The sequence below is a fragment of the Streptomyces sp. C36 genome, from assembly GCF_040932295.1.
GTDB lineage: Bacteria > Actinomycetota > Actinomycetes > Streptomycetales > Streptomycetaceae > Streptomyces > Streptomyces triculaminicus.
On the sequence record NZ_JBFQGI010000002.1, the window covers coordinates 340659 to 395107 of the forward strand.

The following is a 54449-nucleotide window of genomic DNA, read 5'->3' on the forward strand; positions in this document are numbered from 1 at the left end:
GGAGCGCCCGACGGGCGAGTTCAAGCCCGGCCAGCAGGGGCTGTTCTCGCGCCTGAAGGACGCGTTCAACGGGCGGTAGGCCCGGCGAACGTCGCTCTCGCGGACGGCGAACGAACGTCCTCGCGACGGCGAGCCGGGAGGGCGGCGCCCTCCCGGGCGTCAGGGCGACGCCCTCCCGGGCGGCGACCGACGGATCATGACCGGCCCCGGCCACGGCTTCCCCGTGGCCGGGGCCGGTTCGTCGGTTTGTGACACGATGTGGTCATGGCTCCGTTGTCCGGACTGACCAGAGTGACCAGACTGTTCGAGCACCCGATCGTGCAGGCCCCGATGGCGGGCGGCGGCTCCACTCCGGCGCTGGCCGCCGCCGTCGGCGAGGCCGGCGGTCTGGGCTTCCTCGCCGCCGGGTACAAGACGCCGGCCGCGATGCACGAGGAGATCAGGCAGCTCCGCGCTCGCACGGGCCGGCCCTTCGGCGTCAACCTCTTCCTGCCCCAGCCGCCCGCCGCAGCGGACCCGGCCGCAGCCGACCCGGCCGCGGTCGAGGCGTACGCCGAGCGGCTGGCCGGCGAGGCCGCCCGCTACCGGACGCCCCTCGGCGAGCCGGACCTGAGCTCCGACGACGCCTACGACGCCAAGCTCGCCCTCCTCCTCGAGGACCCCGTCCCCGTCGTCTCCTTCACTTTCGGGTGTCCTTCCCGTACGGCCGTGGACGCCTTGGCAGCGGTCGGCACGGTCACGGTGGTGACCGTGACCTCGGCCGCCGAGGCCCGTGCGGCGCGGGAGGCGGGCGCGGACGCCGTCTGCGTACAGGGCGTGGAGGCCGGCGGCCACCAGGGCACCCACCACGACGACCCGCACGCGCACTATCCGCACGCGGGCGGCGCGGGCGCGGATGGCGCGGGCGCGGACGACTCGCACGCGGGCGGTGTGGGCGCCGGGGCCGGGCTTTTGCCGCTGCTGGCCGAGGTCCGCGAGAGCGTGCCGCTGCCGGTGATCGCGACGGGCGGGCTGATGCGGGGCGAGGCGATCGCCGAGGTCCTCGCGGCGGGCGCGTGCGCGGCGCAGCTCGGCACGGCGTTCCTGCCCTGCCCGGAGTCCGGCGCCCATCCCCTGCACAAGCGGGCCCTGACCGACCCGCTGTTCGCCCGCACGGAGCTGACCCGGGCCTTCACGGGCCGCCCGGCCCGGGGGCTGGTGAACCGTTTCATCCGGGAGCACGGCCCCTACGCCCCCGCCGCCTACCCCCAGATCCACCACATGACCTCCGGCCTGCGCAGGGCCGCCGCGGCGGCGGGCGACCCGGAGGGCATGAGCCTGTGGGCGGGCCAGGGCCATCGCCTGGCCCGCGCCATGCCGGCGGGCGACCTCGTCGCCGTGCTGGCCGCCGAGCTGGCCGCGGCCCGCGCCCCGTCGGGCGCCGAGCCGATGGTGCCGGGCCGAGCCGATGATGGTGTCGAGCTGAGCCGATGATGGTGTCGGGCCGAGCCGAATCCGCTGAGCCGATTGTGTTGATCAGAAAGTCCGAGAGAGCGAGTACGTCATGACAGCGCCGGTGTTCCTGGTCGAAGAGGACTCCCTGACGGGCGTCTTCCCCGGCACCGTCTTCTCCCTGAGCGGCTCCGAGGGCCGCCACGCGGTGTCCGTGCGCCGGTTGCGCGTGGGGGAGGAGATCGTCCTGACCGACGGCGAGGGCACCGGTGCCTTCGGCACCGTGGCCGCCGTCGAGGGCAAGGACCACCTCGAGGTCGCGGTGACGTCCGTACGCTCCGAGCCGCTGCCGCAGCCGCGCATCACCGTCGTCCAGGCCCTGCCGAAGGGCGACCGGGGCGAGCTGGCCGTCGAGACGATGACCGAGACGGGCGTCGACGTGATCGTCCCCTGGTCGGCCTCGCGCTGCGTCACCCAGTGGAAGGGCGAGCGGGGCCTGAAGTCGCTGGGCAAGTGGCGCGCGACGGCCCGCGAGGCGGGCAAGCAGTCCCGGCGCCTGCGCTTCCCGTCCGTGGCCGACCCCCTGACGACCCGGCAGGTCGCGGACCTGCTGGCGGGCGCCGCCCTCGCCGCGGTGCTCCACGAGGAGGGCAGTACTCCGCTGGCCACGGCCGAGCTGCCGCCGACCGGCGACATCGTGCTGGTCGTGGGCCCCGAGGGCGGCGTCTCGCCGGAGGAGCTCGCCGCGTTCGCCGAGGCCGGCGCCCATCCGTACCGCCTGGGCGCCAGCGTGCTGCGCACGTCGACGGCCGGGACGGCGGCCGCGGCCCTGCTGCTGGGGCGCACGGGACGCTGGGGCTGACGGCCGGGGCCGCGGTTTCGACGTATTCAACGTACGAAGACGGCGAACGGGGGGAAGGGTGGGCGTGGGGGACACATGGCGCGGCTCCGTGCGCGTGACTACGAGCAGATGCTCGACCTGGCCGTGGCGATCCTGGAGGACGACGCCGCGGACTCGGCATGGCATCTGATCACCGGTCACCTGCTGAAGGCGATGGGGTGCGACTCGGCGACGTTCTCGGTGGTCAACGTCCCGGAAGGGACGGGGGTCATCGAGGGCTGGGCGCCGGAACGGCTCAGTCCGCACGTCCGTGACCTCGTCCCGAGGCGCATGCGCCAGCACCACCCCCTGCTCTCCTACATCGCGGGCGGCGAGAGCGCCCCGGTGACCGTGAGCGAGATCTGCGACACCTGGCGCCAGTCGCAGTGGTACCAGGAGGCCCGCCGCGACTTCGGCGTCACCCAGCAGCTGGGCCTGCCCGTCGCCGGCGGCCCCGACCGCATCAGCCTGGTCCTGATGGGCCGCGACGGGGCCTTCCGCCCCCACGACCTCGCCTTCGCCGCCCGCGTGCAACCGCTGCTGGTCAGGGCGGGCAACCACGTCCAGGCGCTGCGCCGGCTGAGCGCGACGGCCCCGGCGCTCACGGCCGACCACCCCTCCGGTCACGGCCTGACGCCCCGGGAGCTGACCGTGCTGGGCCTGATGGCGGAGGGCCTCACGGCGCTGGGGATCGCCCGGCGGCTGACGATCTCCCCGCACACCGTCAACCGCCATCTCGAGAAAATCTACCGGAAACTGGGTACGAACAACCGCGTCTCCACCCTGCTGCTGGCCCAGCAGGCGGGGCTCGTACCGGCGACCTGATGTCCCCCCACGCGTCCGGCACGCGTCCGGCGCCGGTGGAGGCGCCCCGACCAGCCCCGTAACATGCCGTGCCAGGGGGCTACCCGGCCTACCGGTCGCCGGGGTGACTGGGGGTGGGGACAAAGGGAAGGCAGCCGCCATGCCACAGCTTCATGCGCGGGACTACGAGCGCATGCTCGACATCGTCGTCGCGGTGCTGGAGAGCGAGAACCCCGGCGAGCTGCGGCATCTGATCGCGGAACACCTGCTCGAGGCCCTCGACTGCGGCACGGTCATCTTCGCCCGGCTGCCCGGGGGGGACGACCGCGCGGGGCGCGTCGAGGGCTGGGCGCCGCGGCGGCTGGGCGGCGATGCGATGACCGACATGGTGCAGCGGCGCATGCGCCAGCGCCACCCGCTGATCCCCTACCTCGTGGCCGGCGAGCGCGTCCCGGTGACGATGAACCAGCTCTGCGGCGACAGCCGCTGGCACAACTCGCGCTGGCGCAGCGAGGCCCACCGCGACTACGGCACCACCGACCAGCTGGCCCTCCCCATGCCCGCCGAGAACGGCGCGCTGCGCGCGATCTCGCTCGGCCGCGACGGCGCGTTCACCGAGCACGACCTCGCCTTCGCGGCCCGCATCCAGCCGCTGCTGGCCACCGCCGACCGGCACGTACGCGAACTCCACCGCCTGCGCGAGGCCGTCGCCGCGACCGCCCCGCTCGACGGTCCGGGCGTCGACTTGGGCATCGACCCGGGCGTCGACCCGGGCGTCGACTTGGGCGTCGACTTGGGCGCCGGCGCCGCCGCCGGCCGCCTCGCCGTGCCGCAGTCCCACGGCCTGACCCCGCGCGAACTGACCGTCCTGGGCCTCCTCTCCGAGGGCATCACCGCCCACGGCATCGGCCGCCGCCTGACCATCTCCCCCCACACGGTCAACCGGCATCTGGAGAAGATCTACCGCAAGCTCGGCACCAACAACCGGGTCTCCACCGTACTGCTCGCCAAGCAGGCGGGCATCGTGCCCTGACCACGGCGGCATGGGTAGTTCTTCCCATGGTGGCGGGACCGGCCTGAACGCGAAGATTTCCCTACGGGAACAGGGGCGGGAGCGCCGACGCCGGCCACGGGGGAATCGACGTCGGCGCTCTTCTTCTGCACTCGCTTCACATGCTGCATGACCGCCTGTTGCTTTTACTGACCGTCATAGGATCACCGGAAGCCCATTTCTGGGCGCTCGTGTTCGGTCGTGCGGTTCGGTGAAGCGATGGGGGAGGGCCCGTGGCGGGCGGGGTCGAGGAGTACGTCGGGGACCGGAGCCTCCTGAGAGGCATTCGTCCCGACCTCGTGGAGCTGCCGGGGGCCGCACGCGTCACGGCGGGCATCCGGTGTGCGAAGGACCCGGTCGACGTCGCGACCGGCGTCGTGCTGCTGCCCCAGACCGACGTCACACTGGCCGCCGCCCTGCCACTCGTCGTGGAGCGTACGCACCTCTCGTCCTATCGCGCGGGCGGCTGGTTCGGCCCGACCTGGGCGTCCACGCTCGACGAGCGGGTGCAGCTCGACGCCGAGGGCGTCGTGTTCGCCGCGGCCGACGGCATGCGCCTGGCCTACCCGGTGCCGGCCCCGGGCGAGCCCGTCCTGCCGATGAAGGGGCCGCGCTGGCCGCTGGAGTGGGACGGGCGGCCCGACGGCCTGCTGACGGTCACCGACCCGCACAGCGGCGTCGTCCGCACCTTCGGCAACCCCGCTCCCACGGACACCCCGGGTGCCGTACAGCTGCCGCTGGACAGCCTGCACGACCGCAACGGCGCGCGCATCGACATCGAACGCACCGCCACCGGCATCCCCACCGCCATCCGTCACCACGGCGGCTACCACGTCGCCGTGGAGACGCAGGGCCCGCGCGTCACCGCCCTGCGCCTGCTGGACGAGCCGTCGCAGGCGCCCGCCGACGCGGACGGCACGCTCCTCCTCCGCTACGGCTACGACGATGCCGGCAACCTCACCGAGGTCGCCGACTCCAGCGGAGAGCCGCTGCGCTTCACCTACGACGCGGACGGACGAATAACCTCCTGGACCGACCGCAACGGAACGTCGTACGCCTACGTGTACGACACCCGGGGCCGCGTCGTCCGCACCGAGGGCAGCGACGGCTTCCTCTCCGGAACCCTGTCCTACGACGACGAGACGTGCACGACGACGGAGACGGACTCCCTCGGGCGGCTGCGCACGTACCGCCACGACGGCGCCGGACGCGTGGTCGAGGAGAGCGACCAGCTCGGCAACACGACCCTCACGCAGTGGGCCGCGCGCGGCGACGCGCCCGTCTCCGTCACCGACCCGCTCGGCCGGACGACGCGCTACGACTACGACGACGCCGGCAATCCGACCCGGATCACGCTCCCCGACGGCACGACGGGGGAGGCGGCGTACAACGCCCTGTGCCTGCCGACCGAGGTCACTGAGCCCGGCGGCGCCACCTGGCGGCATGCGTACGACGACCGCGGCAACCTGCTGACGACGACCGACCCGGCGGGCGCCGGGACGCGGTACGCCTATGGCGCGGAGTCCGGACATCTGACGGCCGTCACCGACGCCCTCGGGCACGTGCGCACCGTGGTCTGCGACGCGGCGGGCCTGCCGGTGGCCGTTACCGACCCGCTTGGCCACACGACGGCTGTCCGGCGCGACGTCTTCGGCCGCGTCGTCGAGATCACGGACCCGCTGGGTCACGTCACCCGGATGTCCTGGACGACCGAGGGTCGGCCCAGCCGGCGCGAGCTGCCCGACGGCACGTACGAGACGTGGACGTGGGACGGCGAAGGGAACCTCCTCACCCACACCGACCCCGCGGGCAACACCACCACCCACACCGCCACCCACTTCGACCTCCCGGCATCGCGGACGGAGCCGGACGGCGCGACGTACGCCTTCGCCTACGACACGGAACTGCGCCTGACGGCCGTCACCAACCCGCAGGGGCTGACCTGGTCGTACGACTACGACGAGGCGGGCCGACTCGCCGCCGAGACGGACTTCAACGGGCGCCGGCTGACCTATGTCCACGACAGCGCGGGGCAGCTCCTCGCCCGCACGAACGGCGCCGGAGAAACGCTTCACTTCACGCGGGACGCCCTCGGGCGGGTCGTCGAACAGTGCGCCGAATCAGGGGAAGCCACCACCTACGCGTACGACGCCACGGGCCGACTGACGCGCGCCGCCAACGCGGACGCCGAGGTGACGTACGAGCGCGACGCGCTGGGCCGGGTCCTGTCCGAGACGGTAGACGGCCGCACGACCCGCTACGCCTACGACGCCCTCGGGCGCTGCACGGAACGGACGACACCTTCGGGCCTGAGCTCGCAGTGGACGTACGACCCGACGGGGCGCCCCCTCGCGCTGCGCAGCGACGCCGGTTCGCTCGGCTTCGCGTACGACGCGGCGGGCCGCGAGACCGAACGCCGCCTGGGGGAGGGGGCGACGCTCACCCAGACCTGGAACGCGACGGACCGCCTCGCGTCCCAGACCGTCACGGGCCACCTCGGCGGTGGGCCTGGGGAGGCGGCCGAGCGGCTCCTCCAGCACCGCTCCTACGCCTACCGCGCGGACGGCCACCTCACTGAGATCCGCGAACTGACCTCCGGCACCCGCCGTTTCGACCTCACCCGCGCGGGCCGCGTCACTGCCGTACGCGCCCACGGCTGGACCGAGACCTACGCCTACGACACCGCCGGCAACCTCCTCCACGCCACGGCCCCGGCCCACGAGGCCCCCGGCAAGCGCGACGCCGAGGGCACCCTCATCCGCCGGGCGGGCCGCACCACGTACGAACACGACGCCCAGGGCCGCCTGACCCGCAAGACCCGCAAGCTCCTGAACGGGCAGACCCGTACATGGGCGTACACCTGGGACGCGGAGGACCGCCTGCGGGAGGCGGAGACGCCTGACGGCGAACGCTGGTCGTACGCGTACGACCCGCTGGGCCGCCGAATATCGAAGCGGTGTTTGTCGAACGGCGAGGAAACGTTCTTCTCGTGGGACGACACGCGCCTGGCCGAACAACTGTCCCCGGACGGCACGGTCACCACCTGGGACTACGCCCCCGGCACCCACCGCGCCGTGGCCCAGACCGATCACCGCCCGTCGGCCGACCAACCCCCGCGCTTCCACGCCGTCATCACCGACCCGATCGGCACCCCGACGGAACTGGTGACGCCCGCGGCCACCCTGGCCCTGGCCTGGCAACACCGCACCACCCTCTGGGGCACCCGCCTCCCCGCTCCGCCGGCCATGGCGGACGAACCCGACTGCCCTCTCCGCTTCCCGGGCCAGTACGCGGACGCCGAGACGGGCCTGCACTACGACCGCTTCCGCTACTACGACCCGGAGACGGCGAGCTACGCATCCCCTGACCCGATGGGGCTCGAGGCCGCGCCCAACCAGCATTCCTGCCGGCGGATTCCCGGGGAAGGAGAGGATCGATAATTTTGCAAAGAGGGACCAAGAGGTCCTCCTGTATCAGGATGTTCCCCCAGAAGCGATCACAGAATATTGGCAGTGAAGCAAAGGCTGAGTGAGAGAGGAACCGACGTCAACAGGGTTGTAAAGGGCGACCGACACGCTCGGGAGGTTCCCCGTGACGGAATGGACGATGCTTGAGGCGGTGAGGGAGGACGGTTCGATCGAGAGCGTTCGCGTGTGTTCCTCCGACACTCCTCCCTACGGGCTGAGGGTGGCCAGAGAGGGGCGTCCCGAAGAGGTGTACAGCGAAGGTGATCTCTTCGCCTGTCTGCTGGCTGCCCGCCGGGACTTGGAGCATGGCGGCCTCCTGCTCTGCTGCCAGGGAGCACGGAGTGATGTAACGAGCTCCGGTATGCAGTCTCAGATGACCGGCGGGCGGTTCGTGTACACCTTCGATACCGCAGCCCGAACCGTCAGCGAAGAGACTGTCGACATTTTGGCTCCGGCTCGCCCGGATGAGATCGTCACGGTCGCGGAGCAACGTGCGGCTGTGTTCGCGTTCTACGGTATCGAGGATCACGGGCGCGAAAGATGAGGCGATGCCACGAGCTGGCCTCTCGGAGTGATGCGGGGTTTCATGACCAAGGGGTGTGACGGCGGGGGACTGCGGTATCAGTCGCCCGTCTCCGTGTCGCCGCAGGAAGCCGACGAAGTCTTCGCCCGTGGGAGCGTGAGCGAAATATGCGAGACGCTGGTCGCAGCGGCCCTCCACTTGCCTGATCGGGATTGGGTGGAGCAGCACATCATCGCTTTCCTCGGGGACGGGCGCGCGGAGTTGCGGCGATGCGCTGCCGTCTCGGCGGGACACGTGGCAAGGATCCACGGCACGGTCGGCAAGGAAGTGTTCGATGCCCTTCGGGCACTCTTGACCGACAGCGTGATGTCGGGCGCCGCAGAAGACGCAATGGACGACATCGAGATGTTCGTTGGCGGAGACCAGACGGAAGAGAAGGGCATGAACCTCTGGCTGGCGGATGACGTGTCCGCGCGAACGTCGGGCGCGGTGCTGGAGGAACGGCCGCGCTACGTGGTCGGTGGGCTTGTGGTGGTCGTCGGTGCGCGTATTGCGCAAGAGCTGCGCGAGCAGTACTTGGCCGACACCTTCGGCAGCGTGGACTGGTTGTGGTCCGGCACCGACGAAATGCGGTTCTCTCGGGACGGCGGCAGCCTTGTCGGTGCTGTCTTCCAGGTTCCCGAACAGGAAGCGGAGCTGGCGCGCTGGTGGGAGAGGTGCCGGGATCTCCCTCCCGGTGAAGGCGCGCCCAGTGCGCCTTTGGGGCGCAACTTCGATCTCCTTCCGGCCGACGTCCGCTGGATCTCGCCCAGCGGCGATGTGCTGGTGTGCCTTCGCTCGCAGGCCTCCATCGAGTCGACGGCCGTGGTCCGGCTGCGCATCTCGCGCGACTTCGATCTTCTGTTCATCGACGGCCATTTGGCCGGGTGGCTCCTCGAGAAGCCCGCGACATATCTCGTCGGCGAAGCCGTGGACGTACCGGCCGATGTCACCGGTGACCATGGACTTGGTCGCCTTCTGTCGAAGTACTTGTCGCTCGTTTCCTTGCCCAAGGTGGAGATGATTCAGGACGGGGACGAGGAAGCCCTGGGGGAAATCGGCGGGTTGGAGCGCGAGATCACGATGAACGAGTTGGTGGTGTCGCAGAAGGAAGTCCTGCTCCAAGCCCTGCGGGAGCTTCTTGAGGACTAGCCGTTCGGTTCGTACGTAGGTCTGACGGCCGGCTCCGCCGTCGGGTGGAGGGGGATCGTGCCGGTGGGGGACGTGCGGTGGTGGGGGCGGGTGCGACGGTCGGGGCATGAGTGATGTCGTACGGACGGGCGAGGGGCGCCGGGTGGCGCACGCGACGCTGTGTTGGGCGGTCGCGCAGGGCGGGTTCGCGGTGGGGCGTGTGGTGGGCGGGGCACGGGGGGTCTGGCTGAGTTGGTTCGTTCTTCTTGTTGCCGCGCTGGGGGCGGTCGCGGTCGTGGCCGCGCGGCGGTCGGGGGTACGGCCCTTGGTGCGCGGCCTGTTGTGGACGGCCTGTGCGCTGTCCGCCGTCTCCGCCTTCACGCTGCTGATGGACGTCATCGGGTTGCTGGTCGGCCAGGGTGTCGACAACACGGCTGACGCCGTGCATCACGCTCTCGGGTTGGTCGGCGCGGTGCTGCTCGCCGCCACGGCCCGTTCGCTGCGGGCCGGCGCCGTCTGCGGCCGCTGTGGGCAGCGGCACGCGGCAGCGGTGAGGCCGGATCCGTCCGCCGCTTCCCGCCGGATGCACCTCGTCGCCTGCGCGGGGTCCGTCGCGTTCGTGCCGTTCGCGGTGATGAAGGTGATCTGGGCGACGGGCGGGACGTTCGCCGGGCTGAGTGGCGAGGAGGTGCTCGCGGCCTACGAGCGGAACGGGTCGTCCGGTGTGTGGCTCACGCTGGAGTCCTGGGGGCTCGACCCGACCGCCCTGCTGGCCGCGCTCGGTGTGTTCCTGCTGTTCGGGCTGATCCGGCCATGGGGGCAGGCCTTCCCCCGTTGGACCCTCGTGCTCGGCGGACGGCCGGTGCCGCGCTGGCTGCCGCTGACCCCCGCGGTCATCGGGGCGGCGACGCTGGTGCCGTACGGGGTGCTCGGCGCCGCGTACATGGCCCTGGCCACGACCGGCGCCGTGACCATGCGGCTCGGCGACTTCAGGTCGGAGTCGCAGGCGATCGCCGTGGGCTGGGTCGGGTTCGGCGCCTTCGCCGTCTACGGTGTCGCCCTTCTGCTGGCCACGCGCTCGTACTGGCTGCGGACCCGGCCGGTGTGCGGGGCCGGGGCGTCCGGCAGGTGATCGCAGCGGTGGCGTCGCCTTGATCGTCGGGGCCGGCTCCGGCCTCCCCGGCCGGTCAGGCGTCCAGGGGGCGCCAGGCCGGGCCGTCGCCGTCCCGCTGGACGTGTCCGAAGACCACGTCGGCGAAGTGGACGCCGAAGCCGATCGTGCCGGGCTCGGCCAGCTCGGCGACGAGGCGGTGGCGGTGGTCGGCGGTCCGGGCCTGGTCGTGGTCGAAGCCCGAGGACCAGTCGGGGTGGTCGGCCTGGATCGGCGAGTGCATGGCGTCGCCGAAGGCGATCAGACGGCGTCCGCCCCCGGTGATGACGTACTCGGCGTGCCCGACGGTGTGGCCGGGGGTGATCCGCACGTGTACGCCGGGGAAGATCTCCTGCCCGTCCGTGACCGTGCGTACGCGCGGTGCGAGGGTGGCGACCTGCTCGGTCATGCCCTGGGCCTCCAGGAGGTCGCGCCGGTCCCACTCCTGCTCGGAGATCAGGTAGTCGGAGTGGGCGAGCAGGGGCCGGTCACCGCCGGGGGCGGGGTGGCAGGCCCAGCCGAGGTGGTCGGCGTGGAGGTGGGTGAAGGCCACGGCTTCGATGTCCTCGGGGCGGCGACCGAGCTCGGCCAGGCTGTGCGGGAGCGCACCTCCGTGGATCGCGCCGAGCGGGCCGTCCGGGGCCTCGAGCCTCTGCGGGCCGAAGCCCGCGTCGATCAGCAGTGCGCGGTCGCCGTGCTCCACCAGCAGCGCGCCGACGCTTCCCACGAGGTGGCCCTCGGCGTCCAGGTACTCCGGGTGCGCGGCCCATACCTCGTCGGTGGAGTCCTGGAGCAACTGCAGCGGCCGGAGCCGCACGTCGCCGTCCGGTACGTACGACACCTTCGTGTCGCCCAGCTGGATCGAGCGGATTCCCGCCGGGCGGCGCAGTCGTCCGTCCTGAGGTGCCGTCACGTCAGCCATGGTTCTCCCCTATGCGTGCGTCATCAGGCCGCCGCGGGGCTCTCCCCGTGGCGGCGACGCCCACCATAAGCATCAAGTTCGAATCATTCAAGTTGTAAATATCTAGGTTTGATGGACTTGGTAGGGTGGTGGTATGACGACGTCCCCGGAGACGCAGGCCATCGCCGAGCGGCAGCTGTGCGGTCTGGTGAACGGACTGGCCCAGCGGATCGCCGAGCACGTGCGGGAGCGCGCCGCCACCCTCGGCCTCACCGCGTCCCAGGCGACCGCGCTGCGGGAGATGAGCGGGCCGATGACCATGCGGGAGCTCGCCGAGCGCATGAGCTGCGAGCCCTCCAACACCACCTTCGTCGTCGACAAGCTGGAGAAGCAGAGCCTGGTCGAGCGACACCCGCACCCCACCGACCGCCGCGCCAAGCACCTCGTCCTCACCGCCGAGGGCACCGCTCTGCGCGCGCGCCTCCTCGAGCTCCTCGCCGTGGAATCCCCGCTGTCCGGCCTCAGCCCGCAGGAGCAGCGCGTCCTTCACGGCCTGCTGGAGCAGGCTCTCGTCCGTCCGTGAGCCGGCGGCCGCGCCGGCGCCGGCGCGGCGACCGGAGGTGGCCGGAGGCGTTGGCCGCCTGGCTAGTAGCCGCGGCCTCCGCCGCGGGGCTTGGCGTTGGCCACGTTGACCTTGATGCGGCGTCCCTCGAGTTCCTGCTCGTGGAGTCCGTTGATCGCCGCGTCGGCCTCGCCGGCGGAGCCCATCGTGACGAAGCCGAATCCCCTGGAGCGGCCCGTGTCGCGGTCGCGCATGACGATGGTGTCGACGACCTGGCCGTACGCCGCGAAAGCCTGCCGAAGCGCGTCGTCCGTCGTGTTCCAGCCCAAGTTGCCCACGTACAGCTTCGTCGTCATGGCGGCAACCCTCCCAGGACTTCGGCGAGAGCGCCACGGTGCGTATCCGGACCCGCCGGACAGAAGTCGAATGGAACGGGGCGCGTGACGAGAGGTTTTGCTTAACGGTCGACCACCTGTTGTCCCAGGCCGGATAGCTTCCTGACATCAATTGATCGCGATGTGGAGGGGAGTCATCTCGTGGGTGTGGTCAGCCTGTTCGGGACCGCGGCCGAGCTGCCGGAGGCGTGGAGATCCCGTGTGCTGGGTGAGGTGGGCACGGCCTGCGTGAAGGTGCTGCGCATGGACGCACTGCCGCTCGAGGAGGAGGTCCACGGCGCAGCAGAGGTGCTGCTGGTGCTCGACGGCAGGCTGGAGCTGACGGTGGACGGCGTCGATACGACGGTGGGGCCGGGTGAGATGTACGTGGTGACGGCCGGCGCCCGGCATGCCGTCCGCGCCGGCAGTCAGGGCACGCTGGTGATCGTGGAAGTGCGGGAGGAGGGACGCTAGCGGGTCGGTTCCCCCGGCGGCTTGGGGAAGCCGGTGGGGAAGTCGCTCGGGAAGCCGTCGGGCGGGCCGGTGGGGAGCGGGGGGAGCGAGGGCGGCGCGGGGGGTTCCGGGTGCGCCGCCGGCGACTCGGGGGACGCGGGAGACGTGGGGGACGCCGGCGGCTTCATGTCCCGGGTCTTCTCGAACATGTCCGTCATGAGGTTCGCGGTGAAGGCGAATACGCACGTCACCGCCACGCACAGCAGTGTGCCGAAGGTCAGAAAGCCCAGCGTCACGCGGAACTTGGCCTTGGTCGCGCGGTCGCCCGGCGGCAGGGCCGTCGCCAGGTCCGGCCGGCCCTGCGGGTAGCGCACGAGGACGATGTCGCCCTCGAAGACCGTCGACGGCCCGTCCTCCTCGAAGCGCAGCGTCCGGCCGTCCGGCGTCGTGAACTCGTACGCGTGGCTGATCGTGCTGTTCGTGCTCTCGTGCATGCCGCGGCGCCACGTCGCCGTGGTCACGAACGTCCGCAGGCAGCGCCCTTCGACGGTCACGCCCCGGTACCACGCCTCGTTCAGGCGCCGTCGCCGTACGATCACGCGGGCCGCGGCGGCGAGCGCCCCGACCGTCATGAGCCCGGGTATCGCCGGGAGGACGTACTGGATCACGGGCACCTCGATCGCGGGACGGCGGCACACTGGTCCGTACCAGGCCGTAAGCGATCTTGCCGTCTTATGTCGCCGCGATCAACGCATATTTCCGTGGCGCGCGCCATGCGTGCTGCGCATACTGCGGTTCATGACTGCTGTGGAAAAGCACCTGCTGACCGTCAGCGAAAACGACGCCGAGTTCACCAAGCGGCTCGAGAGCGAACTCGTCGCCTTCAACGACGTCGCCACCGGCGCCGCCCCCCGCGGAGAGTTCTCGGTGAGGGCCATGGACGAGGACGGCGAGCTGATCGGCGGTCTCACCGCCTGGACCTGGGGCGGACTGTGCGGGATCGAACTGCTGTGGGTGCGGGAGGAGTCCCGCGCGGACGGCTGGGGTTCGAAGCTGCTGCGGGAGGGTGAGGCCGAGGCCGTACGACGCGGCTGCGACCGCGCCATGGTCTCCTCCTTCACCTTCCAGGCGCCGGGCTTCTACCAGCGCCACGGCTACGCGGAAGTCGGCCGCGTTCCGGGTATCCCCGGTGGGCATGCCGACGTCTACCTGTTCAAGGTGCTGTGACGGGTCGACGGGCCGGTGGGCATGACGGTGACCGGGGCGCGTGACACCACGCTCCCCGGTACCCGGCACGGCTTGCCGCGCCTCGGCTCACGACCCCCTGTGGTGAGCCTGTAGCACCAGGGCGATCCTGGACCTTATCCAGCGGAACAGCTCCTGGCCGGGAGTCGTGGCGGCCAACTTGAGCACCTTGGTGATGTAGGCATCGGTGGATTCCTGGCCGGCCATCCAGCGATGTCCTGATGTAATGATCGCCGATTCACGCTCAGGCATGACGGTTCCCCCAACTGTCTCTAGATGCGCATCGGCTCTTGTGAGCCGCGAGCGGGTTCCCGCTCGGTTCCGAGCATCTTTACTGTTTTACCCTCTGCTCGAGGCCCCGTCACTCGGTTGGGGCAATTCCGAGGGCGTTTGAGGCACCGAACAAAGATGCGAAAACCCATACGTATGTTTCCGGCACTTTGGCCCTCGTGAGATCGCCCGGATTCGGAGCATCGACAATCAGTACGCCCTGGACTTCATCCCCGGCCCAGGCCCCATGCGCAAGAATTGATCGATAACCTCCACCCAGGGTGAAGTTCAGCTGCGCATCGGGGTCCAGGATGTCCTTCGTGTACACCGGGACTTTCTGTTCCATTACATGCCTCAGGCGAGAGAATTTCTCCGAACGGTTTCCGATCTCGTCAGGTGTGCCGTTCGGCCCGCCGGAGGCCACTTCCTTCACGAAGCGTTCGTTCTTCGAGTCGTACGAGTAGAACGCGCACCGCGCCCCGCCGCCCAGGCTCTCCGCCAGGAGTGGGGCCAGGCGTTCATGAATTTGCGCCGCCTTGGCCGGGGCTTCGGACGGTTTCGTGATGCTTTCGCCGATGTAATCGATGATCGGTGCGAGGAGCGCCTCTCGGCGAGTTCGTTCCTCGAGGCGCGACTTCTTGTGCTGCCAGAACGCCCAGAGCGGGGGTGCCGTCGCGAGAATGGCGATAAGGGTGATCAGGGCGATCTGTGTCGCGCCCTGGGCGTCCTTGGCTATCCAGGTGATGACCGGCACCGCGCCGGCGGGCAGGACGGTGAACGCGAGGATAAGCGCGTCCTGCTTTTTTGAGCCGCTCTTGAGGTCGGGCATTGCACCTTCTTCGGGGGTTTTCGATTACCTCTGATAGGGATTGACGCCGCAGGCGGCACTCATTATCCCGAACCCCTTCGAATTCCGGCCGCCGTCTCCCCTCCCGGTGTGACGTGAAGGCCAGAGCTTGCAGTGACCCGGGGGCGTGTGCCTCGCCCTATGCGCCCCGCGCTGGCCCGCCTTGGCCCCGCGTCACGGGGCGTAGCGGGCATAGGTGAGAATGTTCCCCGACGTTCATCTACCAGGAGTTTTATGTACAAGCGCTCTTCCCGGTTCGCCCTCTGCGTTGCGGCTGCCGCCGTTCTGGGTACTTCGGCGTGCGACTCGTCCGACGACAGCCCTTCCGCTGCCGCGTCTTCCGCGAGTCCTGCGGCTCCTGCGAGCCCGTCTTCCAGCCCCGCGAAGGTGCGCACGCTGGACGGGGGCATGGCGAAGTTGTACGTCCGGTCCGTCCGGAAGAACTACCCGGATCTCGACCACATCAGCGACGATTCGCTCATCACGTACGGCAACGCCATTTGTGTCGCCCGCAGTACGTCCCCGAAGGCGTTCGGGGAGCAGGCCAAGAAGACCATGCGGGAGCTTGGCACCACGCCGACGCAGACGGCCCAGATCCTGGGCAGCGCGGATGCGTTTTGCCGGTAGGCCGGTCGGCTGGTTAGGGGGCGGTGGCCATCGTTTGGGCCGCCGCCCGGGCCAGAGTGCCGGCCTTTATGGCGGATATGAGGGGGCGGAGTCTGGCCGGGGTGGTCGTGACGATCACGTCGGGGGCGTCGCTCTCGCGGAGGTGGATGGTTCCGGCGGGAGCCTCACTCACGTAGACGCAGGAGGCGGCAGCGTCGCTGTATGAGGACTTCTGCCACGTCGGGTTTGCCGCCAGATAGATGCAGGATGAGCCGTATTCGCTGTACGAAGACTTCTGCCAGTTGAGGGGGCTCACGGTGTTCCTCCCGGTCAGAGTGCTTTGGCGATGTTGTGGATGAGGTCCCGTGATGGGTCCGGCCTGAGCGCGACGTGTTCCATGCGGTCGAGAACGAGGCGGCACCTGTCCAACTGGGCTGCGGCATCGATGAGTGAGCCGTTGTCTGCGGTGTCGATCAGCGCAGTGTCGAGTTGCCGGACCGGGCCCTGGAAATAGTCGATGCCGTGGCCGGCGCTGGGGAAGGCTTTGCCTTCAAAGGGGATGACGACAATGGTGACGTTGTCCCGTTCGCTCATGGTGACGATGTGGTCGAGCTGGCTCTTCGCCACCGAGCGGCCGCCGAACTGCATGCGCAGAGCGGCCTCGTGGATGACGGCCGTGTAGGGCGGAGGCGCTTCGCGGTAGAGGATCGCTTGCCGTTTGATGCGGTGCGAGACCCTGAATTCGATGTCGTGCGGTAGAAGCGGCGGCACAGCCTCTCGAAAGATCTCCCGGGCATAGTCGACGGTCTGGAGCAGGCCGGGGATGTTGATCACCTGTGCCACGCGCAGCGCCGTCGCGTGGTGTTCCAGCTCGGCGAGGTCGGTAAGCCCGACCGGCAGCGACTCCCGATACTCCTCCCACCAGCCGCGCTTGCGTTCCCCCGTCATCGCGACGAGCGCGTCGATCAGCGCCTGGTCCGAGCAGTCGTAGTTGCGGGCCAGGGCGCGCACCCTGTCGGCGCTCACGCCGATGCGGGCGGCCTCGAGGTTGCTGATCTGAGCCTGGTTGGTGCCCAGCAGCCGACCTGCCTCCGTTGAGGACACTCCCGCGCGTTCGCGCAGCTTTCGTAGCTCGGCGCCCAGGCGGAGTTGGCGTGCGGTGGCGCTGCTTCTCACAGGCATATGACGGCTCTCTGTTCGTACATGCGGCGCAGGTGTCACCGGTGGGGGTGGCAGTTAAAGCCATTTCCCCGCTTCGGCTAAATAACTTTCATCGCTGACGCTACGGTCTCAGCCAACCGCTTCACGCCAACTCCACCTCCCGCCAGGAGACTTCCATGGCCACCGTATCGCCGTCACAGCCTTGGACGTACACCCTCGAACTCCCGCACGATCCCCGCTCACCCGGCGTGGCACGGCTCGCCCTCCGAGCCGTACTGGACAGCCACGGCATGGGCGAAATCGCCGAAACCGCCACTCTGTTGGCCTCCGAACTCGTCACCAACGCCTACGTGCACACCAAGGGCCCCTGCTCACTCCGCCTGCGTGGCCGACAGGGCGAGCGGGTCCGGGTCACCGTGTGGGACACGAGTCCGGTGCTGCCCACCGAGAGGCGCGGTGGGCCGGAGCGTGAGGACGGGCGTGGGTTGTGGCTCGTGCGGGAGTGTGCCGACGAGTGGGGGAATTCCACGTGCCACCGCGAGGGCAAGTCCCTCTGGTTCGAGTTGATGTGCCCGGTGGGCAAGCCCGCGTGCCGGGAGTGTGCCGTGCTGGGGGCCGCGCAGCGGCGGGCCGTGGACGAGGGGGGCCGGCGGCGGGCCGTGGACGCGACCGATGCCGTGCGGCGGCACGTACGCGACGTCCACCGCGTACCCGCGGACGTGGACGCGGACGGTGCGTGGTGATGACCCCCGCGCGCTACGGAACCCAGGGCGGAACCCAGCGGTTCACCGACTACGGGTCGCTGCGCCCGCCCGGCCTGCCCTCGGTGATCACGCCGAGCCCCGCCGCCCGTCGCGCGGCGGACCGTTCGGCGGCCCGGAACGTGGCGTCCTGGGCCGCCGCGGCGGCCCGCCGCGCCCGTCAGGTCTACTTCACTGCCGCCACGGCAGCGTGAGCCAGGGGCTGTCCTCCTCGGACATCAGCAGACGGTGCGGTTCGAGGACGCTCGTGTACCACGAGCCGAATTCCTCGGTGTCGAAGCGCATGACGCGCCCGAGCGCGTAGCCGGCGGAGAAGTCGGCCCAGGAGGTGTGGTGTTCGCGGGCGAGGGCGCCCGCGCGGTGGATCGCCTCCTCTGCCGTGGCCGCGGAGCAGAGCCGGGCGCCGAGGCCCCAGCGGGCGAAGCTGACGGCGCGGCCGTAGTCGTAGGCGAGCGCGCTGCGCACGTAGCCGTCCGGTTCGAGGAGGCCGTCGGCCCGGAAGCGGGCCTCGTAGCGGAGGATGCGGCCTATGAGGGGCTGGATGACCGCCTCGTCGATGGCCCGTTCGTCCAGGTCGTCGAGGACCTGGGAGCAGGCGCGGCGCCAGGTGTCGGCGTCGAGGGGGGTGTCCGTGGCGCGGGAGAGCTCGCGGCGGACGCTGAGGGCGAATTCGGGTTCCGCCGGGCTGTTGCGGCCCTCCAGCAGGGCGTCCATCTGCTCCTGCCAGGCATGCGCGGTCGTGGTGGCCCATCCGTCGCGGAGGATCTCGGCGTCGCGTTCGTAGTCGTCGTAGGCGTCGCCGAGGTCGTTCCACAGCACGCCGTTGCGTACGGACAGGTGGGCTCCGCAGGCGAGCGCGTGGGCGAGGGGGCCGGTGCGGTGGCCGGTGTCCTTGGTGAGGAGGGAGACGGGGCGGTCGCCCAGCAGGTGCCGCTTCGCCGTGCGCTTCCAGCGGCGGACGTCCCAGGGGCCCGAGGTCAGGAGCATGGCCGCGGGTGTGCCGGGGTTGACGTGCAGGGAGAAGCGGCGGCCGGGCCAGTCGTGGGCGAGCTCGTTGAGCGACGTGCGGACGACGGTGAACTGGGCCCGGCGCGGCAACCGTTCGCCCGCTGTGCGGACCACGACGCACCAGTTGCCCCGGCCGTCCGCGTAGGGAATCCACGGCGGTTTTCCGCCCGACGCGTCCTTGTGGTCCTTGGGGACGTACAGGAACAGGTCCGCTTTGGCGAGGACGCGCAGGTAGCGTCCACGGTCGCCGGCCTTCGCCGCGTCGTGGAGGTCTCGCTCTATCCGGGTCGGCGGCGACCACGAACGGGACGCCGCCATCGCACGGGGTTTCGAAGTGCTCACGGGCGGAACCCTACGTCTCGTCCGGTACCGCCTCAGCCGCAGGCGCGACCATTCCTGTCCGGGTCCAGCCCTGTGTCCACACGAAGTTGTACCGATGGCATGAAGTCGCCCCGGTCTCCCGAACCTTTGCGCGCCGCATGCCGCCCCCCGGGTATGGCCCGGAGGCGTTCTTCCCCACGGATCGGGCCGGTGGGAGACTCCCGCCATGGGCGCGTCGATGCGCAAACGTCTGTCCCGGGCGCGGTACGCGGCGAGCGCCGCCGTGCTCACCGGCGCCGCCGTCATGGCCGTCACGGGCTGCGAGCCCGTCGGCGGGCTCGACGCGGTGACCGTCGCCATCACCACACAGAAGCTCGCCTCCGGCGCGCTCGACCACGAGGGCGTGAAGACGGCCTGGCTGAACTGCCACGGCAAGGCCGAGAACGGCGGCCCGGACAGCGGCGGCGCTACTCAGCCCGTGACCGTCGTCGGCGTCGACTGCGAGGGCCGGACGGACACCGGCAAGAAGATCATCGTCTTCGGCAGGGTCACCGGCATCACCGGCCAGTCCTGCCTGCGCGGTCTGCTCACCGCCAAGGTCGACGGACGCACGGTGTTCTCGGTGAGCGTGCTCGGCGACTGCGGCCACACGGGCGGGGGCAAGCCTCCTGACGGCCCGAAGCCGCCGGACGGCCCCAAGCCCCCTGACGGTCCGAAGCCCCCGCACGGCCCGGCCCCCGGACCCTCGGCGAGCTGCACCGACAAGGCGCCGGTGCAGGGCAAATGACGGGGCGGGTCACCGCGCTCGTACGGACGGACCGGTAACATCCCGACCGTACGAGCCGATGACCCGGGAGGAGCCCACCGGTGGCGGGAGAACCGCAGGCCGACTGCCTGTTCTGCAAGATCGTCTCGGGTGACGTACCCGCGACGGTCGTCAAGGAGACCGAGACGACCCTCGCGTTCCGCGACATCAATCCCCAGGCGCCCGTGCACTGCCTGGTGATCCCCAAGGTGCACTACCCCGACGCCGCGTCCCTCGCCGCCGCCGAGCCGCAGATCGCCGCCGACATACTGCGCGAGGCCGGAGAGGTCGCGCTGCAGGAGAACGGCGACAAGGGCTTCCGCATCGTCTTCAACACCGGCGCCGGCGCCGGGCAGACCGTCTTCCACGCGCACGCCCACGTCCTCGGCGGCCGTGGCTTCAACTGGCCCCCGGGATAAACCCTTGTCCGTCCGCGAACTCGTCATCCTCGGCACCGCCAGCCAGGTGCCCACCCGGCACCGCAACCACAACGGCTACGTCCTGCTGTGGGACGGCGAAGGCCTGATGTTCGACCCCGGTGAGGGAACCCAGCGGCAGATGCTGCGCGCCGGGGTGGCCGCCCACGACCTCAACCGGATCCTCATCACGCACTTCCACGGCGACCACTCGCTCGGCCTCGCCGGGGTGATCCAGCGCGTCAACCTCGACCGGGTGCCGCACCCGGTCACCGCGCACTACCCCGCCAGCGGCGAGCGCTTCTTCAAGCGGCTGCGGTACGCCACGGCCTACCGCGAGACGGTGAAGCTGGTCCCGGAGCCGGTGGCGGGCACCGGGGCGGTGCTCGTCGACACGCCGTCGTACCGCCTCGAGGCGCGCCGGCTCTCCCACCCCGTGGAGTCCTACGGCTACCGCCTCGTCGAGCCCGACGGGCGCCGGATACTGCCGGAACTGCTGGCCGAGCGCGGCATCAGCGGGCCGGACGTCGGCCGGCTGCAGCGCGAGGGCGAGGTCGGCGGGGTCACACTGGACGAGGTGAGCGAGGTACGGCGCGGGCAGCGCTTCGCGTTCGTGATGGACACCCGCCTGTGCGTCGGCGTCCGGGAACTGGCCGAGGGCTGCGACATGCTCGTCATCGAGTCGACCTTCACCGACGAGGACGAGGCCCTGGCCACCGAGCACGGCCACCTGACGGCTGGTCAGGCAGGCAGGGTCGCGGCCGAGGCGGGCGTACGCCACCTGGTGCTCACCCACTTCTCGCAGCGCTACGACGACCCCTCGCTCTTCGAGAGCCAGGCCCGGGCGGCGGGCTTCGACGGCGAGCTGACCGTCGCCCGCGACCTGATGCGCGTACCGGTGCCGAAGCGGCGCTGAACGGTCCCCGACCGCCCCCCGCGGGTCGTGCGGGGTTGCGGCTCCGCGCGTGGCTGCCACCATGTGCACCATGACCGAGCAGGGGGGACCGGATCCGGCCCGGGCACGGGACGCGGCCGATCTGGTGGGACTGATGCGGGAGCTGCGCCATTGTTCGGGGCTCACCTACCGGCGGCTCCAGCAGCGGGCGGCCGACCACGGCAGGGTGCTGCCGCGCAGCACCATCTCCGACGCGCTCGCCCGGGGCGCGGTGCCGCGCGCCGAGGTCCTGGAGGCGTTCGTGGTGGCATGCGGCGACGAACCGCGGCTGGGGGCGTGGCTGGAGGCCAGGGAGCGGATCGCCGGACGGGAGCGGGGCGTCCCCGACAGCGACGACCCCGACAGCGACGACCCTGACGCCGAAGCACCCGTGACCACCGCCCCGGCGGCGGAACGGAGACGGTTCGGCGCTCTGGTGGCGAGGGCGCGGCCCCGGGCGACGTGGCTGCCCGTGGTGGCGGCCGTACTGGCCCTCGGATACGGGCTGTTCGGCGTGGTGCTGCCCCGTTCCGGCGGCGACGAGCGGCCGCCCGCCAGGACTCCCGCGGCCGAGAAGGTGCGGGGTCCCGCGGGCCCGTTCAGCCTGTTCGAGGCGCGGAGCACCAAGGGCGCGACGATCGCGAGCGTGGGATACCGGTACTGGGACACCAAGGACGGGTGGTACGGCATCGAGTACGTGATGCCGCTGTCCCGGGACGACCGCGAGGCCTACGACGACGGCTGGGGCGGCCGGCTGATCATGCACTACGAGGACGGGCGCGGCAGTCACACCACCGTCCTGGTCGACAACCCCGACGGCGAGCAGGACGTCGGCCGGAACGGCGTCCGGCACGGCCTGAAGAACGTGTGGTTCGAGGTCTGCGACTCCCACGGCGGGGAGCTGCGGGGCTGCCAGCGGCTGCGCAAGGCCCGGACCCACACCTGAGGCCCGGACCCACACCTGAGGTCCGGGCCGTGCGCGGGGCCGGAGGCCTTACGGCAGGTAGTACATGGGGTTGGGCATCTTGTACGTGCGGTCGGCGTAGCCGCCCTTGAGGTCGCTGTACTGGTCGCCGAAGTTGGCGACGATGTCGAAGCCCTTGGACTCGATGTACTTGCGGGTGCCCGCCTTGTACTCGACAGTGGTGCACTTCGCGCCGCACGGGAGGTAGGCGGGCGGGGTCTGCTTGTTCTTCAGGAAGAAGTGGTTGGTGTCGGCGACGGGCTTGTAGCCGACGTTCTTGAGGTTGCGGGCGCTCCACTCGCGCTGGTGCTCGCCGCGGCCGGTGACGTAGAAGACCTCGATGCCCTGGGACTTGGCCCAGTTGACGAGCTTCGGCATGCCGAAGACGGCAGCCATGTCGGTGGACTTCAGGTACGCGTCCTGCGACTCGGGCGTGAAGTGGAAGCCCACCTGCAGCTCGTAGTTGTAGGTCAGCAGCGTGGTGTCGTCCAGGTCGAGGACGATGGCGGGCTTCTTCGCGCCCTTCTTGGCGTGGGCGTTGTTCTTGACGACCTTCTCGAGCTGGCCCTTGGCCTTCTTCTCGATGTCGGCGACCTGCTTGGCGTAGTTGCTGTCCGCCGAGGCGTAGTGCTGGCCGGAGGCGTCGACCGTGTCGCCGTAGAAGGCCTTGATCTTGTCCTGGACCTGGGTGAGGTTCGGGATCTCCTTGTCCGTACGGGGCACCGAGTGCTCGGCCGAGGCCGCGCCGGCGGTGTAGAGACCGGCGCCGACGGCCAGCGCGGCGGTGGCCGCGGCGATGCGCACGCGGGTGGACTTGAGGGAGAGCGACACTTTAGTGACTCCTGGGTAACAAGAACGGTGCAGCGCGAAGCTAGGGCTCTTGACCTGTGCCGGTCAAGGGCCCTCTACGCGCGGAGACAGATCCTTGGGCGTACCGTGACCTTGTCGGACAGACAGCGACGAGAAGGGTGGGGCGCTGACCATGGCGCAGGAAGTTCGCGGAGTCATCGCACCGGGCAAGAACGAGCCGGTCCGGGTGGAGACGATCGTCGTACCGGACCCGGGCCCCGGCGAGGCCGTGGTGAAGATCCAGGCGTGCGGCGTGTGCCACACCGACCTGCACTACAAGCAGGGCGGCATCAACGACGACTTCCCCTTCCTCCTCGGCCACGAGGCGGCGGGTGTCGTCGAGGCCGTCGGCGAGGGAGTCTCCGAGGTCGCCCCCGGCGACTTCGTCATCCTCAACTGGCGGGCCGTCTGCGGCCAGTGCCGCGCGTGTCTGCGGGGCCGCCCGCAGTACTGCTTCGCCACCCACAACGCGAAGCAGAAGATGACGCTCACCGACGGCACGGAGCTCTCGCCCGCCCTGGGCATCGGCGCCTTCGCCGAGAAGACGCTCGTGGCCGCCGGCCAGTGCACCAAGGTCGACCCCACCGTCTCCCCGGCCGTCGCCGGCCTCCTCGGCTGCGGCGTCATGGCGGGCATCGGCGCCGCGATCAACACCGGTGGGGTGGGGCGCGGCGACTCCGTCGCCGTCATCGGCTGCGGCGGCGTGGGCGACGCGGCGATCGCCGGCTCCCGCCTGGCGGGCGCGGCCCGTATCATCGCGGTCGACGTCGACGACCGCAAGCTCGAGATGGCACGCGGCATGGGCGCCACCCACACCGTCAACTCGCGGACGACCGACCCCGTCGAGGCGATCCGCGAGCTGACCGGCGGCTTCGGCGCGGACGTCGTCATCGAGGCGGTCGGCCGCCCCGAGACGTACGAGCAGGCCTTCTACGCCCGTGACCTGGCCGGCACCGTGGTCCTGGTCGGCGTGCCGACGCCGGAGATGAAGCTCGAGCTCCCGCTGCTGGACGTCTTCGGCCGGGGCGGCGCCCTGAAGTCCTCCTGGTACGGCGACTGCCTGCCCTCGCGGGACTTCCCCATGCTGATCGACCTCCACCAGCAGGGCCGCCTGGACCTGGGCGCGTTCGTCACCGAGACGATCGGGCTCGACGACGTCGAGAAGGCGTTCGAGCGCATGCACACGGGTGATGTGCTGCGGTCGGTGGTCGTCTTCTAGGCCGTCTTCCGGATCGTCTTCCGGCAGAGCCGGTCACCGGCCCGTGCGACCCGGTCACGCGGCCGCGGACGTTCCGCGGCCGCGAGCAGGAGGCCGCCCAGCATCGACATGTTCTTGAAGAAGCCGATGCGCGACTGGGCGCGCTTGCCCGGGTCGCTCTCCTTCCAGTACGCGTGAGCCGCCAGCGTCGTCGGGACGAGGCTGGCGGCCAGGGTGAGGGCGGAGAGGCGGGGCAGCCGGCCGACGGCCAGCAGGGCGCCCGCCGCCACATGGACGGCGCCGTTCAGCCGGACCAGGGCCGCCGCGTCACGGGGCAGGCCCGGGACGCGTTCGGCGATGGCCAGGGCCACCGGGGCGGCCATGTCGGCCAGCATCTCCGGGTGCTGGATCGTCTGGACGCCGCTGGTGACGAAGGCCGACGCCAGCAACGGGCGCGCGAGAGGTGTGACCACTGCCATTTCGCGTACGTTCCCGGCCCGGGCCGGGAGGAATCCCGGCCCGGACGGGATTCGCCCGGTCAGGCGTCGTCCGCCCGCACCGGCTCGACCAGCACCGTCACGATGCGGTTCCGGCGGCCGGCCGCCGCCTCGGCGGTCAGGCGCAGGGCCGCCAGGGCGGGGTCCATGCCCCGCTCGGAGAGCGGGACCTCGGCGGTCGCGCCGGCGATCGGCACCCGGCCCAGGGACTTCGCCAGCAGGCCGCCGACCGTCTCGACGTCCTCGTCGTCGAACTCCTCCAGGCCGTAGAGCCGGCCCAGGTCGCCGAGGTCGAGCCGGGCCGTGACGCGGTAGCGGTCGTCGCCGAGCTCCTCGACGGGCGGCAGCTCACGGTCGTACTCGTCGGTGATCTCGCCGACGATCTCCTCGAGGATGTCCTCGATGGTGACGATGCCGGCCGTGCCGCCGTACTCGTCGATGACGACCGCGCAGTGGTTGCGCTGCTGCTGCATCTCCCGCAGCAGGTCGCCCGCGTTCTTGGTGTCGGGCACGAAGACGGCGGGCCGCATGGCCGTGGAGACCAGCTCGCTCTCGGCGTCGCGGTTGATGTGGGTCTTGCGGACGAGGTCCTTCAGATAGACCACGCCCACCACGTCGTCCTCGTTCTCGCCGGTCACCGGTATGCGCGAGAAGCCCGAGCGCAGCGCGAGGGTGAGCGCCTGACGGATGGTCTTTCCGCGCTCGATGACGACGAGGTCCGTGCGCGGCACCATGACCTCGCGTACGAGGGTGTCGCCGAGCTCGAAGACGGAGTGGACCATGCGCCGCTCGTCGTCCTCGATCAGCGACTCCTTCTCCGCCAGGTCCACCATGGCCCGCAGCTCCGCCTCCGAGGCGAAGGGGCCCATGCGGAAGCCCTTGCCGGGGGTGAGGGCGTTGCCGATGAGGATCAGCAGCCGGGGCACCGGCCCCATGATCCGGGCGAGCGGCAGCAGCACGTACGCCGCCGCGGTGGCGGTGTTCAGGGGGTGCTGGCGGCCGATGGTGCGGGGGGAGACGCCGACGGCCACGTACGAGACGAGGACCATCACGGCGATGGCCACGGTCAGCGCCTGCCAGGTGGCGTCGAACTCCTCCAGGCAGACGTAGGTGACGAAGACGCCCGCGGCCATCTCGCACGCGACGCGGACCAGCAGCGCCACATTGAGATAGCGGGTGGGGTCGGCCGCCACGGCCATCAGCCGCGCGCTGCCGCGCCGCCCGGACCGTACGGCCTCCTCGGCCCGGAACCGGGTGGTCCGGGCGAGGCCGGCCTCGGCGCAGGCGGCGAGCCAGGCGACGACGATCAGCAGGACCGCGGCGGCGATCAGTTGGCCGGTCACGTGAAGGTCGGAGCCGGCGAGGGCCCCTCGATGCCGCGCTCGGCGCGCCAGCCGTCGATGATCGCGGCTTGGAGGCCGAACATCTCGGCCTTCTCGTCGGGCTCCTCGTGGTCGTAGCCCAGGAGGTGCAGGACCCCGTGGACGGTCAGGAGCTGGAGCTCCTCGTCCATGGAGTGCCCGGTCGGCGCCTCCTGGCCCTGGGTCTTCGCGACCTCGGGGCACAGCACGATGTCGCCGAGGAGGCCCTGCGGCGGCTCGTCGTCGTCCTTGGCCGGCGGGCGCAGCTCGTCCATGGGGAAGGACATCACATCGGTGGGCCCGGGCAGGTCCATCCACTGGATGTGGAGCTGCTCCATGGCTTCGGCGTCGACGACGATGACCGAGAGTTCGGAGAGCGGGTGGATACGCATCCGGCCGAGGGCGTAGCGGGCGACGTCGAGGATCGCCTGCTCGTCGACCTCCGTGCCGGATTCGTTGTTGACGTCGATTGCCATCGTGGTTGCGCTTTACTTTCCGTCGCGGCTGTCGTACTGCTCGTACGCGTCGACAATACGTCCCACGAGCTTGTGCCGGACGACGTCGTTGCTGGTGAGCATGGAGAAGTGGACGTCCTCGACGCCGTCGAGGATCTCCCGCACCTGGCGCAGGCCGCTCTTCGTACCGCCGGGAAGGTCGATCTGGGTGATGTCACCCGTGATGACGATCTTGGAGTCGAAGCCGAGCCGGGTCAGGAACATCTTCATCTGCTCGGGGCTGGTGTTCTGCGCCTCGTCCAGGATGATGAACGCGTCGTTCAGCGTCCGGCCGCGCATGTACGCCAGCGGCGCCACCTCGATCGTCCCGGCGGCCATCAGGCGCGGGATGGAGTCGGGGTCGAGCATGTCGTGCAGGGCGTCGTAGAGCGGCCGCAGATACGGGTCGATCTTCTCGTAGAGCGTGCCGGGCAGGAAGCCGAGCCGCTCGCCCGCCTCCACCGCCGGCCGGGTCAGGATGATGCGGTTGACCTGCTTGGACTGCAGCGCCTGGACCGCCTTGGCCATCGCCAGGTAGGTCTTTCCGGTGCCGGCCGGGCCGATGCCGAAGACGACCGTGTGCTTGTCGATGGCGTCGACATAGCGCTTCTGGTTGAGCGTCTTGGGGCGGATGGTGCGACCGCGGCTGGAGAGGATGTTCTGGGTGAGGACCTCGGCGGGGGTCTCGGCCCCCTTCTCCTCGTTCTTGAGCATGGCGATCGAGCGTTCCACCGCGTCCTCCGTCATCGGCGCCCCCGTGCGGAGCACCAGCATCATCTCGGCGAAGAGGCGCTTGACGAGAGCCACTTCCCGCTCGTCGCCCACGACGCTGACTTCATTGCCCCGTACGTGGATGTCCGCCGACGGGAAGGCGTTCTCGATCACGCGCAGGAGCGTGTCCCCGGAACCCAGGACCGTCACCATCGGGTGCTTGGCCGGGATCGTGAAGTGGGCGCTCGCCTGCGGTCGTGTGGGTGTCTGAGTCATGGGCCGGCCGTGATGGCCTGCTCATCCCCTCTTTCCTGCGTTCCGGTAGCCGAAGAACCTCGGAATACCAAGGGTACGACGGTGCCCCCGTGAGCCCGAAGGCTTTTACGGGTGCCGGAAGCCCAGCGTGGGGACGGCCCGGCGCAGCGGCCAGGGCCGGGGGGCGGCGGGCAGCAGGCCGTCGAGGAAGGCGTAGCGGCGCAGCGTGGCCGCGGACTGGTCGTTGTAGGACCGCACGTGCTGCCACCACGCGGCGATCTCCACCCAGCCGGGCGCGGACAGCGACCCCCCGAACTCCTGGACCGACAGCGCGGCGGTCAGCCCCGCGAAGGCGAGCCGGTCCGCGAGCGGCCACTCGGCGAGGGTGCCGGTGACGAAGCCCGCCACGAAGACGTCCCCCGCGCCGGTCGGGTCCAGCGCCTCCACGACGATGGCCGGCACCTCGGCGCACTCGCCCGTACGGCCGTCCACCGCGTACGCGCCCCGCTCGCCCATCGTCACCACGGCCAGCGGCACCTTGTCCGCGAGCGCGTGGGCGGCGGCCCGGGGGCAGTCGGTGCGGGTGTAGCGCATGGCCTCCTCGGCGTTGGGCAGGAACGCCTCGCAGTGCTCGAGGTCCGCGAGATCCGCCGGATCCCAGCGACCGGTGTCGTCCCAGCCCACGTCCGCGAAGACGCGGCTGCCGCGCCGGGCCGCCGTCGCGATCCACTCCTCCTCCTTGCCCGGGACCAGCAGCGCCACGCACGCCCGGGCCGGCGGCGGGCACTCGGGGACGGGCTCCGGCGGCGGGGCCTCGTGCCCGTGGGAGACCATCGTCCGCTCGCCCTCGTACGCCATGGAGACCGTGACCGGGGAGTGCCAGCCGGGCACCGTGCGCGACAGGCTCAGGTCGATGCCCTCGCCGCGCGAGAGGGACTCCCAGCAGTACTCCCCGTACATGTCGTCGCCGAAGGCCGCCGCGAGCGAGGTGCGCAGGCCCAGCCGGGCCAGGGCGGTGGCCATGTTGGCGATGCCGCCCGGGCTGGAGCCCATGCCGCGCGCCCAGGACTCCGTGCCGCGCACGGGGGCGGAGTCAAGCCCCGTGAGGATGATGTCGAGGAAAACGGTGCCGGTCAGGTAGACGTCGGTTGCCGGATCACCGTCCGAACGCAAAGCCGCCAGCGGGTCGAGGACCGGCGCCGTGCCGTCGAGGCCTTCGACGGGGGTGAACCCGCCCTGACCGGCTGCCTGCGCTGTGACACGCGGTGTCGTGTGCGGCGAATCGACCGTCATGCTCGCTCGTTGCTCCTCTCAGGGATGCACGGGTGCGGGTCCGGACAGTGTGCCCGATGCTGCGGTACGTTCCGGCCATGAGGCTGACGATTCTCGGCGGTGGCGGATTCCGGGTGCCGTTGGTGCACCGGGCCCTTCTCGACGACGCCCGGCGCGACGCGCCGGGCCGCTGTACGGAACTCGTGCTGTACGACACCGACTCGACCCGCGCCAGAGTGATCGCGTCCGTGCTGGCCGCCCAGGCCGCCGGCGTACCGGGCGCCCCGACCGTGCGCATCGCCGACGACCTCGACCAGGCGTTGCGGGGCACGGACTTCGTCTTCTCCGCCATCCGCGTCGGCGGCACGGCCGGCCGGGTGATGGACGAGCGCATCCCGCTCAGCGAAGGGGTGTTGGGACAGGAGACGGTCGGCGCGGGCGGCGTCCTCTACGGCCTGCGCACGGTCCTGGTGGCGCTCGACATCGCCGAACGGGTGGCGGCGGCGGCCCCGGACGCGTGGGTCATCAACTTCACCAACCCCGCGGGCATGGTGACCGAGGCGATGTCCGCCGTCCTCGGCGACCGCGTCATCGGCATCTGCGACTCCCCGGTGGGCCTGGTGCGCCGCGCCACCCGCGCCGTGGGCGCCGACCCCGACCGGGTGACCTTCGACTACGTGGGCCTCAACCACCTCGGGTGGCTCAGGACGTTGGAGATGGGCGGACGGGACCTGCTGCCCGGCCTGCTCGCCGACGAACAGGCGCTCGACTCCTTCGAGGAGGGCAAGCTCTTCGGCGCCGACTGGCTGCGGGCCCTGGGCGCCCTGCCCAACGAATACCTGCACTACTACTACTTCCGCCGCGAGACCCTGCGCTCGGTGCGGGAGGCCGCCAAGACCCGCGGCGAGTTCCTCGACCAGCAGCAGAGCGGCTTCTTCGAGGAGGCCGCCGCCGCCCCGCACCGCTCGCACGAACTGTGGGAGCGCACCCGGCTGCAGCGCGAGGTGACGTACATGGCCGAGAGCCGCGCCGCCAGCGGCGGCTGGCAGCGCGACACCTGCGACCTGGACGGCGGCGGCTACGACCGCGTGGCCCTGGCCCTGATGCGGGCCGTCGCCGGCGACGAGGGCGCCCGCCTGATCCTCAACGTCCGCAACGGCACGACCGTCCCGGCGCTGGACCCCGAGGCCGTCATCGAGACGGTCTGCGTCGTGGACGCCAAGGGCGCCCGCCCGCTGCCGTGCGCGCCCCTGCGGGAGGACCAGCTGGGGCTGATGCTGCAGCTCAAGGCCGTCGAACGGGCCGCCATCCAGGCCGCCGTCCACGAGGACCGCGACGCGGCCCTGCGCGCCCTGGCGCTGCACCCGCTGGTGGACTCCCCGGCGGTGGCGGCGCGCATCCTGGCCCGGGCCCACGGCGCGAAGCCCGTGGCCACGGTGAGGTAGGAACCCGCCCGCGGGCGAACGCACGGACGCCGGGCGGGCCGCTCCCGCGACCCGCCCGGCTCCCGGCCGCACCCCGCGCGGCGCCGTCAGCGCGCGGCCCGCGCCCGCGCGCCGCGCAGCCCCACCGCCGTCAGGACCGCCACCACGGCCACCACGGCCGCGTCCACGCCGAGCCCCAGCCGCACGCCCCCCAGCGTCGCGGAGGCGAACGACGAACCGCCGTCCCGCAGGGCGCTGACATGGGCCGACGCCAGAGCGCTCAGCAGCGGGATGCCGATGGTGAGGCCCACCTGCTGCGAGCTGGTGACCAGACCCGAGGCCAGGCCCTGCTCCGCGTCCTTCAGGCCCGAGGTCGCCGTCACCCCGTAGGCGACGATCGCCCACAGGTGACCGACGCAGCCCAGCGAGACGGCGACGAGCGCCAGCAGCGCGCCGGAGGACAGGCCCACACCCAGCAGGGCCGCCGTGAAGACCGCCTGGATCACCAGGCCGGTGACCAGCGTGCGGTGGGCGCCCAGCCGGGCGATGACCTTGGGAGCGGTCATGCCGGCGACGACCGCGAGGAGACCCTGGACGCCGAAGACCAGGCCCGTGCGGAAGGCGGAGAGCCCCAGCACCTCCTGCAGGTACAGGGTGAGCAGGAAGACGACCGAGCTCATCATCGCGAACGTCATCAGGCCGGCCAGATTGCCCCAGGCGACCGTGCGCCGCCGCAGCATCGCCAGGGACACCAGCGGCTCGGCCGCCCGCGACTCGACGACCACGAAGGCCACCAGCAGCAGCACCCCCGCCACCAGCGTCACAAGCACGTCCGCACCGCCGAAGCCCCGCTGCGCCGCCGTCGACAGCGCGTAGATCAGGGCCAGCAGGCCACCGGTCACGGTCACCGCGCCCGGCACGTCCAGCCGCGGCCGGCCGGGGTGCCGGGACTCGGTGAGCAGGCCGGGAGCCGTCAGCAGCACCAGCGCGCCCGCCACCGCGAGCAGCCCCATCGTCGAGCGCCAGCCCAGCGCGTCGGTCATCACACCGCCGAGCAGCATGCCGACGGTGAAGCCCAGCGACAGCAGCGTGCCGCTGATGCCCAGCGCCTTCTCGCGCTCCGGCCCCTCGGCGAACGTCGTGGTCAGCAGGGACATGCCGGTGGGAACGAGCACGGCCGCACCCATGCCCTGCAGGGCCCGCCCGGCCAGGAAGGACGCCGGATCCCAGGCGAGCGTGGCGAGCACCGAGGCCGCGGTGAACAGGCCCAGGCCCAGCAGGAAGAGCCGGCGCCGCCCGTACAGGTCGGCGATCCGGCCGAAGAACAGCAGGAAGCCGCCGGACGGCAGCGCGAACGCGGTCACCGCCCACTGCAGGTCGGCCTGGCCCATGCCCAGGTCGTCGCCGAGGACGGGCAGCGCCACGTTCAGGATGGAGAAGTCGAGCGCGACGATGAACTGCGCGGCGCACAGCACCAGCAGGATCAGCCTCGAGCGGCCGGACAGGACAGGGACAGGGGTGGGGGTGGGGGCTTCCGCCCGGATGGGGGTGTCGATCGCCATGACCCCACCTTCCGGCGGCCGGAACAACCATGGGGAGTGCGTGCTTATGGTGGTGGCCGCACCACCAGGCAAGGGGGAGAGTTGACCATCGCGTCGCAGGAAGCACACACCGCCGCCAAACCACGCCGCCGCCAGGAGCTGCGCGACTTCCTGATGAGCCGTCGGGCCAGGGTCTCCCCGGCGGAGGCCGGCCTGCCGGACGGCGGGGGCCGCCGCCGCACACCGGGGCTGCGCCGCGAGGAGGTCGCGGTCCTGGCCGGCGTGGGCGCCTCCTGGTACCAGTGGCTCGAGCAGGGGCGCGACATCACCGTCTCACCGCAGGTGCTCGACGCGGTCGCGCGCGTCCTGCGCCTGGACGGGCCCGAGCGCCGCCACCTGTACGTCCTGGCGGGACTCAACCCCCCGCTGCCGGAGTCCACGCACGGCTCGGACTACCTCTGCGACGCGCTCGTCCGCCTGATCGACGGCTGGCTGCCCTCGCCCGCCCACATCATGGACCAGTACTGGAACATGATCTGCTTCAACGAGGCCGCCGGCCTGGTCCTCGGCTTCCGCCCCAAGCAGCGGCACAACTGCCTCGTCGACTACTTCACCGACCCCGTCTACCGCTCGCGCGCCGCGAACTGGGAGCAGAACGCGCCCCGCGTCGTCGCCCAGTACCGCGCCGCCTGCTCCGAGCGCCCCGGCGACGAGGGCTTCGAGGCCGTCGTCACGGAGACCGCCGCACTCAGCCCGGAGTTCGCCGAGCTGTGGGCGCGCGGCGACGTACAGCCCGGCGGCCTGCTGACCAAGGAGATCGAGCACCCGCTGGTGGGCCCGCTCTTCCTGGAGAGCACCCAGCTGCGCGTCCCGGCCCGCCCCGACCTCACGATCGTGCTGCACAACCCGGTCCCCGGCAGCGGCACGGCCGAGAAGGTGGCCCTGCTGAGCTCGCCCGAGGGACGGCGCGGCGCGATGCGCTCGGTGACCGGCGAGGCGGCCGGCTGACCCGGCCGGCCGATCCGGCCCCGCGGGGCGGCTTCTATGCTCCGGGTATGACGGATGCCCTGGACCCCGAAGACCGCAAGCTCCTCACGCTCGCCCGCGCCACCCGCGCCCGCAACGCCGTCCCCGAGGGCGCGGCCGTCCGCGACGAGACCGGCCGTACGTACGTCGCCGGGACCGTCGCCCTGGACTCGCTGCGGCTGAGCGCCCTGCGCACGGCCGTGGCGATGGCCGTGGCCAGCGGCGCGAGGTCCCTCGAGGCCGCGGCCGTGGTCTCCGAGGCGGACACCGTCCCCGACGCCGACCGCGCCGCCGTACGGGACCTGGGCGGCGCCGGCACCCCGGTCCTGCTCGCGGGCCCCGACGGCACCCTGCGCGACACCCTCGCCGCGGGCTGACCCATGGCACGCCCCCGGACCTCGCCCCGCGCCGCCTGGTTCGGCTGCGCGGTGTCGGCCGCCCTCACGCTCACCCTGGTCGTCGACTGGGCGGGCGGCGAGGGCTTCAGCTGGACGAAGGCCGCCTGGCTGCTCGTCCTGTGGCCGCACGCCGTGGGCGAGCTGCTGCGGGCACGCGGCCACGACCGGGCCGCCGGCCGCGCCGACGCCGCGCGGGACTGGAGCCCGTTCCCGGCCACCGCCGTCCTGTGGACCGGACTCGTCCTGGGCTGGACGCGCGGCGAGGGCACCGACTGGTTCGCTCTGGCGGCGGCCCTGCTGCTGCCCGCCGCCGGGATCGTGTGGCTCGTCCGCTCGGCGGCCGGGCGGCGCCCGCGCCGGGCCCGGGCGTATTGATCACGCGGGCCGGGGCCGCTGGTCGGCGGGGCGTGGACGATCGGGGAGAATGTGAGGCATGGACAACGCCTCCGCTCCCTCCCAGGCCCCCCACCGCGCGGGCTTCGCGTGCTTCGTCGGCCGCCCCAACGCGGGCAAGTCGACCCTGACCAACGCACTGGTGGGGACGAAGGTCGCGATCACCTCGAACCGCCCGCAGACCACCCGCCACACCGTGCGCGGCATCGTGCACCGCCCGGACGCCCAGCTCGTCCTCGTGGACACCCCCGGTCTGCACAAGCCGCGCACCCTGCTCGGCGAGCGGCTCAACGACGTCGTGCGGACCACGTGGGCCGAGGTCGACGTGATCGGCTTCTGCCTGCCGGCCGACCAGAAGCTCGGGCCGGGTGACAAGTTCATCGCCAAGGAGCTCGCGGGGATCAAGAAGACCCCGAAGATCGCGATCGTCACCAAGACGGACCTGGTCGAGTCCAAGCAGCTCGCCGAGCAGCTGATCGCCATCCAGCAGCTGGGCGAGGAGCTGGGCATCCAGTGGGCGCAGATCGTCCCGGTCTCGGCCGTCGGCGACAAGCAGGTCTCCCTGCTGGCCGACCTGATCGCCCCGATGCTGCCGGAGAGCCCGCCGCTCTACCCCGAGGGCGACCTCACCGACGAGCCCGAGCAGGTCATGGTCGCCGAGCTGATCCGCGAGGCCGCCCTGGAGGGCGTCCGGGACGAGCTGCCGCACTCCATCGCCGTCGTGGTCGAGGAGATGCTGCCGCGCGAGGACCGGCCCAAGGACAAGCCGCTGCTGGACATCCACGCCAACGTCTACATCGAGCGCCCCAGCCAGAAGGGCATCATCATCGGCCCCAAGGGCGCCCGACTGAAGGAGGTCGGCATGAAGTCCCGCAAGCACATCGAGGCGCTCCTGGGCACGCCGGTCTACCTCGACCTGCACGTCAAGGTCGCCAAGGACTGGCAGCGCGACCCCAAGCAGCTGCGGAAGCTGGGCTTCTAGATCCAGCAGTTCCGTAGTTCCAGTAGATCTACCGGAACTACGCCCCTTCCTTGAGAACCGTGCGGATCAGTTCGCGCTGTTCCTCGGTGAGGTGCGGGTCGGCGAGGTGGACCGAGCGGCCGTCCACGTTGATCTCGTAGTGGAAGCCGTCCGGCACCCCCCTCGCCGGCATGTCCCGGCCCGGCGCGAGCGCGCGGTGGGCCAGGGCCTCCAGATGCGTGGCGTCGGGCCGGCCGCAGGTGTCCAGCTCGGCCCGGCGCTCGATGCCGGCGAAGCCGCCGGTACGGGTGATGACGATACGCATGCTGTCACCTCTACCCCCTCGGCGGCGGTCTACCGGCCGCTAGGCCGTGGGGACGCCCACCTGGCGCCATGCCTCCAGCACGGCCTTGACCGCGTCACCCTCGCCGTACAGGGTCCGGGCCGAGGCCACGGTCAGCCGGGCGAAGTCCGCGAACTGGGCGTCGTCCGCCAGCTCGCCCCCGGTCAGCGTGGCGTACCAGATCCTTCCGGCCCGCTCCCAGGCGTTGCCGCCGAGGGCGGTGGCCAGCAGGTAGAAGGCGTGGTTGGGGATGCCGGAATTGATGTGCACGCCGCCGTTGTCCCGGCTGGTGCGGACGTAGTCGTCCATGGTGGCGGGCTGTGGGTCCTTGCCGAGGACGTCGTCGTCGTAGGCGGTGCCGGGGGCCTTCATCGAGCGCAGGGCCGAGCCCTTGTCCACCCCCGGGCCCAGCAGGCCCGCCCCGATCAGCCAGTCCGCCTGGTCGGCGGACTGCCCGAGGGCGTACTGCTTGATCAGCGATCCGAAGACGTCCGCGAGGGATTCGTTCAGCGCGCCGGACTGGCCGTAGTACTCGAGATTCGCCGTGTGCTGGACCACGCCGTGGGTGAGTTCGTGGCCGATGACATCCACTGGAATGGTGAAGTCCAGAAAGACGTCGCCGTCGCCGTCTCCGAAGACCATCTGCTCGCCGTCCCAGAAGGCGTTGTTGTATTTCCGTCCGTAATGGACGGTGGCGTTCAGCGGCAGGCCCGCGTCGTCGATGGAATGCCGGCCGTAGACCTTCAGATAGAGATCGAAAGTGGCCCCGAGACCGGCGTGGGCCCGGTTGACGGTGGCGTCCTTGCTCGGCGCCTCGCCCTCGGCGTGCACCTTGGTGCCCGGCAGGGTCTCGTGGCAGCGGGCGTCGTAGATCGTGCGCCGGGGCGTGTCGGAGGGGGTGCCGGCCGAGGAGTCCGCGTAGACCCCGCGGAGGGCGGTGACGCGGCGGCGGGTGCGCAGGGAGCCGTCGTGCTCCAGGGTGCGGCGGGCGGGTTCGTAGAGCCGGGGGTCGTCGGTCTGGGCGAGGCGGTCGAGGACGTGCGGCGGAATGATGGTGCAGAAAACCGTCTTCTCTGACTTCTCTGATTCGGCCATGCGTGCAATCTGGCACCGGCCCCCGGCCTTGTCATTGGCCGATGCCGCGATTAACACAAACGAGTGGCGGGGTTCCTCTCCGGCTATCGCCGGGAGATGCCCCCATCCCGCATGCTGGAACGCCCCTACAGCCCCTTCGGAACCTCGCGTAGTCTGCTGTGCATCATGCGTGACGTGCTGCTTCTTCTTAGCTGCCGCGGCGAGGGCCTGTAGACATAGGCCGACCCCCTCCCCGCGGAGTTCGGCGTTGCGCAGACGCCTCGGAGAACAGACGTCGGCCGTATCCCGCGGATCACCGAGGAGCCCTCCGCAGATGTCCGAGTTCGCCCTGTCCGTCGGCCGCCCCACGCCCGTCACCGCCGCCACCGTCACCCAGCGGCCCTCCGGGATGCCGGTCCACAAGTACCGCCCCTACGAGGCCGTGGACATCGCCGGCCGCACCTGGCCGGACAACCGCATCACCGCCGCGCCCCGCTGGCTGTCGACCGACCTGCGCGACGGCAACCAGGCGCTGATCGACCCCATGTCGCCCGCCCGCAAGCGCGAGATGTTCGACCTGCTGGTCCGCATGGGCTACAAGGAGATCGAGGTCGGCTTCCCCTCGTCCGGGGCCACGGACTTCGAGTTCGTACGGTCGATCATCGAGGACGGCGCGATCCCCGAGGACGTGACGATCTCCGTCCTGACCCAGGCGCGCGAGGAGCTGATCGAGCGCACGGTCGAGTCGCTGCGCGGCGCCCACCGCGCCACGGTCCACCTCTACAACGCCACCGCCCCGGTCTTCCGGCGGGTCGTCTTCCGCGGCTCGCGGGAGCAGGTGAAGCAGATCGCGGTGGACGGCACCCGGCTGGTGATGGAGTACGCCGAGAAGATCCTCGGCGACGAGACCGTCTTCGGGTACCAGTACAGCCCGGAGATCTTCACCGACACCGAGCTGGACTTCGCCCTGGAGGTCTGCGAGGGCGTCATGGACGTCTGGCAGCCCGAGGCCGGCCGGGAGATCATCCTGAACCTGCCGGCGACCGTCGAGCGCTCGACCCCCTCCACCCACGCCGACCGCTTCGAGTGGATGTCGCGCAACCTGTCGCGGCGCGAGTTCGTCTGTCTGTCCGCCCACCCGCACAACGACCGGGGCACCGCCGTCGCCGCCGCCGAGCTGGCGGTCATGGCCGGCGCGGACCGCGTGGAGGGCTGCCTGTTCGGCCAGGGCGAGCGCACCGGCAACGTCGACCTGGTCACCCTGGGCATGAACCTCTTCTCCCAGGGCGTCGACCCGCAGATCGACTTCTCGCAGATCGACGAGGTCCGCCGCACCGCCGAGTACTGCAGCCAGATGGAGGTCCACCCGCGCCACCCCTACGCGGGCGACCTGGTCTACACCGCCTTCTCCGGCTCCCACCAGGACGCCATCAAGAAGGGCTTCGAGGCGATGGAGGCCGACGCGGCCGCCGCCGGGAAGACCGTGGACGACATCGAGTGGGCGGTCCCCTACCTGCCCATCGACCCCAAGGACGTCGGCCGTTCGTACGAGGCCGTCATCCGCGTCAACTCGCAGTCGGGCAAGGGCGGCATCGCCTACGTCCTGAAGAACGACCACAAGCTGGACCTGCCGCGCCGGATGCAGATCGAGTTCTCGAGGATCATCCAGAACAAGACCGACGCCGAGGGCGGCGAGGTCACCCCGCAGGAGATCTGGTCCGTCTTCCGGGACGAGTACCTGCCCACGGACGACAACCCCTGGGGCCGGATCACGCTGCGCTCCGCCCAGACCTCCACCACCAGCGAGGGCACGGACGCGCTGACCGTCGAGGCCTTCGTGGACGGGACGGAGACGGTCCTGACGGGTACGGGCAACGGCCCGATCTCCGCGTTCTTCGACGCGCTGGCCGACACCGGCGTCGACGCCCGCCTGCTGGACTACAGCGAGCACACCATGAGCGAGGGTGCCAGCGCTCAGGCGGCCTCGTACATCGAGTGCGTGATCGACGGCACGGTGCTGTGGGGCATCGGCATCGACCCCAACACCACCCGCGCCTCGATCAAGGCCGTCGTGTCGGCGGTGAACCGGGCGTACCGCGGCTGACGGGGGCGGTCCCCGGTCGTCAGACGGTCCGGCCGTCAACGTCGCGCCGCCGAAAGCACCGCATCCGGGTGGGATCGCCGGTGCTTTCGGCCGCGAGCCGCGTCCCCGTGTGTGACGGGGTACTGACGCAGCATCACGGATGTGGCTAACATCACGTCAACGCGGCGACGAGGCCGTGGCGTTATGGAGGTGCGCCGTGATGCACGCGCAAGGCCGACACAGCCCGGACCGGTGTGTGGTGGGCGTACGCACCGTATGGCGCACCGTCGGGGACGGCGAGTTCTTCTGCCCGGGCTGCGGCGGCGACCGCAACTACCACCGCCGCACGGGCCGCCGTCGCCTTGTCGCCTTCGGGGTGCCGCTGCTGCCGCGCGGGCCGGTGGGGCCCATCGTCGAATGCACGGCCTGCCGGGGCCGGTTCGCGATGGACGTCCTGGACCACCCGACCACGACCCGCTTCTCGGCGATGCTGCGCGACGCCGTGCACACCGTCGCCCTGGCGGTGCTGGCCGCGGGCGGCACGGAGGCCCGTACGGTCCGGCGCGCGGCGGTGGGCGCGGTGCGGGCGGCCGGCTTCGCCGACTGCAGCGAGGAGCAGCTCGTCACGCTGATCGAGGCGCTCGCCGCGGACACCGGGCGGCTGCCGGGGCGGTACGCGCCGCCGCCGGACGGCGCGAGCCGCGACGGCTTCGACCCGTGCGGCACGGCCCTGGCCATCGAGCTCCACGAGTCCCTGGAGCCCCTGGCGCCCCACCTGGCTCCGGCCGGGCGGGAGTCGATCCTGCTGCAGGGGGCCCGCATCGCCCTGGCGGACGGACCCTACCGCCCCGCCGAGCGCGAGGTGCTGGCGACGGTGGGGCGGGCGCTGCTGCTGTGTCCGGAGGACACCGACCGACTGCTGGCGGCGGCCCGTACTCCCTCGTAGCGGTCGCGTCGCAAGAGCGCGAATCGGGACGTGATCCCTACGGATCCGGTCAGGTGTCCCACGCGTTCGTCAAGAATCCGCATCGTTTCCCTGAGTAGCCGACGGTGTTCATCCAGAGTTTCCCTCGAGTTCGTGATCGTTCGATCGCACAGAGAGAGGGAGCGATGGAAACCGTGCGTCATCTCGCCGCGCATCTGGGGCTGGACCTGGTCGCCGTGGGCCTGCTGACCTTCGCGATCTACTACCCGCGGCACCGGCGGCGGGACCTGGTGCCCGCGTATCTCGCGCTGAACGTCGCGCTGTTCACGGTGGTCGCGGCCCTCGCCGAGGTGGGCGGCAACGGCGGCCTCGCGCTCGGCTTCGGTCTCTTCGGAGTCCTGTCGATCATCAGGCTCCGCTCGGACGCCGTCCAGCACGAGGAGGTCGCCTACTACTTCACCACCCTCGTCCTCGGCCTGGTCTGCGGGCTGCCCCACCTCGCCGTCGGCCTCGCCGCCGCGCTCAGCGCGATCCTGCTGCTGGTGGTCTACGGCGCCGACCACCCCCGGCTGTACGCGCGCTCGCGCCGCTCGGTGATCACCCTCGACACCGTGCACGCCGACCCGGCCGCCCTGCGCGCCGACCTCGCCCGGCGGCTCGGCGAGCCGCTGCACTGGACGGTCATGGAGATCGACTACGTCCGCGACCTGACCGTCGTCGACGTCCGTTACCGCGAGCCCGAGCCCGGCACCCCGCCACGGGCCGAGGCCGCCGGCCGGCCCGTCCGCCAGGCCACGGCCCCCTCCTGGGAGACGGTGTGAGCGCCCCGGCCCCCGCCCTCGCCGCCCCGGCGGCGGCGAGAGCCGTCGAGGAGGCCGCCGGGGCCGCCCGGCCGATCGGCCTGGAGGAGGTCACCGCGCGCGCCGAGCTGCTCACCCGCTTCGACCGCAGCTATCTCGTCCCCGCCGACACGTTCGTCCAGGTCGTCGCGCGCCTCACGGACCCGCACCGCCCCGGCGGCCCCTTCCGCGCCCTGACCATCGACGGCCACCGCGCCTTCGGCTACCACTCCGTCTACTACGACACCCCCGCCCTGCGCTCCTTCCACGACCACCGGCAGGGCCGCCGGCTGCGCTTCAAGATCCGCGAGCGCGTCTATCAGGAATCGGGGGAGCGGCAGTTCGAGATCAAGCTCAAGGGGCGGCGCGGCGACACCGTCAAGCACCGCCGGCCGCTGACCGGCGCGGACGCCCCGCTGGACGACCCCTGCCAGGCCTTCCTCGCCGCCACCCTGCGCGAGGCGTACGGCATAGAGGCCCCCGAGGCGCTCACCCCCTCCCTGAGCACCGACTACCGGCGGGCGACGTTCGTGGCCGACGGCGAGCGCGTCACCTGCGACGCCGGGCTGCTCTGCACCGACCTGCGCACCGGGCGGACCGTGCGCTGCGACGACGGCCTGGTGCTGGTGGAGACCAAGAGCGCGGGCCACCTGACGGAGACGGACCTGCTGCTGAACGACCACGGAGTGCGCCCCGCCGTCTTCACCAAGTACTGCGGCGCCTACGCCGCCCTGCGCCCCGCCCTGCCCGCCAACCGCTGGCGCCGCGCCGCCCACCGCGCCTTCCCGGACGGCGCCGGGCACCCCTGACCCGGGCGCCCCCGGGCCCCGACGCCCCTGGACCCGGGCGCCCGTCGCGTACGGGACAATGCATGCATGACTCTGTTCCGCGACGACGGCATCGTGCTGCGCACCCAGAAGCTGGGAGAGGCGGACAGGATCATCACCCTGCTCACGCGCGGCCACGGCCGGGTGCGGGCCGTGGCGCGCGGCGTGCGCCGGACCAAGTCGAAGTTCGGGGCCCGGCTCGAGCCGTTCTCCCACGTCGACGTGCAGTTCTTCGCACGCGGCGGCGGCGAGCTCGTCGGGCGCGGGCTGCCGCTGTGCACCCAGAGCGAGACCATCGCCCCCTACGGCGGTGCCATCGTCACCGACTACGCCCGCTACACCGCCGGCACCGCGATGCTCGAGACCGCCGAGCGCTTCACCGACCACGAGGGCGAGCCGGCGGTGCAGCAGTACCTCCTGCTGGTCGGGGCCCTGCGCACGCTGGCCTCAGGGGAGCACGCCCCGCACCTCGTCCTCGACGCCTTCCTGCTGCGCTCGCTCGCCGTCAACGGCTACGCGCCCAGCTTCGGCGCGTGCGCGAAGTGCGGAATGCCCGGACCCAACCGGTTCTTCTCCACGGCGGCCGGCGGCGTGGTGTGCGGGGAGTGCCGGGTGCCCGGATGCGTCGTACCCTCCTCGGAGTCGATCGAGCTCCTCGGCGCGCTGCTGACCGGGGACTGGGCGACGGCGGACGCCTGCGAGGCGCGCCACGTGCGCGAGGGCAGCGGCCTGGTGGCCGCGTATCTGCAGTGGCATCTGGAGCGGGGCCTCCGCTCGCTCCGGTACGTCGAGCAATAGCGAAACGAAAAGACAGGGATCAAGGAGAAGTGGCATCCATGGCACGACGCGGGATTCTGGGCCGTTCCCGACGCGAGTACCGCACCCCCGACGCGCACCCGTCGGGCGCCCGGCCGCCGAAGATCCCCGGTGAGCTGGTGCCCCGGCACGTGGCCATCGTCATGGACGGCAACGGCCGCTGGGCCAAGGAGCGCGGCCTGCCGCGCACCGAGGGCCACAAGGTCGGCGCCGAGCGCGTGCTGGACGTCCTGCAGGGCGCCATCGAGATGGGCGTCGGCAGCATCTCCCTCTACGCCTTCTCCACCGAGAACTGGAGGCGCTCGCCCGACGAGGTGCGCTTCCTGATGAACTTCAACCGCGACTTCATCCGCAAGACCCGCGACCAGCTCGACGCGCTCGGCATCCGGGTGCGCTGGGTCGGCCGGATGCCCAAGCTGTGGAAGTCGGTGGCCAAGGAGCTCCAGATCGCCCAGGAGCAGACCAAGGACAACGACAAGCTCACGCTGTACTTCTGCATGAACTACGGCGGCCGGGCGGAGATCGCGGACGCGGCGCAGGCGATGGCGGAGGACGTGAAGGCGGGCCGGCTCGACCCCTCGAAGGTCAGCGAGAAGACCCTCCAGAAGTACATGTACTACCCGGACATGCCGGACGTGGACCTCTTCCTGCGCCCCTCCGGCGAGCAGCGCACGTCCAACTACCTGATCTGGCAGAGCGCGTACGCCGAGATGGTCTTCCAGGACGTCCTGTGGCCCGACTTCGACCGCCGCGACCTGTGGCGGGCCTGCCTGGAGTACGCGCAGCGCGACCGCCGCTTCGGAGGCGCCATCCCCAACGCGGTCGAGGACGGGGAATCCACCACCGCGTGAGCGCGGGGCCGGCGCGGGATACGAGAACTGCCCCGGACGTCTCGGACGTCCGGGGCAGTTCTCGTATCAGGTCAGCTCTTGGCCTGCGCCGCCGCGCAGTCGCCGCATGTACCGAAGATCTCGATGGTGTGGGCCACGTCGACGAAGCCGTGTTCCTCCGCGATGGAGTCGGCCCACTTCTCGACGGCCGGGCCCTCGACCTCGACCGCCTTGCCGCACAGCCGGCACACCAGGTGGTGGTGGTGCCCGCTGGAGCAGCGGCGGTAGACGGCCTCGCCCTCGCTGGTGCGCAGCACGTCGACCTCGCCGGCGTCGGCGAGGGACTGCAGGGTGCGGTAGACCGTGGTCAGCCCGACCGAGGCGCCACGGTGTCTGAGCATGTCGTGGAGCTCCTGCGCGCTGCGGAACTCGTCCACCTCGTCGAGCGCGGCCGCGACCGCCGCCCGCTGCTTGGTGGCTCGCCCGCGTACCGGGGGTCCGGCGGTCGCCACAGTTGCCTCCTCAGGACGGCCAGAACATCGCACGTGTTGCCACGCCAATTGTGCCAGGCCCGGAGTGCGGGCCCGGCAGGCTCGTCAGACGCGGACGTCGTCGGCCGTCCCGGGGACGCCGGGGGCGACGGCGTCCTCGAGGGTGCAGCGCTCGGCCAGGGCCGCCCTGTCGGCCCGTTTCCTCGCCAGCGGGGCGGCCAGCAGGGTCAGGGCGATGAAGACGCCGATGGCCAGCAGCACGATCGTGGCGCCGGACGGCACGTCCACGTAGTAGGAGGTGACGGTGCCCGAAAGGGTCACCAGCACGCCGATGGCGACGGCGAGCGCGAAGGTGGTGGCGAAGCTGCGGGTGATCTGCTGGGAGGCCGCCACGGGAATCACCATCAGGGCGCTGACCAGCAGCAGGCCGACCACGCGCATGGCGACGGTGACGGTCACGGCGGCGGTGACGGCGACCAGCAGGTTCAGCAGCCGCACCGGCAGACCGGTGACGCGGGCGAACTCCTCGTCCTGGCAGATGGCGAACAGCTGCCTGCGCAGCCCGATCGTGGTGACGATGACGAACGCGGCGAGCAGGCAGATCGCCACGATGTCCTGCTCCGAGACCGTGGTGATGGACCCGAAGAGGTACGTGGTGAGGTTGGCGTTGGAGCCGTGCGGCGAGAGCGCCATCAGCATCACGCCGCCGGCCATGCCGCCGTAGAAGAGCATGGCGAGCGCGATGTCGCCGCGCGCCTTGCCGTACGAGCGGATGAGCTCCATGATCACCGCGCCCACCACGCAGACGGCCGTGGCCACCCACACGGGGCTGGTGTTGAGGAGGAAGCCCAGGCCGACGCCGGTGAGGGCGACGTGGCCGATGCCGTCTCCCATCAGCGCCTGGCGGCGCTGGACGAGGTAGACGCCGATGGCGGGGGCGGTGACGCCGACCAGGAGGGCGGCGAGCAGCGCCCGCTGCATGAAGGCGAGTTCGAGGATGTCCATCAGCTCAGCAGCCCTGTCCGGATCGGTTCCGCGGCCGGGTCGGCGTGCGGGTGTACATGGTCGTGGCCGGGCAGCGCGTGCTGACCCACGGCCTGGGGCGGGGGCCCGTCGTGGACGACGCAGCCGTCGCGGAGCACGACCGCGCGGTCGATGAGCGGCTCCAGCGGGCCGAGCTCGTGCAGGACCAGCAGGACCGTGGCGCCGCGGGCGACCTCCTCGCGCAGGGCGCTCGCGAGCACCTCCTGGCTGGCGAGGTCGACGCCGGCCATCGGCTCGTCCATGATCAGCAGCTCGGGCTCGACGGCCAGTGCGCGGGCGATGAGCACCCGCTGGTGCTGGCCGCCGGAGAGGGCGTCGACGGAGTCCTTGGCCCGGTCCGCCATGCCGACCAGCTCGAGGGCCTTGTGCACGGCCTCCCGGTCGGCCCTGCGGGACGGCCCCAGCTTCGTACGGGCCAGCCGCCCGGCCGAGACGACCTCGCGGACGGTGGCGGGCACGCCGCCGGCGGCGGTGGTGCGCTGCGGTACGTAGCCGACGCGCGACCACTGGCGGAAGCGGCGGCGCGGGGTGCCGAAGAGCTCGAGCTCGCCGCCGGTGAGCGGGACCTGTCCGACGATCGAGCGGACGGCCGTGGACTTGCCGGAGCCGTTGGCGCCGAGCAGCGCGACGACCTCGCCGCGTCGCACGGTCAGGTCGACGCCGCGGAGCACCGGGCGCGAGCCGAGCGTGGCGGTGGCGCCGCGCAGGGATATGACGGGCTGCTCCATGCTGATCTCCTCGTGGCTGGTCTCCTCGGATGCGCTCACTTGGTGCCGAGCGCCTTCTTCAGGGCGGTGAGGTTGGACTCCATGACGCCGAAGTAGTCGCGTCCCTTGGAATCGTCGGTGATGCCCTCGACGGGGTCGAGCACGTCGGTCCTGAGGCCGAGGTCCTTCGCCAGGGTACGGGCGGTCTTGGGGCTGGCGAGGGTCTCGAAGAAGACCGTGCCCACGTGGTGGTCCTTGACCAGGGCGTGGAGGTCCTTCATCCGGGCGGCGCTGGGCTCGGACTCCGGGTCGAGGCCGCCGATGGCCTCCTGGTCCAGGCCGTAGCGCTCGGCGAGGTAGCCGAAGGCGGCGTGGGTGGTGACGAAGACGCCCGAGGCGCGGTTCTTCAGGCCCTCGGTGTACTTCCTGTCCAGCGCGTGGAGCCGGTCGGCCAGGGCGGCGGCGTTCTTGTCGTAGTCGCGCGCGTGGTCGGGGTCGGCCGAGCCGAGGGTCTTGGCGACGCCCTTGGCGACCTCGGCGTACTTCAGCGGGTCGAGCCATATGTGGGGGTCGGCGCCGCCCTCCTCGTGGTGCTCGTGGCCCTCGTGGGCGCCTTCCTCCCCGTGGCCGTGCTCGTCGCCCTCGACGGCGGTGCCGTGCTCTTCGAGCCGGGTGAGCGAGGCAGCGTCGGCGACGTGCTTGTTTCCGGACTGATCGACGGCGGTGTCCACGGCGGGCTGGAGGCCCTTGAGGTAGACGATCGCCCCCGCGTCGGCGAGGGAGCCGGTCTGCCGGGGGGTGAGCTCCAGGTCGTGCGGCTCGACGCCGGGCTTGGTGAGGCCGGTGACGCTGACGTGCTCGCCGCCGATCTCCTTCGCCAGGAACTCCATCGGGTAGAACGACGCCACGACCTTCAGCTTCCCGTCCTCGGTCCGGCCGTCGGAGCTCACGGCGGAGCACGCGGAGAGGGTCACCAGGCCCAGCGTCGCGGCGAGGGCGACGGCGGCGGTGGTTATTCGACGGCGGGAGGAAGGAAAGGGGCGGATCGGACGTACGTTCATGACACTCATTTTCAACAAAAGTGGAAACGATTGTCAACAGCGGCCCGGGTCGTCCTGGTCTGGCTGGAAGGGTCAAGCCAAGGCCAGAGCCGATTTGATGAGAGGGGGTGCAGCGCCGGTAACCTGAACCATTCGCTGTTCGTCGTCGCAATGAAGAGAGCACCGTGGCCGCCGACAAGATCGACACCATCGTCAGCCTGAGCAAGCGCCGTGGCTTTGTTTTTCCGTGCAGTGAGATCTACGGCGGCCAGCGTGCCGCCTGGGATTACGGACCGCTCGGTGTGGAGCTCAAGGAGAACATCAAGCGCCAGTGGTGGCGCTACATGGTCACCTCGCGCGAGGACGTCGTCGGTATCGACTCGTCGGTGATCCTGGCCTCCGAGGTGTGGGTGGCCTCCGGCCACGTCGCCACCTTCTCAGACCCGCTGACCGAGTGCACCTCCTGCCACAAGCGCTACCGCGCGGACCACCTGGAGGAGGCGTACGAGGCCAAGCACAACAAGCTCCCCGAGAACGGCCTCGCGGACATCAACTGCCCCAACTGCGGCAACAAGGGTCAGTTCACCGAGCCCAAGCAGTTCTCCGGCCTGCTCTCGACGCACCTCGGCCCCACCCAGGACTCCGGCTCGGTCGCCTACCTGCGCCCCGAGACCGCCCAGGGCATCTTCACCAACTTCGCCCAGGTCCAGCAGACCTCGCGCCGGAAGCCGCCCTTCGGCATCGCCCAGATGGGCAAGTCCTTCCGCAACGAGATCACGCCCGGCAACTTCATCTTCCGCACGCGCGAGTTCGAGCAGATGGAGATGGAGTTCTTCGTCAAGCCGGGCGAGGACGAGTCGTGGCAGGAGTACTGGATGGAGCAGCGCTGGAACTGGTACACCGGTCTCGGCCTGCGCGAGGAGAACATGCGGTGGTACGAGCACCCCGCGGAGAAGCTCTCCCACTACTCCAAGCGCACCGCTGACATCGAGTACCGCTTCCAGTTCGGTGGCAACGAGTGGGGCGAGCTCGAGGGCGTCGCCAACCGCACCGACTACGACCTCAACGCCCACGCCAAGGCCTCCGGCCAGGACCTGTCGTTCTTCGACCAGGAAGCCGGCGAGCGCTGGACCCCGTACGTCATCGAGCCCGCCGCCGGTGTCGGCCGCACCATGCTCGCCTTCCTGCTCGACGCCTACGTCGAGGACGAGGCCCCCAACGCCAAGGGCAAGCTGGAGAAGCGCACCGTCCTGCGCCTCGACCCGCGCCTGTCCCCGGTCAAGGTCGCGGTCCTGCCGCTGTCCCGCAACCCGGAGCTGTCCCCGAAGGCCAAGGGTCTGGCCGCCGACCTGCGCCAGCACTGGAACATCGAGTTCGACGACGCCGGCGCCATCGGCCGCCGCTACCGTCGCCAGGACGAGATCGGCACGCCGTTCTGCGTCACCGTCGACTTCGACACCCTCGAGGACAACGCGGTCACCGTCCGCGAGCGCGACACCATGAAGCAGGAGCGCGTCTCGCTGGACCAGATCCAGTCCTACCTGGGCGCCCGTCTGCTGGGCTGCTGACGCGGCAGGCTGCTGCCACGGCACTCCACGGAGGCCCGGCACCCCTTCGGGGGCGCCGGGCCTCCGGCGTCGGGGGCACCGGGGAGCGGGGGTGGCACTGGCTTCACCCCCGGTCCGGTCATCACTGCCATCGACCCGCCTGACCTGCGCACATACCGTGTGACGCATGCGAAAGCCCCACCCTGTCCCGCTCCTGCGCCCCTTCGAGGGCGCGGGCCGCGCCACCGCCTTCCTCGCCGTCGGTGCGCTGATCCAGACCGCCGCACTCGTCGTCCTCGCCGTGCCGTGGCTGAACGGCGGCCCCACGAAGGCGCTGAGCTGCCTGGTGGCGGTGCTCGTGTGCCTCGCCGTGCTCGGGGCGGCGTCGCCGGTGCTGACCCGGATGCAGGCGGCGCGCTTCCACTCCCGGCTCGGGGTGGGGATACCGACGGCCGGTCGGCGCTGGTCGTGGCGGCAGGTGCGGTACCACCTGGTCTCCGGGCCGCTGATCGCCGCGGGTGGCGCCTGCGTGCTGACGCTGTGGGCGGCCTCCGCTGTGGCCGCCACCGTCTACGTGTGGGTCTGGGCCCTGCCGCCGGAGACCCGGCTGGCAGAGGCCGGCTACGCGGTGCAGGCCGGCTACCTCACCGCCGCCGGGCTCGCCGGGCTGTACGCGGCGGCCTGGCTCTCCGGGGCCCTCGTCCGGCTCGACACCCGTATCGCACCGGACCTGCTGGGGCCCAGCCCGGCCGACCGGCTGCGGCGCCGGGTGGAGGAGGTCACCGAGGCCCGGGCGGGCGTCGTGGACGCGGCGGACGCCGAACGCCGGCGCATCGAGCGCGACCTGCACGACGGCGCCCAGCAGCGGCTGGTGTCGCTGGCCGTGAACCTGGGGCTGGCCAAGGTCACGATGCCCGACCTGTCCGAGGACGCGCGCAAGGTGATCGACGAGGCGCACCGCGAGGCGAAGGAGGCCATCGCCGAGCTGCAGGACCTGGTGCGCGGGCTGCATCCGGCCGTCCTGGAGGACCGGGGCCTGGACGCCGCCCTGTCCGGGCTCGCGGAGCGGGCGCCGCTGCCCGTGCGGGTACGGGTGGACCTGGCGGAGCGGCCCGCCCCCGCGATCGAGGCCGTCGCCTACTTCGTCGTCTCCGAGGCGCTCGCCAACGTCGTCAAGCACGCGCGGGCGGCGGGGGCGGAGGTCCGGGTCGAACGCGTGGGCGGGATACTGATCGTCGTCGTCTCCGACGACGGCGTGGGCGGTGCCGATCCCTCGGGCGGCACGGGGCTGGCCGGGCTGGCCAAGCGGGTCGCGTCGGTCGACGGCACGTTCTCGATCAGCAGCCCCGCGGGGGGCCCGACCGTAGTGACTGTGGAGCTGCCGTGCGCGCCGTGATCGCCGAGGATTCCGTTCTGCTCCGGGTGGGCCTGGTGAGGGTCCTCCAGGCGGCCGGATTCGAGGTGGTGGCGGAGGCCGGCGACGCGGAGGCCCTGCTGGCGGCGGTCGAGCTGCACGAACCCGACCTCGCCGTGCTCGACGTGCGGATGCCGCCGGGCTACACCGACGAGGGCGTCCGGGCCGCGCTCACACTGCGCGCCCGGTGGCCCGACACGGCGGTGCTGCTGCTCTCGCAGTACGTGGAGGAGCGGTACGCCACCGACCTGCTGACCGGCGACACCGCCGGCTTCGGCTACCTCCTCAAGCAACGCGTCGCGGACGTCGAGGAGTTCATCGAGGCGCTGCGGCGCGTGGCGGCCGGCGGCACGGCGCTCGATCCGCAGGTCGTCGCGCAGCTGCTGACGCGGCGGCACAGCGACCCGCTGGACCGGCTGACGGCGCGTGAGCGGGAGGTGCTCGCGTCGATGGCCGAGGGCCGCTCCAACGCGGGCATCGCCGGGCACCTGGTCATCAGCGAGAGCGCGGTGGCCAAGCACATCAACAGCATTCTGGCGAAGCTCGACCTGCCGAAGGCCGAGGCCGACCACCGGCGGGTACTGGCGGTGCTGCGGTTCCTCGGCGTGAGCTGACGGGGCCCTTCTACGCGTCCAGCTCTACGCGTGCAGGCCGCGCAGGACCAGGTCGCACACCGCTTCGAACGCCGTCTCGATGCCCGGTCGCGACCACTCCGGTGCGTAGGCCGGGTCGTGGAAGCGATTGCTCGCGTCCCACACCGCGCGGGCGGCGGTCGTGGGCTCGACGGGCCGGAACTCGCCCTCGCTCACGCCGCCTTCGATGATCCGGGCGAGCTGCTCGATCATCGTTTCTATGTGCCGTTCGACGGTGGTGCTGTTCTCGCCGACCAGGACCATGTACATCGCGAACAGCTCCGGGTCGTCGCCCGCCTTGCGGCGCTTGGCCGCGAAGAGCGCCGTCAGCCACTCCCGCAGCCGTCCTTCGGCCGGGCCCCGCGCGTCGGCCAGGGCCGAGAGCGCGGTGTGCGACTGGGCGAGCCAGCGCTCGGTGACCGCCTCCCGCAGCGCGGCCTTGCTGCCGAAGTGGCGGTAGACGCTGCCGTGGCTGACGCCGAGCGCGCGGGCCACGTCGACCACGGTGGCCTTGGCGGGGCCGTAGCGGCGCAGCACGTCCTCGGTGGCTTCGAGGATTCGGTCCGGGGTCAGCGGCTCGGGGGGCATCGGGATGCGGCGTCCCTTCGGGGTGCGGTTGGCTTGTACGACCGTACCCGCGTCGTGGCGTGAGCGGTGGCCCGGGTCGTTCCCCGGCCGCGGGGCACCCCCCTTGTCCGTGCTCGCTGTCAGTGCTCGCTGTCCAGGTGGGCCATCTGCGAGGCCGGGTAGCGCTCGCCGGCCGCGGCGCCCACGGGGACGGCCTTCTCGATGGCGGCCAGGTCGTCGGCGCCGAGGGTGATGTCCAGGGCGCCGAGCGCCTCGGTGAGACGGTCGCGGCGGCGGGCGCCGACCAGGGGGACGATGTCCTCGCCGCGCGAGAGGACCCAGGCGATGGCGGTCTGGGCGACGCTGGCGCCCTTGGCCTCGGCGACCTCGCGCAGCGCGTCGACCAGGTCGAGGTTGCGCTGGAGGTTCTCGCCCTGGAAGCGCGGGCTCATGCCGCGGAAGTCGTTGGCCGCGAGCTGCCGGTCGCGGGCGAAGTGGCCGCTGATCAGGCCGCGCGAGAGCACGCCGTAGGCCGTGACGCCGATGCCCAGCTCGCGGCAGGTGGGCAGGATCGCCTCCTCGATGCCGCGCGAGATCAGGGAGTACTCGATCTGGAGGTCGGAGATCGGGGCGACGGACGCGGCCCGGCGGATGGTGTCCGCGCCGACCTCCGACAGGCCGATGTGGCGGACGTGCCCGGCCTCGACCAGCTCGGCGATCGCGCCGACGGTCTCCTCGACCGGGACGTCCGGGTCGATGCGGGCGATGCGGTAGACGTCGATGTGGTCGACGCCCAGGCGCTGCAGGGAGTAGGCGGCGAAGTTCCGCACGGCGGCGGGGCGGCCGTCGTAGCCCGACCAGCCGCCGTCGGGGTCGCGCAGGGCGCCGAACTTGACGCTGGTGAGGGCCTTCTCGCGGTGGGCGGGCGAGGCGGAGCGCAGGGCCTCGCCGATGAGCAGTTCGTTGTGACCCATGCCGTAGAAGTCGCCGGTGTCCAGCAGGGTGACGCCGGCGTCGAGGGCGGCGTGGATGGTCGCGATCGACTCGGCGCGGTCGGCGTCGCCGTAGAGGGCGGACATGCCCATGCAGCCGAGGCCGAGGGCGGAGACCTGGGGGCCGGTGGTGCCCAGAGTGCGGTGCAGCACGGGGAACTCCTGGAGTGGGGTGGGAGGCCTCCCGGCGGTGGGTCCGGGAGGTCGGTACACCAGAAGCGTGACACATGGACTGACAGATTTCAATATCTGTCAGTCCATGTTTGTTCCGGCCTCGGGATCCGGGGCCGACCCCACCGGGACCGGCGCCCCTCACCCCCGGGTCAGCGCAGCGACCTCGGCAGTCGCAGGCTCAGCAGCACCGTCGCGATCACCACCAGCAGCTGCGCCCCGAACGTGATCAGCAGCGCCTCCCGCATGCCGGCGGACGGTGCCAGTGACAGGAACAGCGAGCCCATCGTCGCCACGCCCAGCGCCATGAACGCCTGCTGCGTCGTCACCATCACCCCGCTGCCCACGCCCGCCCGGTCCACCGGGATCTCGCTCAGCACGATCCGCAGCGTCGGCGGGATCAGCAGCCCCTGCCCCAGTCCCTGGACCGCCAGGCCCGGCCCCGGACCGGCCGCGCCCAGCCCGTCCCAGCCGAACCAGAACGTGGCGAGCACCGTCGTGAGCCCCGTCAGCTGGATCAGGGCGCCCGCCGTCACCACCCGCCGCCCGTACCGGGCCGCCAGCCGCGGCCCCGCCATCGAGCCCGCCAGGTACGCGGCGCACATCGGCAGCAGCGCCAGCCCCGCCGCCATCGGCCCCAGCCGCAGCCCCTCCTGCAGCACCACCGCCAGGACGAACATGAAGCCGCCCCAGCCGACCGAGAAGGGGGCGATCACCGCCAGCCCGCTGCGCACCGAGTGCATCCGCAGCAGCGACGGCGGCACCAGCGGCGTACGCCCGGCCCGCTCCTCGCGCCGCTCCACCACCACGAGCGCCGCCGTCGCGAGGGGGAACACCCCCAGCAGCACCCACGACCACAGCGGCCAGCCCGCCGACCGCCCCTCCGTCAGCGGCACCAGCAGCGACACCAGGCTCAGCGTCAGCAGCAGCGTGCCCCGCACGTCCACCCGCGCCGGGTTCGCCGACCGGGTCTCGGGCACCGAGCGCAGCGCCAGCAGCAGCGCGGCCGCCGCGACCGGCGCGTTGATCAGGAAGATCGACCGCCAGCCGGTCCCGGCCAGGTCCACCGAGACCAGCACCCCGCCGAGCACCTGCCCGACCGCGCTCGCCACCCCGGCCGTACCGCTGTACAGGCTCATCGCCCTGGTCCGCCGCTCCCCGCTGGTGGTGGCCTGGATCGTCGCCAGCACCTGCGGCAGCATCAGCGCCGCCGCCGCGCCCTGCGCGATGCGGGCGGCCACCAGCGACCACGCGTCCGGCGCCAGGCCGCAGGCCACGGACGTCACCCCGAACGCGGCCGTGCCCCACACGAACAGCCGTCGCCGGCCCACCATGTCGCCCAGCCGCCCGCCCAGTACGAGCAGCACCGCGTAGGCGACGCCGTAGCCGCCGACCACCATCTCCAGCAGCGCGGGACCGGCGTCCAGGTCGTCGTCGATGGTCGGCAGGGCGACGTTGACGATGAAGAAGTCGAGGAACGGCAGCGCGGCACCGATGAGCACGGTGAACAGGCCCGCGCGGCCGATCGCGGGGGACGTGGGGGAGTGGGAGGGATCCGCAGGACGGGCGGGACGAGGGGCCGGGACGGGCGCCCCGGCGGGGGAGGGAGGCGGTAGGGGGACAGGACGGGGTATGCGGATGTCGTTCACGGGACACGACGATGGCAGCGCCGCGAGACGGGTACCAGAGTGCCCTTATCCTGGTACCCGTACTACCTGGCAACTGGATCAGCGGTACCGCACCCTGGAGCACATGACCACGATGGTGATCGAAAGCAGGGCGGCCGCCTACGCCGCCGCCCGGCCCGACGAGGTACGGCGCCACGAACTGGCGGCCTTCCTGCGCAGCCGCCGCGAACGCATCAGCCCCGAACGGGCCGGCCTGCCGCGCGGGCCCCGCCGCCGCACCCCCGGACTGCGCCGCGAGGAGGTCGCCCAGCTGGCCGCCGTGGGCGTCACCTGGTACACGTGGCTCGAGCAGGCCCGCGACATCCAGGTCTCCGCACAGGTCCTGGACGCTGTCGCCCGCGCCCTGATGCTCGACCGCGCCGAGCGCGCCCACCTCTTCGCCCTGGCGGGCTCCGCCGACCCGCGGGCGGGTGCCGAGTGCGGGACCATCACCACCGGGATGCGCCTGATGCTGGAGCGGCTGGAGCCCTTCCCCGCCTGCCTGCAGAACGCCCGCTACGACATCCTGGCCTACAACCGCGCCTACGGGCGGCTGCTGTGCGACCTCGACGAGGTCCCGCCCGAGGACCGCAACTGCCTGTGGCTGTACTTCACCCACCCCGCCTGGCGGACCGGCACGGCCGACTGGGAGGAGGCCACCCGCGCCATGGCCGCCAAATTCCGGGCCGCGATGGCCGACCACCTCGCCGAGCCCGCCTGGAAGTGCCTCCTGAAGCGCCTGCAGGACGCCTCGCCGGAGTTCCGGCGGATCTGGGAGCGGCACGAGGTGGTCCAGCCCACCGCCCACCGCACGCGCGTCCTGCTCCAGCCGCAGGTCGGCACGCTGCGCCTGGACTACACCAGCCTGTGGACCGGCCCCACACCCGGCGCCCGGGTGCTGACCTTCACCCCGGCCGACGAGGAGACCCACGAGCGGCTGCTGAGGCTGGGCGAGCTGACGTCGGTCATGGCCTGAGGAGAGCCACGGCCTGAGGAGAGCCACGGCCTGAGGAGAGCCACGGCCTGAGAAGAGCCACGGCCTGAGGAGAGTCATGGCCTGACGGGGGAGGACGGGACCTTCGGCGGATCGTCCGTTCGCCCGGATGAGGGACAATTAACGGTCCGCCCAACCGTCCGCATGACTTCGAGGAAGCTCCCTCCATGACGCTCCAGATCGGTCCGCACCCGGTGCAGCCGCCGGTGGTCCTGGCCCCGATGGCGGGGATCACCAACGCTCCCTTCCGCACGCTGTGCCGTGAGTTCTCCGGTGGCAAGGGGCTCTTCGTCAGCGAGATGATCACCACCCGGGCGCTCGTCGAGCGGGACGCCAAGACGATGCGGCTGATCCACTTCGACGGGACCGAGAAGCCGCGCTCCATCCAGCTCTACGGCGTCGACCCGGTGACCGTCGGCAAGGCCGTCCGCATGATCGTGGACGAGGACCTGGCCGACCACGTCGACCTCAACTTCGGCTGCCCCGTCCCCAAGGTCACCCGCAAGGGCGGCGGCTCCGCCCTGCCGTACAAGCGCAACCTCCTGCGCTCGATCCTGCGCGAGGCCGTCGGCAACGCCGGCGACCTGCCGGTGACCATGAAGATGCGCAAGGGCATCGACGACGAGCACATGACCTACCTCGACGCCGGCCGGATCGCCGTCGAGGAGGGCGTCACCGCCATCGCCCTGCACGGCCGCACGGCCGCCCAGCACTACAGCGGCACCGCCGACTGGGAGGCCATCGCCCGCCTGAAGGAGGCGGTGCCCGAGATCCCGGTCCTGGGCAACGGCGACATCTGGTCCGCCGACGACGCCGTCCGCATGATGCGCGAGACGGGCTGCGACGGCGTCGTGGTCGGTCGCGGCTGCCTGGGCCGGCCCTGGCTCTTCCGCGACCTGGTCGCCGCCCTCGGGGACGGCGACCAGGCGGCGCCCACCGCGCCGACCCTGCGCGAGGTGGCG

General features: G+C 71.5%; 60 protein-coding genes (2 of these 60 cut by a window edge). 36 read left to right on the top strand and 24 right to left on the bottom strand.

Annotated features, from left to right (window positions below; all coding sequences use genetic code 11):
* From dnaJ to AB4K12_RS07070, 9 genes are all read left to right on the top strand, one after another.
* Nucleotides 1-79, top strand: partial view of a molecular chaperone DnaJ gene (dnaJ, locus tag AB4K12_RS07030; RefSeq protein ID WP_368433382.1) — the final stretch only. It extends 1061 nt beyond the left edge of the window; only the last 79 of its 1140 coding nucleotides appear in the window; the start codon falls outside the window, past its left edge; its stop codon occupies nt 77-79.
* 185 nt (nt 80-264) lie between these two features.
* Nucleotides 265-1473 (top strand): nitronate monooxygenase, encoded by a 1209-nt coding sequence (locus AB4K12_RS07035; RefSeq protein WP_368433383.1) that lies wholly within the window; start codon nt 265-267, stop codon nt 1471-1473.
* A 70-nt stretch (nt 1474-1543) separates the two neighbouring features.
* Nucleotides 1544-2293: a 16S rRNA (uracil(1498)-N(3))-methyltransferase gene (locus AB4K12_RS07040; protein ID WP_086571567.1), complete on the top strand. Its 750-nt coding sequence runs from the start codon at nt 1544-1546 to the stop codon at nt 2291-2293.
* Between the two features lie 75 nt (nt 2294-2368).
* Nucleotides 2369-3136: a response regulator transcription factor gene (locus tag AB4K12_RS07045; protein ID WP_368433384.1), complete on the top strand. Its 768-nt coding sequence runs from the start codon at nt 2369-2371 to the stop codon at nt 3134-3136.
* A 139-nt stretch (nt 3137-3275) separates the two neighbouring features.
* A complete protein-coding gene (locus AB4K12_RS07050; protein ID WP_368433385.1) occupies nt 3276-4148 on the top strand; it encodes a LuxR C-terminal-related transcriptional regulator in 873 nt (290 codons plus the stop codon).
* Between the two features lie 251 nt (nt 4149-4399).
* A complete protein-coding gene (locus AB4K12_RS07055) occupies nt 4400-7606 on the top strand; it encodes a DUF6531 domain-containing protein (protein ID WP_368433386.1) in 3207 nt (1068 codons plus the stop codon).
* A gap of 151 nt (nt 7607-7757) precedes the next feature.
* Nucleotides 7758-8177, top strand: a complete 420-nt coding sequence (locus tag AB4K12_RS07060) for a hypothetical protein (protein WP_368433387.1) — start codon at nt 7758-7760, stop codon at nt 8175-8177.
* Nucleotides 8178-8219: 42 nt separating this feature from the next.
* Complete coding sequence (locus AB4K12_RS07065) at nt 8220-9347, top strand: hypothetical protein (RefSeq protein WP_368433388.1); 1128 nt, start codon at nt 8220-8222, stop codon at nt 9345-9347.
* Between the two features lie 106 nt (nt 9348-9453).
* Complete coding sequence (locus AB4K12_RS07070; RefSeq protein ID WP_368433389.1) at nt 9454-10458, top strand: hypothetical protein; 1005 nt, start codon at nt 9454-9456, stop codon at nt 10456-10458.
* A 55-nt stretch (nt 10459-10513) separates the two neighbouring features.
* Here the strand turns inward: AB4K12_RS07070 and AB4K12_RS07075 are convergent, their stop codons facing one another.
* On the bottom strand, nt 10514-11398 hold the full coding sequence (locus AB4K12_RS07075; RefSeq protein ID WP_368433390.1) for an MBL fold metallo-hydrolase: 885 nt from the start codon (nt 11396-11398) through the stop codon (nt 10514-10516).
* Between the two features lie 133 nt (nt 11399-11531).
* Between AB4K12_RS07075 and AB4K12_RS07080 the strand changes: the two genes are divergently transcribed.
* Nucleotides 11532-11960, top strand: coding sequence for a MarR family winged helix-turn-helix transcriptional regulator (locus AB4K12_RS07080; RefSeq protein WP_086572916.1), 429 nt, complete (start codon nt 11532-11534; stop codon nt 11958-11960).
* 62 nt (nt 11961-12022) lie between these two features.
* On the opposite strand, the gene AB4K12_RS07085 is transcribed toward AB4K12_RS07080, so the two are convergent.
* A complete protein-coding gene (locus AB4K12_RS07085; RefSeq protein ID WP_086572914.1) occupies nt 12023-12295 on the bottom strand; it encodes an RNA-binding protein in 273 nt (90 codons plus the stop codon).
* 180 nt (nt 12296-12475) lie between these two features.
* Here AB4K12_RS07085 and AB4K12_RS07090 point away from each other — a divergent pair, with 180 nt between their 5' ends.
* The gene (locus AB4K12_RS07090) at nt 12476-12787 is read left to right on the top strand and encodes a cupin domain-containing protein (protein ID WP_368433391.1); all 312 of its coding nucleotides are present in this window, start codon (nt 12476-12478) and stop codon (nt 12785-12787) included.
* Here AB4K12_RS07090 and AB4K12_RS07095 read toward each other — a convergent pair.
* The gene (locus AB4K12_RS07095; RefSeq protein WP_368433392.1) at nt 12784-13434 is read right to left on the bottom strand and encodes a DUF3592 domain-containing protein; all 651 of its coding nucleotides are present in this window, start codon (nt 13432-13434) and stop codon (nt 12784-12786) included. The two genes, AB4K12_RS07090 and AB4K12_RS07095, sit on opposite strands and share 4 nt — an antisense overlap.
* 130 nt (nt 13435-13564) lie before the next feature.
* Here AB4K12_RS07095 and AB4K12_RS07100 point away from each other — a divergent pair, with 130 nt between their 5' ends.
* A complete protein-coding gene (locus tag AB4K12_RS07100; RefSeq protein WP_368433393.1) occupies nt 13565-13993 on the top strand; it encodes a GNAT family N-acetyltransferase in 429 nt (142 codons plus the stop codon).
* Nucleotides 13994-14080: 87 nt separating this feature from the next.
* Here the strand turns inward: AB4K12_RS07100 and AB4K12_RS07105 are convergent, their stop codons facing one another.
* Both AB4K12_RS07105 and AB4K12_RS07110 read right to left on the bottom strand, forming a co-directional pair.
* On the bottom strand, nt 14081-14263 hold the full coding sequence (locus tag AB4K12_RS07105) for a hypothetical protein (RefSeq protein WP_368433394.1): 183 nt from the start codon (nt 14261-14263) through the stop codon (nt 14081-14083).
* Nucleotides 14264-14372: 109 nt separating this feature from the next.
* Nucleotides 14373-15110 (bottom strand): hypothetical protein, encoded by a 738-nt coding sequence (locus tag AB4K12_RS07110; protein ID WP_368433395.1) that lies wholly within the window; start codon nt 15108-15110, stop codon nt 14373-14375.
* A 405-nt stretch (nt 15111-15515) separates the two neighbouring features.
* Between AB4K12_RS07110 and AB4K12_RS07115 the strand changes: the two genes are divergently transcribed.
* Entirely contained in the window at nt 15516-15755 is a 240-nt protein-coding gene (locus AB4K12_RS07115) for a hypothetical protein (RefSeq protein ID WP_368433396.1), read from the top strand.
* A gap of 13 nt (nt 15756-15768) precedes the next feature.
* On the opposite strand, the gene AB4K12_RS07120 is transcribed toward AB4K12_RS07115, so the two are convergent.
* On the bottom strand, nt 15769-16050 hold the full coding sequence (locus tag AB4K12_RS07120) for a DUF397 domain-containing protein (protein ID WP_368433397.1): 282 nt from the start codon (nt 16048-16050) through the stop codon (nt 15769-15771).
* A gap of 14 nt (nt 16051-16064) precedes the next feature.
* Nucleotides 16065-16916 carry a helix-turn-helix domain-containing protein gene (locus AB4K12_RS07125; RefSeq protein WP_368433398.1) on the bottom strand — a complete coding sequence of 284 codons (852 nt, stop codon included), beginning with the start codon at nt 16914-16916 and terminating at the stop codon, nt 16065-16067.
* 155 nt (nt 16917-17071) lie between these two features.
* Between AB4K12_RS07125 and AB4K12_RS07130 the strand changes: the two genes are divergently transcribed.
* Both AB4K12_RS07130 and AB4K12_RS07135 read left to right on the top strand, forming a co-directional pair.
* Entirely contained in the window at nt 17072-17638 is a 567-nt protein-coding gene (locus tag AB4K12_RS07130) for an ATP-binding protein (protein WP_368433399.1), read from the top strand.
* Nucleotides 17638-17850, top strand: a complete 213-nt coding sequence (locus AB4K12_RS07135; RefSeq protein ID WP_368433400.1) for a DUF6255 family natural product biosynthesis protein — start codon at nt 17638-17640, stop codon at nt 17848-17850. Before AB4K12_RS07130 ends, AB4K12_RS07135 begins: the two co-directional genes overlap by 1 nt.
* On the opposite strand, the gene AB4K12_RS07140 is transcribed toward AB4K12_RS07135, so the two are convergent.
* Nucleotides 17828-19006 (bottom strand): DUF1266 domain-containing protein, encoded by a 1179-nt coding sequence (locus AB4K12_RS07140; protein ID WP_368433401.1) that lies wholly within the window; start codon nt 19004-19006, stop codon nt 17828-17830. The genes AB4K12_RS07135 and AB4K12_RS07140 overlap by 23 nt on opposite strands.
* A gap of 205 nt (nt 19007-19211) precedes the next feature.
* Between AB4K12_RS07140 and AB4K12_RS07145 the strand changes: the two genes are divergently transcribed.
* The 4 genes from AB4K12_RS07145 (at nt 19212) to AB4K12_RS07160 (ending at nt 22086) form a co-directional block, all read left to right on the top strand.
* Nucleotides 19212-19772 carry a hypothetical protein gene (locus AB4K12_RS07145; protein WP_368433402.1) on the top strand — a complete coding sequence of 187 codons (561 nt, stop codon included), beginning with the start codon at nt 19212-19214 and terminating at the stop codon, nt 19770-19772.
* Nucleotides 19773-19852: 80 nt separating this feature from the next.
* Nucleotides 19853-20209: a histidine triad nucleotide-binding protein gene (locus tag AB4K12_RS07150; protein WP_362251230.1), complete on the top strand. Its 357-nt coding sequence runs from the start codon at nt 19853-19855 to the stop codon at nt 20207-20209.
* Between the two features lie 4 nt (nt 20210-20213).
* Nucleotides 20214-21122: a ribonuclease Z gene (locus AB4K12_RS07155; RefSeq protein WP_368433403.1), complete on the top strand. Its 909-nt coding sequence runs from the start codon at nt 20214-20216 to the stop codon at nt 21120-21122.
* 70 nt (nt 21123-21192) lie between these two features.
* The gene (locus AB4K12_RS07160; protein ID WP_368433404.1) at nt 21193-22086 is read left to right on the top strand and encodes a hypothetical protein; all 894 of its coding nucleotides are present in this window, start codon (nt 21193-21195) and stop codon (nt 22084-22086) included.
* Between the two features lie 48 nt (nt 22087-22134).
* Here AB4K12_RS07160 and AB4K12_RS07165 read toward each other — a convergent pair whose 3' ends face one another.
* Nucleotides 22135-22935: an HAD family acid phosphatase gene (locus AB4K12_RS07165; protein WP_368433405.1), complete on the bottom strand. Its 801-nt coding sequence runs from the start codon at nt 22933-22935 to the stop codon at nt 22135-22137.
* 151 nt (nt 22936-23086) lie between these two features.
* Here AB4K12_RS07165 and AB4K12_RS07170 point away from each other — a divergent pair, with 151 nt between their 5' ends.
* Nucleotides 23087-24172 carry an S-(hydroxymethyl)mycothiol dehydrogenase gene (locus AB4K12_RS07170; protein WP_368433406.1) on the top strand — a complete coding sequence of 362 codons (1086 nt, stop codon included), beginning with the start codon at nt 23087-23089 and terminating at the stop codon, nt 24170-24172.
* On the opposite strand, the gene AB4K12_RS07175 is transcribed toward AB4K12_RS07170, so the two are convergent.
* From AB4K12_RS07175 to AB4K12_RS07195, 5 genes are all read right to left on the bottom strand, one after another.
* Nucleotides 24169-24630 (bottom strand): DoxX family protein, encoded by a 462-nt coding sequence (locus AB4K12_RS07175; RefSeq protein WP_368433407.1) that lies wholly within the window; start codon nt 24628-24630, stop codon nt 24169-24171. The two genes, AB4K12_RS07170 and AB4K12_RS07175, sit on opposite strands and share 4 nt — an antisense overlap.
* Nucleotides 24631-24689: 59 nt before the next feature.
* Nucleotides 24690-25991 carry a hemolysin family protein gene (locus AB4K12_RS07180; protein WP_368433408.1) on the bottom strand — a complete coding sequence of 434 codons (1302 nt, stop codon included), beginning with the start codon at nt 25989-25991 and terminating at the stop codon, nt 24690-24692.
* Complete coding sequence (ybeY, locus tag AB4K12_RS07185; RefSeq protein WP_368433409.1) at nt 25988-26485, bottom strand: rRNA maturation RNase YbeY; 498 nt, start codon at nt 26483-26485, stop codon at nt 25988-25990. The genes AB4K12_RS07180 and ybeY overlap by 4 nt, the downstream gene beginning before the upstream one ends.
* 12 nt (nt 26486-26497) lie before the next feature.
* Nucleotides 26498-27490 (bottom strand): PhoH family protein, encoded by a 993-nt coding sequence (locus AB4K12_RS07190; protein WP_368433410.1) that lies wholly within the window; start codon nt 27488-27490, stop codon nt 26498-26500.
* A gap of 105 nt (nt 27491-27595) precedes the next feature.
* Complete coding sequence (locus AB4K12_RS07195; protein WP_368433411.1) at nt 27596-28762, bottom strand: carbohydrate kinase family protein; 1167 nt, start codon at nt 28760-28762, stop codon at nt 27596-27598.
* A 77-nt stretch (nt 28763-28839) separates the two neighbouring features.
* Between AB4K12_RS07195 and AB4K12_RS07200 the strand changes: the two genes are divergently transcribed.
* Entirely contained in the window at nt 28840-30186 is a 1347-nt protein-coding gene (locus tag AB4K12_RS07200) for a 6-phospho-beta-glucosidase (RefSeq protein WP_368433412.1), read from the top strand.
* Between the two features lie 86 nt (nt 30187-30272).
* Here AB4K12_RS07200 and AB4K12_RS07205 read toward each other — a convergent pair whose 3' ends face one another.
* Complete coding sequence (locus AB4K12_RS07205; protein WP_368433413.1) at nt 30273-31727, bottom strand: MFS transporter; 1455 nt, start codon at nt 31725-31727, stop codon at nt 30273-30275.
* 153 nt (nt 31728-31880) lie between these two features.
* Here AB4K12_RS07205 and AB4K12_RS07210 point away from each other — a divergent pair, with 153 nt between their 5' ends.
* The 4 genes from AB4K12_RS07210 to era are packed head-to-tail and all read left to right on the top strand — an operon-like array spanning nt 31881 to nt 34505.
* Complete coding sequence (locus AB4K12_RS07210; RefSeq protein ID WP_368433831.1) at nt 31881-32714, top strand: helix-turn-helix transcriptional regulator; 834 nt, start codon at nt 31881-31883, stop codon at nt 32712-32714.
* Nucleotides 32715-32761: 47 nt separating this feature from the next.
* The gene (locus AB4K12_RS07215) at nt 32762-33109 is read left to right on the top strand and encodes a cytidine deaminase (protein WP_368433414.1); all 348 of its coding nucleotides are present in this window, start codon (nt 32762-32764) and stop codon (nt 33107-33109) included.
* Between the two features lie 3 nt (nt 33110-33112).
* Nucleotides 33113-33505: a hypothetical protein gene (locus tag AB4K12_RS07220; protein WP_368433415.1), complete on the top strand. Its 393-nt coding sequence runs from the start codon at nt 33113-33115 to the stop codon at nt 33503-33505.
* A gap of 58 nt (nt 33506-33563) precedes the next feature.
* On the top strand, nt 33564-34505 hold the full coding sequence (gene era, locus AB4K12_RS07225) for a GTPase Era (protein WP_368433416.1): 942 nt from the start codon (nt 33564-33566) through the stop codon (nt 34503-34505).
* 37 nt (nt 34506-34542) lie between these two features.
* Here era and AB4K12_RS07230 read toward each other — a convergent pair whose 3' ends face one another.
* Together AB4K12_RS07230 and AB4K12_RS07235 are read right to left on the bottom strand one after the other, a co-directional pair.
* Nucleotides 34543-34809, bottom strand: a complete 267-nt coding sequence (locus AB4K12_RS07230) for a protealysin inhibitor emfourin (RefSeq protein WP_086572840.1) — start codon at nt 34807-34809, stop codon at nt 34543-34545.
* A gap of 39 nt (nt 34810-34848) precedes the next feature.
* A complete protein-coding gene (locus tag AB4K12_RS07235) occupies nt 34849-35922 on the bottom strand; it encodes a M4 family metallopeptidase (protein WP_368433417.1) in 1074 nt (357 codons plus the stop codon).
* Nucleotides 35923-36235: 313 nt separating this feature from the next.
* Between AB4K12_RS07235 and leuA the strand changes: the two genes are divergently transcribed.
* From leuA to AB4K12_RS07265, 6 genes are all read left to right on the top strand, one after another.
* On the top strand, nt 36236-38005 hold the full coding sequence (gene leuA / locus AB4K12_RS07240; RefSeq protein ID WP_368433418.1) for a 2-isopropylmalate synthase: 1770 nt from the start codon (nt 36236-36238) through the stop codon (nt 38003-38005).
* 199 nt (nt 38006-38204) lie between these two features.
* Entirely contained in the window at nt 38205-38930 is a 726-nt protein-coding gene (locus AB4K12_RS07245; protein ID WP_086572845.1) for a TerB family tellurite resistance protein, read from the top strand.
* A 164-nt stretch (nt 38931-39094) separates the two neighbouring features.
* Nucleotides 39095-39730 carry a DUF4956 domain-containing protein gene (locus AB4K12_RS07250; protein ID WP_368433419.1) on the top strand — a complete coding sequence of 212 codons (636 nt, stop codon included), beginning with the start codon at nt 39095-39097 and terminating at the stop codon, nt 39728-39730.
* Nucleotides 39727-40557 (top strand): polyphosphate polymerase domain-containing protein, encoded by an 831-nt coding sequence (locus AB4K12_RS07255; RefSeq protein WP_368433420.1) that lies wholly within the window; start codon nt 39727-39729, stop codon nt 40555-40557. Before AB4K12_RS07250 ends, AB4K12_RS07255 begins: the two co-directional genes overlap by 4 nt.
* A 66-nt stretch (nt 40558-40623) precedes the next feature.
* Complete coding sequence (gene recO / locus AB4K12_RS07260; RefSeq protein ID WP_086572849.1) at nt 40624-41373, top strand: DNA repair protein RecO; 750 nt, start codon at nt 40624-40626, stop codon at nt 41371-41373.
* A gap of 38 nt (nt 41374-41411) precedes the next feature.
* Complete coding sequence (locus AB4K12_RS07265; RefSeq protein ID WP_086572851.1) at nt 41412-42242, top strand: isoprenyl transferase; 831 nt, start codon at nt 41412-41414, stop codon at nt 42240-42242.
* 71 nt (nt 42243-42313) lie between these two features.
* On the opposite strand, the gene AB4K12_RS07270 is transcribed toward AB4K12_RS07265, so the two are convergent.
* From AB4K12_RS07270 to AB4K12_RS07285, 4 genes are all read right to left on the bottom strand, one after another.
* Entirely contained in the window at nt 42314-42733 is a 420-nt protein-coding gene (locus AB4K12_RS07270) for a Fur family transcriptional regulator (protein WP_368433421.1), read from the bottom strand.
* Between the two features lie 84 nt (nt 42734-42817).
* Nucleotides 42818-43717, bottom strand: a complete 900-nt coding sequence (locus tag AB4K12_RS07275; protein ID WP_368433422.1) for a metal ABC transporter permease — start codon at nt 43715-43717, stop codon at nt 42818-42820.
* Nucleotides 43717-44484 (bottom strand): metal ABC transporter ATP-binding protein, encoded by a 768-nt coding sequence (locus tag AB4K12_RS07280; protein WP_368433832.1) that lies wholly within the window; start codon nt 44482-44484, stop codon nt 43717-43719. Before AB4K12_RS07280 ends, AB4K12_RS07275 begins: the two co-directional genes overlap by 1 nt.
* Before the next feature lie 35 nt (nt 44485-44519).
* On the bottom strand, nt 44520-45524 hold the full coding sequence (locus AB4K12_RS07285; protein WP_368433423.1) for a metal ABC transporter substrate-binding protein: 1005 nt from the start codon (nt 45522-45524) through the stop codon (nt 44520-44522).
* Nucleotides 45525-45688: 164 nt separating this feature from the next.
* Between AB4K12_RS07285 and AB4K12_RS07290 the strand changes: the two genes are divergently transcribed.
* The 3 genes from AB4K12_RS07290 to AB4K12_RS07300 all read left to right on the top strand — a co-directional run bounded on the left by AB4K12_RS07290 (nt 45689) and on the right by AB4K12_RS07300 (nt 49078).
* Entirely contained in the window at nt 45689-47071 is a 1383-nt protein-coding gene (locus AB4K12_RS07290; protein ID WP_362251157.1) for a glycine--tRNA ligase, read from the top strand.
* 166 nt (nt 47072-47237) lie between these two features.
* Nucleotides 47238-48446 carry a sensor histidine kinase gene (locus AB4K12_RS07295; protein ID WP_368433424.1) on the top strand — a complete coding sequence of 403 codons (1209 nt, stop codon included), beginning with the start codon at nt 47238-47240 and terminating at the stop codon, nt 48444-48446.
* Nucleotides 48434-49078 carry a response regulator gene (locus AB4K12_RS07300; protein WP_368433425.1) on the top strand — a complete coding sequence of 215 codons (645 nt, stop codon included), beginning with the start codon at nt 48434-48436 and terminating at the stop codon, nt 49076-49078. The genes AB4K12_RS07295 and AB4K12_RS07300 overlap by 13 nt, the downstream gene beginning before the upstream one ends.
* 24 nt (nt 49079-49102) lie before the next feature.
* On the opposite strand, the gene AB4K12_RS07305 is transcribed toward AB4K12_RS07300, so the two are convergent.
* The 3 genes from AB4K12_RS07305 to AB4K12_RS07315 form a co-directional block, all read right to left on the bottom strand.
* Nucleotides 49103-49684 (bottom strand): TetR family transcriptional regulator, encoded by a 582-nt coding sequence (locus AB4K12_RS07305; protein WP_368433426.1) that lies wholly within the window; start codon nt 49682-49684, stop codon nt 49103-49105.
* 119 nt (nt 49685-49803) lie between these two features.
* Nucleotides 49804-50808, bottom strand: coding sequence for an aldo/keto reductase (locus tag AB4K12_RS07310; RefSeq protein WP_368433427.1), 1005 nt, complete (start codon nt 50806-50808; stop codon nt 49804-49806).
* A gap of 170 nt (nt 50809-50978) precedes the next feature.
* Nucleotides 50979-52352 carry an MFS transporter gene (locus tag AB4K12_RS07315; RefSeq protein WP_368433833.1) on the bottom strand — a complete coding sequence of 458 codons (1374 nt, stop codon included), beginning with the start codon at nt 52350-52352 and terminating at the stop codon, nt 50979-50981.
* Nucleotides 52353-52587: 235 nt separating this feature from the next.
* On the opposite strand from AB4K12_RS07315, the gene AB4K12_RS07320 reads away from it, so the two are divergent.
* Together AB4K12_RS07320 and dusB are read left to right on the top strand one after the other, a co-directional pair.
* Entirely contained in the window at nt 52588-53469 is an 882-nt protein-coding gene (locus AB4K12_RS07320; protein WP_368433834.1) for a helix-turn-helix transcriptional regulator, read from the top strand.
* Nucleotides 53470-53654: 185 nt separating this feature from the next.
* Nucleotides 53655-54449, top strand: the 5' portion of a protein-coding gene (dusB, locus tag AB4K12_RS07325; protein WP_368433428.1) for a tRNA dihydrouridine synthase DusB. It continues 336 nt past the right edge of the window; 795 of the gene's 1131 nt are visible here — the first part of the coding sequence; the start codon lies at nt 53655-53657; its stop codon lies off the right edge, out of view.

What these genes read in the sequence shown, in the direction of transcription:
- AB4K12_RS07065 (WP_368433388.1), top strand. Translation starts at nt 8,220, where the DNA reads ATGACCAAGGGGTGTGACGGCGGGGGACTGCGGTATCAGTCGCCCGTC.
- AB4K12_RS07170 (WP_368433406.1), top strand. Translation starts at nt 23,087, where the DNA reads ATGGCGCAGGAAGTTCGCGGAGTCATCGCACCGGGCAAGAACGAGCCG.
- recO (WP_086572849.1), top strand. Translation starts at nt 40,624, where the DNA reads ATGACTCTGTTCCGCGACGACGGCATCGTGCTGCGCACCCAGAAGCTG.
- leuA (WP_368433418.1), top strand. Translation starts at nt 36,236, where the DNA reads ATGTCCGAGTTCGCCCTGTCCGTCGGCCGCCCCACGCCCGTCACCGCC.
- AB4K12_RS07285 (WP_368433423.1), bottom strand. Translation starts at nt 45,524, where the DNA reads ATGAACGTACGTCCGATCCGCCCCTTTCCTTCCTCCCGCCGTCGAATA.
- AB4K12_RS07200 (WP_368433412.1), top strand. Translation starts at nt 28,840, where the DNA reads ATGAGGCTGACGATTCTCGGCGGTGGCGGATTCCGGGTGCCGTTGGTG.
- AB4K12_RS07105 (WP_368433394.1), bottom strand. Translation starts at nt 14,263, where the DNA reads ATGCCTGAGCGTGAATCGGCGATCATTACATCAGGACATCGCTGGATG.
- era (WP_368433416.1), top strand. Translation starts at nt 33,564, where the DNA reads ATGGACAACGCCTCCGCTCCCTCCCAGGCCCCCCACCGCGCGGGCTTC.
- AB4K12_RS07250 (WP_368433419.1), top strand. Translation starts at nt 39,095, where the DNA reads ATGGAAACCGTGCGTCATCTCGCCGCGCATCTGGGGCTGGACCTGGTC.
- AB4K12_RS07220 (WP_368433415.1), top strand. Translation starts at nt 33,113, where the DNA reads ATGGCACGCCCCCGGACCTCGCCCCGCGCCGCCTGGTTCGGCTGCGCG.
- AB4K12_RS07265 (WP_086572851.1), top strand. Translation starts at nt 41,412, where the DNA reads ATGGCACGACGCGGGATTCTGGGCCGTTCCCGACGCGAGTACCGCACC.
- AB4K12_RS07145 (WP_368433402.1), top strand. Translation starts at nt 19,212, where the DNA reads ATGGGCGCGTCGATGCGCAAACGTCTGTCCCGGGCGCGGTACGCGGCG.
- AB4K12_RS07235 (WP_368433417.1), bottom strand. Translation starts at nt 35,922, where the DNA reads ATGGCCGAATCAGAGAAGTCAGAGAAGACGGTTTTCTGCACCATCATT.
- AB4K12_RS07040 (WP_086571567.1), top strand. Translation starts at nt 1,544, where the DNA reads ATGACAGCGCCGGTGTTCCTGGTCGAAGAGGACTCCCTGACGGGCGTC.
- AB4K12_RS07275 (WP_368433422.1), bottom strand. Translation starts at nt 43,717, where the DNA reads ATGGACATCCTCGAACTCGCCTTCATGCAGCGGGCGCTGCTCGCCGCC.
- AB4K12_RS07205 (WP_368433413.1), bottom strand. Translation starts at nt 31,727, where the DNA reads ATGGCGATCGACACCCCCATCCGGGCGGAAGCCCCCACCCCCACCCCT.
- AB4K12_RS07295 (WP_368433424.1), top strand. Translation starts at nt 47,238, where the DNA reads ATGCGAAAGCCCCACCCTGTCCCGCTCCTGCGCCCCTTCGAGGGCGCG.
- AB4K12_RS07135 (WP_368433400.1), top strand. Translation starts at nt 17,638, where the DNA reads ATGACCCCCGCGCGCTACGGAACCCAGGGCGGAACCCAGCGGTTCACC.
- AB4K12_RS07035 (WP_368433383.1), top strand. Translation starts at nt 265, where the DNA reads ATGGCTCCGTTGTCCGGACTGACCAGAGTGACCAGACTGTTCGAGCAC.
- ybeY (WP_368433409.1), bottom strand. Translation starts at nt 26,485, where the DNA reads ATGGCAATCGACGTCAACAACGAATCCGGCACGGAGGTCGACGAGCAG.
- AB4K12_RS07245 (WP_086572845.1), top strand. Translation starts at nt 38,205, where the DNA reads ATGCACGCGCAAGGCCGACACAGCCCGGACCGGTGTGTGGTGGGCGTA.
- AB4K12_RS07050 (WP_368433385.1), top strand. Translation starts at nt 3,276, where the DNA reads ATGCCACAGCTTCATGCGCGGGACTACGAGCGCATGCTCGACATCGTC.
- AB4K12_RS07175 (WP_368433407.1), bottom strand. Translation starts at nt 24,630, where the DNA reads ATGGCAGTGGTCACACCTCTCGCGCGCCCGTTGCTGGCGTCGGCCTTC.
- AB4K12_RS07215 (WP_368433414.1), top strand. Translation starts at nt 32,762, where the DNA reads ATGACGGATGCCCTGGACCCCGAAGACCGCAAGCTCCTCACGCTCGCC.
- AB4K12_RS07210 (WP_368433831.1), top strand. Translation starts at nt 31,881, where the DNA reads ATGAGCCGTCGGGCCAGGGTCTCCCCGGCGGAGGCCGGCCTGCCGGAC.
- AB4K12_RS07070 (WP_368433389.1), top strand. Translation starts at nt 9,454, where the DNA reads ATGAGTGATGTCGTACGGACGGGCGAGGGGCGCCGGGTGGCGCACGCG.
- AB4K12_RS07230 (WP_086572840.1), bottom strand. Translation starts at nt 34,809, where the DNA reads ATGCGTATCGTCATCACCCGTACCGGCGGCTTCGCCGGCATCGAGCGC.
- AB4K12_RS07110 (WP_368433395.1), bottom strand. Translation starts at nt 15,110, where the DNA reads ATGCCCGACCTCAAGAGCGGCTCAAAAAAGCAGGACGCGCTTATCCTC.
- AB4K12_RS07085 (WP_086572914.1), bottom strand. Translation starts at nt 12,295, where the DNA reads ATGACGACGAAGCTGTACGTGGGCAACTTGGGCTGGAACACGACGGAC.
- AB4K12_RS07130 (WP_368433399.1), top strand. Translation starts at nt 17,072, where the DNA reads ATGGCCACCGTATCGCCGTCACAGCCTTGGACGTACACCCTCGAACTC.
- AB4K12_RS07075 (WP_368433390.1), bottom strand. Translation starts at nt 11,398, where the DNA reads ATGGCTGACGTGACGGCACCTCAGGACGGACGACTGCGCCGCCCGGCG.
- AB4K12_RS07305 (WP_368433426.1), bottom strand. Translation starts at nt 49,684, where the DNA reads ATGCCCCCCGAGCCGCTGACCCCGGACCGAATCCTCGAAGCCACCGAG.
- AB4K12_RS07100 (WP_368433393.1), top strand. Translation starts at nt 13,565, where the DNA reads ATGACTGCTGTGGAAAAGCACCTGCTGACCGTCAGCGAAAACGACGCC.
- AB4K12_RS07125 (WP_368433398.1), bottom strand. Translation starts at nt 16,916, where the DNA reads ATGCCTGTGAGAAGCAGCGCCACCGCACGCCAACTCCGCCTGGGCGCC.
- AB4K12_RS07190 (WP_368433410.1), bottom strand. Translation starts at nt 27,490, where the DNA reads ATGACTCAGACACCCACACGACCGCAGGCGAGCGCCCACTTCACGATC.
- AB4K12_RS07195 (WP_368433411.1), bottom strand. Translation starts at nt 28,762, where the DNA reads ATGACGGTCGATTCGCCGCACACGACACCGCGTGTCACAGCGCAGGCA.
- AB4K12_RS07045 (WP_368433384.1), top strand. Translation starts at nt 2,369, where the DNA reads ATGGCGCGGCTCCGTGCGCGTGACTACGAGCAGATGCTCGACCTGGCC.
- AB4K12_RS07280 (WP_368433832.1), bottom strand. Translation starts at nt 44,484, where the DNA reads ATGGAGCAGCCCGTCATATCCCTGCGCGGCGCCACCGCCACGCTCGGC.
- AB4K12_RS07080 (WP_086572916.1), top strand. Translation starts at nt 11,532, where the DNA reads ATGACGACGTCCCCGGAGACGCAGGCCATCGCCGAGCGGCAGCTGTGC.
- AB4K12_RS07320 (WP_368433834.1), top strand. Translation starts at nt 52,588, where the DNA reads ATGGTGATCGAAAGCAGGGCGGCCGCCTACGCCGCCGCCCGGCCCGAC.
- AB4K12_RS07160 (WP_368433404.1), top strand. Translation starts at nt 21,193, where the DNA reads ATGACCGAGCAGGGGGGACCGGATCCGGCCCGGGCACGGGACGCGGCC.